The organism is Micromonospora sp. NPDC048905, from assembly GCF_040649655.1.
In the GTDB taxonomy this organism is placed as follows: Bacteria; Actinomycetota; Actinomycetes; order Mycobacteriales; family Micromonosporaceae; genus Micromonospora.
In genome coordinates this window covers 1-48,571 of record NZ_JBEZFV010000023.1, presented here as the reverse complement: position 1 = coordinate 48,571, position 48,571 = coordinate 1, and the positions used below count along the sequence as shown (strand labels likewise).

General features: G+C 71.9%; 45 protein-coding genes. 25 read left to right on the top strand and 20 right to left on the bottom strand.

The window, feature by feature from the left end; genetic code table 11:
- The first annotated feature begins 142 nt into the window (after positions 1-142).
- A complete protein-coding gene (locus tag AB0C01_RS33330; RefSeq protein ID WP_357573037.1) occupies positions 143-562 on the top strand; it encodes a protein-tyrosine phosphatase family protein in 420 nt (139 codons plus the stop codon).
- A 24-nt stretch (positions 563-586) separates the two neighbouring features.
- Here AB0C01_RS33330 and AB0C01_RS33325 read toward each other — a convergent pair whose 3' ends face one another.
- On the bottom strand, positions 587-2,881 hold the full coding sequence (locus AB0C01_RS33325) for an excinuclease ABC subunit UvrA (RefSeq protein ID WP_357239460.1): 2,295 nt from the start codon (positions 2,879-2,881) through the stop codon (positions 587-589).
- 165 nt (positions 2,882-3,046) lie between these two features.
- Between AB0C01_RS33325 and AB0C01_RS33320 the strand changes: the two genes are divergently transcribed.
- The 3 genes from AB0C01_RS33320 to AB0C01_RS33310 all read left to right on the top strand — a co-directional run bounded on the left by AB0C01_RS33320 (position 3,047) and on the right by AB0C01_RS33310 (position 5,960).
- Complete coding sequence (locus AB0C01_RS33320) at positions 3,047-3,775, top strand: MerR family transcriptional regulator (protein ID WP_357573036.1); 729 nt, start codon at positions 3,047-3,049, stop codon at positions 3,773-3,775.
- A gap of 44 nt (positions 3,776-3,819) precedes the next feature.
- Positions 3,820-5,028: a D-alanyl-D-alanine carboxypeptidase gene (locus tag AB0C01_RS33315; RefSeq protein ID WP_357573035.1), complete on the top strand. Its 1,209-nt coding sequence runs from the start codon at positions 3,820-3,822 to the stop codon at positions 5,026-5,028.
- 104 nt (positions 5,029-5,132) lie between these two features.
- Entirely contained in the window at positions 5,133-5,960 is an 828-nt protein-coding gene (locus tag AB0C01_RS33310; protein WP_357573034.1) for a peptidylprolyl isomerase, read from the top strand.
- A 132-nt stretch (positions 5,961-6,092) separates the two neighbouring features.
- Here AB0C01_RS33310 and AB0C01_RS33305 read toward each other — a convergent pair whose 3' ends face one another.
- Positions 6,093-7,127, bottom strand: coding sequence for a LacI family DNA-binding transcriptional regulator (locus AB0C01_RS33305; RefSeq protein ID WP_357239448.1), 1,035 nt, complete (start codon positions 7,125-7,127; stop codon positions 6,093-6,095).
- 183 nt (positions 7,128-7,310) lie between these two features.
- Between AB0C01_RS33305 and AB0C01_RS33300 the strand changes: the two genes are divergently transcribed.
- Positions 7,311-8,279 carry an acetylxylan esterase gene (locus AB0C01_RS33300; RefSeq protein WP_357239446.1) on the top strand — a complete coding sequence of 323 codons (969 nt, stop codon included), beginning with the start codon at positions 7,311-7,313 and terminating at the stop codon, positions 8,277-8,279.
- Between the two features lie 80 nt (positions 8,280-8,359).
- Complete coding sequence (locus AB0C01_RS33295) at positions 8,360-9,223, top strand: M15 family metallopeptidase (RefSeq protein ID WP_357573033.1); 864 nt, start codon at positions 8,360-8,362, stop codon at positions 9,221-9,223.
- A gap of 138 nt (positions 9,224-9,361) precedes the next feature.
- On the opposite strand, the gene AB0C01_RS33290 is transcribed toward AB0C01_RS33295, so the two are convergent.
- The gene (locus AB0C01_RS33290) at positions 9,362-11,110 is read right to left on the bottom strand and encodes a cellulose binding domain-containing protein (RefSeq protein ID WP_357573032.1); all 1,749 of its coding nucleotides are present in this window, start codon (positions 11,108-11,110) and stop codon (positions 9,362-9,364) included.
- Positions 11,111-11,401: 291 nt separating this feature from the next.
- The gene (locus tag AB0C01_RS33285; protein WP_357573031.1) at positions 11,402-12,589 is read right to left on the bottom strand and encodes a spore photoproduct lyase family protein; all 1,188 of its coding nucleotides are present in this window, start codon (positions 12,587-12,589) and stop codon (positions 11,402-11,404) included.
- A gap of 193 nt (positions 12,590-12,782) precedes the next feature.
- On the opposite strand from AB0C01_RS33285, the gene AB0C01_RS33280 reads away from it, so the two are divergent.
- Both AB0C01_RS33280 and AB0C01_RS33275 read left to right on the top strand, forming a co-directional pair.
- The gene (locus AB0C01_RS33280; protein WP_357573030.1) at positions 12,783-14,057 is read left to right on the top strand and encodes an RICIN domain-containing protein; all 1,275 of its coding nucleotides are present in this window, start codon (positions 12,783-12,785) and stop codon (positions 14,055-14,057) included.
- 280 nt (positions 14,058-14,337) lie between these two features.
- Entirely contained in the window at positions 14,338-14,946 is a 609-nt protein-coding gene (locus tag AB0C01_RS33275) for a hypothetical protein (protein WP_357573029.1), read from the top strand.
- On the opposite strand, the gene AB0C01_RS33270 is transcribed toward AB0C01_RS33275, so the two are convergent.
- Both AB0C01_RS33270 and AB0C01_RS33265 read right to left on the bottom strand, forming a co-directional pair.
- The gene (locus AB0C01_RS33270; RefSeq protein ID WP_357573038.1) at positions 14,934-15,893 is read right to left on the bottom strand and encodes a YafY family protein; all 960 of its coding nucleotides are present in this window, start codon (positions 15,891-15,893) and stop codon (positions 14,934-14,936) included. The genes AB0C01_RS33275 and AB0C01_RS33270 overlap by 13 nt on opposite strands.
- A gap of 75 nt (positions 15,894-15,968) precedes the next feature.
- The gene (locus AB0C01_RS33265; protein WP_357573028.1) at positions 15,969-17,360 is read right to left on the bottom strand and encodes a glycosyltransferase family 39 protein; all 1,392 of its coding nucleotides are present in this window, start codon (positions 17,358-17,360) and stop codon (positions 15,969-15,971) included.
- 360 nt (positions 17,361-17,720) lie between these two features.
- On the opposite strand from AB0C01_RS33265, the gene AB0C01_RS33260 reads away from it, so the two are divergent.
- The 3 genes from AB0C01_RS33260 to AB0C01_RS33250 all read left to right on the top strand — a co-directional run bounded on the left by AB0C01_RS33260 (position 17,721) and on the right by AB0C01_RS33250 (position 21,252).
- A complete protein-coding gene (locus AB0C01_RS33260) occupies positions 17,721-19,718 on the top strand; it encodes a translation factor GTPase family protein (RefSeq protein ID WP_357573027.1) in 1,998 nt (665 codons plus the stop codon).
- Positions 19,719-19,804: 86 nt separating this feature from the next.
- Positions 19,805-19,927 carry a hypothetical protein gene (locus AB0C01_RS33255; RefSeq protein ID WP_357239426.1) on the top strand — a complete coding sequence of 41 codons (123 nt, stop codon included), beginning with the start codon at positions 19,805-19,807 and terminating at the stop codon, positions 19,925-19,927.
- A 125-nt stretch (positions 19,928-20,052) separates the two neighbouring features.
- Positions 20,053-21,252, top strand: a complete 1,200-nt coding sequence (locus AB0C01_RS33250; protein ID WP_357573026.1) for an RtcB family protein — start codon at positions 20,053-20,055, stop codon at positions 21,250-21,252.
- 42 nt (positions 21,253-21,294) lie between these two features.
- Here the strand turns inward: AB0C01_RS33250 and AB0C01_RS33245 are convergent, their stop codons facing one another.
- The 3 genes from AB0C01_RS33245 to AB0C01_RS33235 all read right to left on the bottom strand — a co-directional run bounded on the left by AB0C01_RS33245 (position 21,295) and on the right by AB0C01_RS33235 (position 24,352).
- The gene (locus AB0C01_RS33245) at positions 21,295-22,086 is read right to left on the bottom strand and encodes a maleylpyruvate isomerase family mycothiol-dependent enzyme (protein WP_357239420.1); all 792 of its coding nucleotides are present in this window, start codon (positions 22,084-22,086) and stop codon (positions 21,295-21,297) included.
- Positions 22,087-22,195: 109 nt separating this feature from the next.
- Positions 22,196-23,689, bottom strand: coding sequence for an MFS transporter (locus AB0C01_RS33240; RefSeq protein WP_357239417.1), 1,494 nt, complete (start codon positions 23,687-23,689; stop codon positions 22,196-22,198).
- Between the two features lie 33 nt (positions 23,690-23,722).
- The gene (locus AB0C01_RS33235; protein WP_357239414.1) at positions 23,723-24,352 is read right to left on the bottom strand and encodes a TetR/AcrR family transcriptional regulator; all 630 of its coding nucleotides are present in this window, start codon (positions 24,350-24,352) and stop codon (positions 23,723-23,725) included.
- Positions 24,353-24,614: 262 nt separating this feature from the next.
- Here AB0C01_RS33235 and AB0C01_RS33230 point away from each other — a divergent pair, with 262 nt between their 5' ends.
- The 7 genes from AB0C01_RS33230 to AB0C01_RS33200 all read left to right on the top strand — a co-directional run bounded on the left by AB0C01_RS33230 (position 24,615) and on the right by AB0C01_RS33200 (position 30,039).
- On the top strand, positions 24,615-24,989 hold the full coding sequence (locus AB0C01_RS33230; RefSeq protein ID WP_357239411.1) for an L-rhamnose mutarotase: 375 nt from the start codon (positions 24,615-24,617) through the stop codon (positions 24,987-24,989).
- A gap of 202 nt (positions 24,990-25,191) precedes the next feature.
- Complete coding sequence (locus AB0C01_RS33225) at positions 25,192-26,019, top strand: peptidoglycan-binding domain-containing protein (RefSeq protein ID WP_357573025.1); 828 nt, start codon at positions 25,192-25,194, stop codon at positions 26,017-26,019.
- 115 nt (positions 26,020-26,134) lie between these two features.
- Positions 26,135-26,548 (top strand): DUF6069 family protein, encoded by a 414-nt coding sequence (locus tag AB0C01_RS33220; protein ID WP_357239405.1) that lies wholly within the window; start codon positions 26,135-26,137, stop codon positions 26,546-26,548.
- 39 nt (positions 26,549-26,587) lie between these two features.
- On the top strand, positions 26,588-26,941 hold the full coding sequence (locus tag AB0C01_RS33215; protein ID WP_357573024.1) for a YciI family protein: 354 nt from the start codon (positions 26,588-26,590) through the stop codon (positions 26,939-26,941).
- 20 nt (positions 26,942-26,961) lie between these two features.
- Complete coding sequence (locus AB0C01_RS33210) at positions 26,962-28,161, top strand: RNA polymerase sigma factor (protein WP_357239399.1); 1,200 nt, start codon at positions 26,962-26,964, stop codon at positions 28,159-28,161.
- Positions 28,158-28,736 (top strand): dihydrofolate reductase family protein, encoded by a 579-nt coding sequence (locus AB0C01_RS33205; protein WP_357573023.1) that lies wholly within the window; start codon positions 28,158-28,160, stop codon positions 28,734-28,736. The genes AB0C01_RS33210 and AB0C01_RS33205 overlap by 4 nt, the downstream gene beginning before the upstream one ends.
- A gap of 121 nt (positions 28,737-28,857) precedes the next feature.
- On the top strand, positions 28,858-30,039 hold the full coding sequence (locus AB0C01_RS33200) for a snapalysin family zinc-dependent metalloprotease (RefSeq protein ID WP_357573022.1): 1,182 nt from the start codon (positions 28,858-28,860) through the stop codon (positions 30,037-30,039).
- 132 nt (positions 30,040-30,171) lie between these two features.
- Here the strand turns inward: AB0C01_RS33200 and AB0C01_RS33195 are convergent, their stop codons facing one another.
- The gene (locus AB0C01_RS33195) at positions 30,172-31,008 is read right to left on the bottom strand and encodes a DUF3152 domain-containing protein (RefSeq protein ID WP_357573021.1); all 837 of its coding nucleotides are present in this window, start codon (positions 31,006-31,008) and stop codon (positions 30,172-30,174) included.
- Positions 31,009-31,143: 135 nt separating this feature from the next.
- On the opposite strand from AB0C01_RS33195, the gene AB0C01_RS33190 reads away from it, so the two are divergent.
- Complete coding sequence (locus AB0C01_RS33190) at positions 31,144-31,644, top strand: SigE family RNA polymerase sigma factor (protein WP_357239389.1); 501 nt, start codon at positions 31,144-31,146, stop codon at positions 31,642-31,644.
- On the top strand, positions 31,641-32,399 hold the full coding sequence (locus tag AB0C01_RS33185) for a hypothetical protein (protein WP_357239386.1): 759 nt from the start codon (positions 31,641-31,643) through the stop codon (positions 32,397-32,399). Before AB0C01_RS33190 ends, AB0C01_RS33185 begins: the two co-directional genes overlap by 4 nt.
- Before the next feature lie 34 nt (positions 32,400-32,433).
- Here the strand turns inward: AB0C01_RS33185 and AB0C01_RS33180 are convergent, their stop codons facing one another.
- A complete protein-coding gene (locus tag AB0C01_RS33180; RefSeq protein WP_357573020.1) occupies positions 32,434-35,205 on the bottom strand; it encodes an ATP-binding protein in 2,772 nt (923 codons plus the stop codon).
- A 203-nt stretch (positions 35,206-35,408) separates the two neighbouring features.
- On the opposite strand from AB0C01_RS33180, the gene AB0C01_RS33175 reads away from it, so the two are divergent.
- On the top strand, positions 35,409-36,857 hold the full coding sequence (locus tag AB0C01_RS33175) for a M28 family peptidase (protein WP_357239380.1): 1,449 nt from the start codon (positions 35,409-35,411) through the stop codon (positions 36,855-36,857).
- A gap of 63 nt (positions 36,858-36,920) precedes the next feature.
- Here AB0C01_RS33175 and AB0C01_RS33170 read toward each other — a convergent pair whose 3' ends face one another.
- Positions 36,921-37,619: an SDR family oxidoreductase gene (locus tag AB0C01_RS33170; protein WP_357573019.1), complete on the bottom strand. Its 699-nt coding sequence runs from the start codon at positions 37,617-37,619 to the stop codon at positions 36,921-36,923.
- 162 nt (positions 37,620-37,781) lie between these two features.
- Between AB0C01_RS33170 and htpG the strand changes: the two genes are divergently transcribed.
- Positions 37,782-39,698, top strand: coding sequence for a molecular chaperone HtpG (gene htpG, locus AB0C01_RS33165; RefSeq protein ID WP_357239373.1), 1,917 nt, complete (start codon positions 37,782-37,784; stop codon positions 39,696-39,698).
- A 58-nt stretch (positions 39,699-39,756) separates the two neighbouring features.
- Here htpG and AB0C01_RS33160 read toward each other — a convergent pair whose 3' ends face one another.
- Complete coding sequence (locus tag AB0C01_RS33160) at positions 39,757-40,410, bottom strand: response regulator transcription factor (protein WP_357573018.1); 654 nt, start codon at positions 40,408-40,410, stop codon at positions 39,757-39,759.
- A gap of 46 nt (positions 40,411-40,456) precedes the next feature.
- Complete coding sequence (locus AB0C01_RS33155) at positions 40,457-41,617, bottom strand: sensor histidine kinase (protein ID WP_357573017.1); 1,161 nt, start codon at positions 41,615-41,617, stop codon at positions 40,457-40,459.
- Between the two features lie 109 nt (positions 41,618-41,726).
- Between AB0C01_RS33155 and AB0C01_RS33150 the strand changes: the two genes are divergently transcribed.
- Positions 41,727-43,175 (top strand): nitrilase-related carbon-nitrogen hydrolase, encoded by a 1,449-nt coding sequence (locus AB0C01_RS33150; protein WP_357573016.1) that lies wholly within the window; start codon positions 41,727-41,729, stop codon positions 43,173-43,175.
- Here the strand turns inward: AB0C01_RS33150 and AB0C01_RS33145 are convergent.
- On the bottom strand, positions 43,120-43,812 hold the full coding sequence (locus AB0C01_RS33145) for a nitroreductase family protein (protein WP_357573015.1): 693 nt from the start codon (positions 43,810-43,812) through the stop codon (positions 43,120-43,122). The two genes, AB0C01_RS33150 and AB0C01_RS33145, sit on opposite strands and share 56 nt — an antisense overlap.
- Positions 43,809-44,144: a helix-turn-helix domain-containing protein gene (locus tag AB0C01_RS33140; protein WP_357573014.1), complete on the bottom strand. Its 336-nt coding sequence runs from the start codon at positions 44,142-44,144 to the stop codon at positions 43,809-43,811. Before AB0C01_RS33140 ends, AB0C01_RS33145 begins: the two co-directional genes overlap by 4 nt.
- A gap of 65 nt (positions 44,145-44,209) precedes the next feature.
- Here AB0C01_RS33140 and AB0C01_RS33135 point away from each other — a divergent pair, with 65 nt between their 5' ends.
- Complete coding sequence (locus tag AB0C01_RS33135; RefSeq protein WP_357239354.1) at positions 44,210-44,872, top strand: ThuA domain-containing protein; 663 nt, start codon at positions 44,210-44,212, stop codon at positions 44,870-44,872.
- 133 nt (positions 44,873-45,005) lie between these two features.
- On the opposite strand, the gene AB0C01_RS33130 is transcribed toward AB0C01_RS33135, so the two are convergent.
- The 3 genes from AB0C01_RS33130 to AB0C01_RS33120 all read right to left on the bottom strand — a co-directional run bounded on the left by AB0C01_RS33130 (position 45,006) and on the right by AB0C01_RS33120 (position 47,174).
- Positions 45,006-45,368, bottom strand: coding sequence for a hypothetical protein (locus tag AB0C01_RS33130; protein ID WP_357239351.1), 363 nt, complete (start codon positions 45,366-45,368; stop codon positions 45,006-45,008).
- Positions 45,369-45,491: 123 nt separating this feature from the next.
- A complete protein-coding gene (gene dinB, locus AB0C01_RS33125; protein WP_357573013.1) occupies positions 45,492-46,679 on the bottom strand; it encodes a DNA polymerase IV in 1,188 nt (395 codons plus the stop codon).
- A 57-nt stretch (positions 46,680-46,736) separates the two neighbouring features.
- Positions 46,737-47,174, bottom strand: coding sequence for a VOC family protein (locus AB0C01_RS33120; RefSeq protein ID WP_357239345.1), 438 nt, complete (start codon positions 47,172-47,174; stop codon positions 46,737-46,739).
- 95 nt (positions 47,175-47,269) lie between these two features.
- Here AB0C01_RS33120 and AB0C01_RS33115 point away from each other — a divergent pair, with 95 nt between their 5' ends.
- Positions 47,270-48,244, top strand: coding sequence for a YafY family protein (locus AB0C01_RS33115; RefSeq protein WP_357573012.1), 975 nt, complete (start codon positions 47,270-47,272; stop codon positions 48,242-48,244).
- Here AB0C01_RS33115 and AB0C01_RS33110 read toward each other — a convergent pair.
- Positions 48,139-48,571 (bottom strand): GNAT family N-acetyltransferase (locus tag AB0C01_RS33110; protein WP_357573011.1); only part of this gene is annotated, 433 nt, incomplete at its 5' end. The genes AB0C01_RS33115 and AB0C01_RS33110 overlap by 106 nt on opposite strands.

Genomic DNA, 48,571 nt, shown 5'->3' with positions numbered 1-48,571 from the left:
CGCTCTGCCGAGCGGGCGCGGCGCCGCGCCACCCGCGGCGCGGCGCCCTCCCCCCCGCCCCCCGCCCCGCCCCGGGCCCCCCGGGCCGGGGGCGGCGCTGTCTGTGCCCACCTGTCGGTCCGGCAGCGGCATAATCGCTCGGGTGACCGGTTCTCAGCCCTGGCCCGAGCAATCTGGTTTGCTCGTACTCCCCAGCGGGGTGACGGTACGCGGGCGCCGCGTCGCCACGGTGACGTCGCCCGCCGACTTCGCACTGCTGTTGGCGCCCGGTCCGGCTCCGGCGTGGCCGTACCGGCGGATCCGGTGGCCCGATTTCTGGGTGCCGACGGATCGGGCGGATGCCCTCGATGCGCTGCGGGCGGCGTTGCGGCGCGCCCATGACGGTGCGCGCGTCGAGGTGGCCTGTCGGGGTGGGGTGGGGCGGACCGGTACCGCGCTGGCCGCGTTGGCGATTCTCGACGGCCTGCCGGCCGAGCGGGCGGTGTCGTGGGTCCGGGAGGGTTACCACCCCAAGGCGGTGGAGACGCCCTGGCAGCGGCGCTGGCTGCGCCGCGTGGTCTGACCTGCACCGCCCGCCCCTGGGCGCCTACCCCTGTCGGGTCACCGCCGGTTCGTTGACGTACTCGCGCAGGTGGGTGGCGGTCAGCGTGTCCCCACGGGCGACCAGGTCGGCGGGCGTGCCGGTGAAGACGATCCGGCCGCCGTCGTGGCCGGCGCCCGGCCCCAGGTCGATGAGCCAGTCGGCGTGGGCCATGACGGCCTGGTGGTGCTCGATGACGATCACGGTGTTGCCGGCGTCGACCATCCGATCGAGCAGGGCGAGCAGTTGGTCCACGTCGGCCAGGTGCAGGCCGGTGGTGGGTTCGTCCAGCACGTAGGTGGTGGTCTTCTCCGCCAGGTGGATGGCGAGCTTGAGTCGTTGCCGTTCCCCGCCGGACAGGGTGGTCAACGGCTGGCCGAGGCTGAGGTAGCCCAGCCCGACGTCGACCAGCCGGCCGAGGATGAGGTGCGCCGGACCACCCGGGAAGAACGCGTACGCCTCGGTGACCGACATGGCCAGCACCTCGCTGATGTTCTTGCCGCGCAACGTGTACGTGAGCACCTCGTCGGTGAAGCGTCGACCCTCGCAGCGTTCGCAGACGCTGGCGACGCCGGCCATCATCGCCAGGTCCGTGTAGATCAGCCCGATTCCCTTGCAGGCCGGGCAGGCACCCTCGGAGTTGGCGCTGAACAGGGCCGCCTTGACGCCGTTGGCCTTGGCGAAGGCGGTACGGATCGGGTCGAGTAGCCCGCTGTAGGTGGCCGGGTTGCTGCGCCGGGACCCGCGGATGGGGGACTGGTCGACGATGACCACCCCGGACCGGCCGCGCAGCGACCCGTGGATCAGTGAACTCTTGCCGGAGCCGGCCACGCCGGTGACCACGGTGAGCACGCCGAGCGGGAGGTCCACGTCCACGTCGCGCAGGTTGTGCAGGTCGGCCTGGCGGATGGCGAGCTGCCCGGTGGGTTGGCGTACCTGGCCGCGCAGGGTCACCCGGTGGTCCAGGTGCCGACCGGTGAGGGTGTCGGAGCGGCGCAGCGCGGGCACGTCGCCGGTGAAGCAGATCCGGCCGCCGTCGGTGCCGGCACCCGGCCCGAGGTCGACGACGTGGTCGGCGATGGCGATGGTCTCCGGCTTGTGCTCGACCACCAGCACCGTGTTGCCCTTGTCGCGCAGTCGCAGTAGCAGGTCGTTCATCCGGGCGATGTCGTGCGGGTGCAGGCCGACGGTGGGTTCGTCGAAGACGTAGGTGACGTCGGAGAGGCTGGAGCCGAGGTGCCGGACCATCTTGACCCGTTGCGCCTCACCGCCGGAGAGGGTGGCCGACTCCCGGTCCAGGCTGAGATAGCCCAGACCGATCTCGACCAGGGAGTCCAGCAGGTCACGCAGGTTGGCGATCAGTGGTGCGACCCCCGGGTCGTCGATGCCGCGCACGACCGTCGCCAGGTCGCTGATCTGCATCGCCGAGCAGTCGGCGATGGTGCGTCCGGCGATCCGCGACGACAGGGCCGCCGCGTTGAGTCGGGTGCCGCCGCAGTCGCCGCAGGTGGTGAAGGTGACCGCCCGGTCGACGAATGCGCGGATGTGCGGTTGCATCGACTCGCGGTCCTTGGCCAGGTAGAGACGCTTGACCTTGACCACCAGGCCCTCGTACGTCCAGTTGTTGCTGCCCACCTTGATCTTCGTGGACGGCTTGTGGAGGAAGTCCTCCCACTGTTGCGGGGTGAAGTCCTGGAGTTTGACGTCCGGGTCGAACAGGCCGGAGCCGGCCATCGTCTGCCAGTACCAGGAGTCGACGGCGAAGTTCGGCACGGTGATGGCGCCGTCGTTGAGGGAGCGCTCGACGTCCACCAGTTCGTTGATGTCTAGGTCGGAGACGCGGCCCAGCCCCTCGCAGGTGGGGCACATGCCCTCGGGCAGGTTGAAGCTGAACGCCCCGGCACCGCCGATGGACGGCTGGCCGAGCCTGCTGAAGAGGATCCGCAGCATGGCGTACGCGTCGGTGGCGGTGCCGACGGTGGAGCGGGAGTTGACGCCCATCCGCTCCTGGTCGACGACGATGGCCGCGCTGAGGTTGCGCAGCGAGTCGACGTCCGGTCGGTTGAGGTTCGGCATGAACGACTGGAGAAACGCGCTGTAGGTCTCATTGATCATGCGCTGGGACTCGGCGGCGATGGTGCCGAAGACCAGCGACGACTTGCCCGAGCCCGAGACGCCGGTGAAGACGGTCAACCGGCGTTTGGGGATGTCGACCGAGACGTCGGCGAGATTGTTCTCCCGCGCCCCGCGTACCTCGATCATGTCGTGGCTGTCGGCGGCGGACCATGCTGGCTGCGACATGCGAACCCTTCACGGAGTCGTGGCGGGACTGTGCCCCGCCGATGCTGGCGGGTTCCATTGTCTCATTCATCCCCATGTAGAGACTTTCGTGGAGAACCAAGCGCAGGAGGCAGCAGCACGTCCGGGAAAGTCTCAAATCACGTCGTAAGCGGTACGGTGGCTCGCGTGGACGTCTCCCCGAAGGATCGACTCCGGGCCGTGGACCTGGCGGCCACCGTCGGGATCTCGGTGCAGCAGGTGCGCAACTACGTCGAGCAGGGTGTGCTGCCCCCGGCGCGGCGGACCGAGAGCGGCTACCGGATCTTCACGACCGCGCATGCCCGGGCGCTGAGCGTCGCGCGACGGCTGGCCGAGGGGCACGGCTGGAGTCGCGCCCGGGAGATCATGGCGGCGGTGCATCGGGGTGACCTGCCGGCGGCCCTGGCCGCGCTCGACGGCGGTCACGCCGAGCTGGACCGGGAACGCGCCGAGATCCGCCGGGTGCTCGGCGCCTTCGTGACCGTGCTGGCCAGCCCACCGTTGGCGCGGCCCGCACCACGCCGCGCCGCCCGCATCGGCGAGGTCGCCGCCCTGGTCGGGGTGCGAACCTCCCAGCTCCGGCTCTGGGAGCAGCGCGAGCTGCTGCGCCCGAGTCGCGCTCCGGGCACCAACTACCGGGTGTACGACGAGGTGGAACTACGCGCCGCGCAGGTCATCGCGTTGCTGCGCCGAGGCGCGTACCCGTTCGAGATCATCGAGGCGGTGCTGGAGGAACTGCGGACCACCGGCAGCCCCCAGCGCGTCCGCGCCGAACTGGCCCGCCGCGAGCAGGACCTGCACATTCGCAGCCTGCGCCGGCTGCGGGGCACGGCCGCCCTGCACGACTACCTGCGCGGTGGCGGCGAGGCGGGTTGACCGACCCGTCCCACCGAGCGATCTTGTTGGCTAGGGTCGGGCACATGAGAGCTGCGCTGCTGGCGGCCACGGCGTCCGCCATCCTGCTCGCTCCCGCGCCGGTCGCCGCCGCGGGAGCGTCCGCCGGGGCAACCGTGCGGTGCCCGCGGGTGCCGGCCCCGGCGGTGTCCCGCCCGCCCCGCCCCGCACCCCCGCCCGCCGTTCCCGCGCAGCGGGTGGTCGGCGGCGCGGCCCTGGACACGACCGGCCTGGTCGTGCCGGCCGACGCCCCCGCGCCACCGGCGATCACCGCCACGTCGTGGCTGGTCGCCGACCTGGACAGCGGCCAGGTGCTCGGCGGGTGCGGCCCACACGAGTACGGCACCCCGGCCAGCGTGCAGAAGCTCCTGTTGGCGGCCACGATGCTGCCTCGGTTGGACCCGAAGCAGACGGTGACCGTCACCGAGGACGACATGCACATCGAGCCCGGCTCCTCCGCCGTGGGACTCGTCGCGGGCGGTCGGTACACCATCGAGACCATCTGGCTCGGGCTGCTGCTCAACTCCGGCAACGAGGCCGCCAACGCGCTGGCCCGGCTCGGCAGCGGGACGGACAGCGCCGCCGGCGTACGCGCGATGAACGAGCAGGCCCACCACCTGGGCGCGCTGCAGACCCACGCGGTCACCCCGTCGGGGCTGGACGGCAAGGGGCAGTTCACCAGCGCGTACGACCTGGCGCTGATCGCCCGGGCCTGCTTCGCCGACCCGACCTTCCGCCGGTACGCGCTGACCGAGCAGACGCAGATTCCCACCCAGCCGGCGCAGCGCACCAAGGGTTTCCAGATCCAGAACGAGAACCAACTCATCTACCGGTACCCGGGCGCGCTCGGCGGCAAGACCGGCTTCACCGACCTGGCCCGGCACACCTACGTGGGCGCCGCCGAACGCAACGGCCGACGGCTGGTGGTCACCCTGTTGGGTGCCGAACCGGCGCCGAAGCGCGGCTGGGAGCAGGGCGCGGCCCTGCTGGACTGGGGTTTCACGCTGCCCCGGGACGCGTCCGTCGGCCGGCTGGTCGAGCCGGGCGAACTGACCGCCACGCCGTCGGCGGCGCCGTCCGCGTTGGCCGCACCCGGTGCGCCCCGGCCGGCGGCGGCCAGCGGACCCGCGCGTACCGGCTCGGGATGGTTGTGGTCGGTGACCGCGGTGAGTGGCGCGGGGGTGCTGGCGCTGTTGGGCGGGCTGCTGTGGCGGCGTCGCCGTCGGCTGCCCTGAGCCGCTGACTGGCCGGAGCCGCTGACTGCCCGGGCGGATCGACATCGGGTGCTGGTGTCCATAGACTCCGGTCTTTCTGGCACCACGAGTCCAGGAGGATCACCGTGTCGAGTGAACTCGAACCGCACCGCGGCGTGGCGGCACCCCGCCGGCCGGTGCACGTCCTGTCCCGCCTCGCGGGGGTGACCGCGCTCGCCGGGGCGCTCGTCGTCGGGGCGTCCCCGAGCGCGGTCGCCGCGCCCGCCGCCGCCGAGGGCGCTTCCACCGCCGCGGACGCCGCCACCCGACCGCCGCGCACCACCCACGGCCCGTGCGCGTACACCGAGACACCCGACGAGCCCGCGGCCCGGCCGGTGCCGTTGCCGCCCGACCCACGGCGCACCCCGGCCCGGGGCAGTGTCCGGGTGACCCTGTCGACCAACCACGGACCGATCGGGCTGACGCTGGACCGGGCCGCCGCACCGTGCACCGTACAGAGCTTCCTGCACCTGGTCGGCAAGCGTTTCTACGACCGCACCCCGTGCCACCGGCTCACCGCGTACCCGACGCTGAGCGTGCTGCAGTGCGGTGACCCGTCGGGCACCGGCGAGGGCGGCCCGGGCTACCGGTACCGCGACGAACTGCCGACCGACCTGCCGCCGGCGCCCACCGACCCGACCGGGGAACGCCGGGTGTACGCCCGGGGCGTGCTGGCGATGGCCAACGCGGGGCCGGACACCAACGGCAGCCAGTTCTTCCTGGTCTACGCCAACTCGGCGCTGCGCCCCAACTACACGATCTTCGGCGAGGTCGACGCGGCCGGGTTGGCCACCCTGGACCGGATCGCGGCCGGGGGAGTGGCGCCGACCGCCGAGGACCCGGCGCCGGTCGACGGCGCGCCCGCGCTGCCGGTGACCATTCGAAAGGCCGTCCGCGCGCACCACCACCACTGAGCAGGCGGCGCGGTGGGCGGCGTCTGCCGCTCACCGCGCCAGCGGGAGCGCCAGCCGGGGGGAAGCCCGGCGACCGAAATTCTCGGAAGCGGATCGGAACTGGTCCGACCGGCTACCGACCCAGTTCCGGCCTCACGACGGGCCGGGCGACCCGGACGGCGGGGCGGTGCTGTCGCGGACGACAAGTTCCGTGGCGAGTTCCACACGTGGCGAGTCGATGCCCTCACCCTGGGCCAGGCGCAGCACGGTCCGGGCCGCCAACCGTCCCATCTCGACCAACGGCTGCCGCACCGTGGTCAGCGGTGGCGATGCCCAGCGGGCCTCCGGCAGGTCGTCGAAGCCGACGACGCTCACGTCGTCCGGCACCCGCAGCCCGCGCCGCCGGATGGCCTCGTAGACGCCGAAGGCCATCTGGTCACTCGCGGCGAAGATGCCGGTCGGCGGGTCGGCGAGGTCGAGCAGCGCGGTCGCGCCGGAGAACCCGGAGGCGTGGTAGAAGTCGCCCGGGTAGATCAGCTCGTCGTCCACCGGCACTCCGGCGCTCTCCAACCCGGCCCGGTAACCGTCGAGCCGCGCCCGGCTGCACAGCAGGTGCGTCGGCCCCGCCACCAGGCCGATGCGCCGGTGCCCGATCGCCAGCAGGTGCTCGGTCGCGGCCATTCCGCCGGCCCAGTTGGTGGCACCGATCGTCGGCACGTCCATGGCCGGGACACCGGCCGGGTCGACGACCACCACCGGCACGTTGAGGCGGCGCAGTTGCGCGTGCAGCGGCGGGCTGAGGTGCGAGGTCACGAAGATGACCCCGTCGGTGGCCCGGGTGCGCAGGTTCTGCAGCCACTGCCGGGCGGCGGTGGGCTGCCGGTGGATCGCGGAGACCACCGTGCCGACTCCCGCGCCGTGCCCGACATCCTCCACGCCCCGGATGATTTCCACGGCCCAGGGGCTGTCCAGGTCGTTGAAGACCAGGTCGACGAGGCCGGCGCGGCGAACGCTGCGGCTGGTGCGTCGCCGGTAGCCGTGGTGGCGCAGCAACTCCTCGACCCGCTCCCGGGTGTCCGGTGCGACATCGGAGCGACCGTTGAGGACCCGTGACACGGTCGGCACCGACACCCCGGCTTCCCGTGCGATCGCGGTGATGGTCACCCTGCGTCCGTCGTCCGCGCCCACCCGCGTCTCCTTCACCGTGCCGGAAGAACGACCACGAGACGTCGTCAACCGAGGATCCCGGAACGGTGTGCCCGTTCCACGCGTCATCTTGCCTCACCGACGGGGGTTGACGACATGCCAGGTCGGTTCTAGCGTTCGGCGAAGTTACGGAATCTTTCCGGAACTTCGTCGACCGGGGACGGCATGTACACCGATCTACCTGAGGAACAGCTGCGGGACTACCGCGGCGTCGTCACGGAGCCGGCGGACTTCGACGACTTCTGGGCCGACACCCTGACCGAGGCCCGGCGTGCCGGCTGGCCGGTGCGGGCCGAGCCGGTCGCGACCGAGTTGGACAGCATCGACGTGTTCGACGTGACCTTCGCGGGTTTCGCCGGCCAGTCCGTGCGGGCCTGGCTGCGGGTGCCCCGCGGCGCCGACACGGCGTTGCCGACGGTGGTCCAGTTCGCCGGCTACGGCGGCGGGCGCGGGCACCCGCTGGAGAACCTGCTCTGGGCCGCCGCCGGGTTCGCGCACCTGCAGATGGACACCCGGGGGCAGGGCTCGGGCTGGAGCCGGGGCGACACCCCGGACCTCGGCGCGGCCGGGCCGGAGGCGCCCGGCGTCACCACCCGCGGCATCGCCGATCCGAAGACCTACTACTACCGGCGGCTGATCACCGACGCCGTCCGGGCGGTGGACGCCGTCCGGACCCTGCCGCTCGTCGATCCGACCCGGGTGGCGGTGCTCGGGCACAGCCAGGGCGGAGGGCTGGCGCTCGCGGCCGGCGCGTTGGCACCCGGGGTACGGGCGGTGGTCGCGTTCGTGCCGTTCCTCTGCGACATTCCGCGCGCGGTGGTGACCACCGCCGCCCGCCCCTACCGGGAGATCCGCGACTACCTGGCGATCCACCGGTACGCCGAGGAGCGGGTGCTGACCACCCTCGCGTACGTCGACGGGGTCAACTTCGCCCGCCGCTGCCGCCGTCCGGCGCGGTACTCGGTGGCGTTGATGGACGAGATCGTCCCGCCGTCGACGGTCTACGCGGCGGCCAACGCCCACGCCGGGCCGAGCGAGTTGGCGGTGTGGCGCTACAACGGCCACGAGGCCGGCGGGATCGACGACGACGAGTCGGCGCTGGTCTTCCTGCGCGCACACCTGACCGAGAGCTGACCGGGCCACGTGCCCAGCGGGGCCGACCCGGAACGGGTGCATCCGGCCCGCGCCGCCGGCCCGGCTGATAGACAGGAGAGGTGGGTCACCGGATCGCCGTCGCGCTCGTGGTCGCCGTGCTGCTCGGCGGTTGCTCGCGGCCGGAGCCCCGCCCCGCGCCGGCCGCGCCCCCGTCGACGCCGGTGAGTCCCACCCCCCGGCCCACCTCCGCGACGCCCACCCCCGCGACGTCCAGATCCGCGGCCGCCCGGCTGCCCGGATTCGTGGACCTGAGTGACGTCGACCCGCGCATCCACGCCGACATCCGCTACGCCACGGCGCACAACTTCGTGGGCCGCCCGATCGCCGGCTACCCGGAGCCGCTGTGCCTGCTCACCCGGCAGGCCGCCGAGGCGCTGCGCCGGGTGCAGGACGCCGCCCTGGCCGGCGGGCACAGCCTCAAGGTGTACGACTGCTACCGCCCGCAGCCGGCGGTGGACGACTTCGTCGCCTGGTCGAAGCGCCCCGGCGAGCAGCAGACCAAGGCCGAGTTCTACCCGGACCTGGCCAAGGATCGGCTCTTCGCCGAGGGCTACATCGGGGCGCCCACCGCGCACAGCCGGGGCAGCACCATGGACCTGACGCTTGTGGACGACCCCGCCGCCGACCAGCCCGCGTACCGGCCTGGGCAGCCGCTCGTCGCCTGCACCGCGCCCCCGGGGCGGCGCTTCGCCGACAACAGCGTCGACATGGGTACGGGCTTCGACTGCTTCGACTCCCGGGCGCACACCGCCGACCCCCGCATCACCGGGACGGCGCGAGACAACCGGCGGTTGTTGCAGCGGCTGATGACCGACGCCGGCTTCGTCAACTACGACCGTGAGTGGTGGCACTACAGCCTGCGCGACGAGCCGTACCCGGACACGTTCTTCGCCGCGCCGGTCGCCCGCTCGTCGGTCGGCTGACGCGCCGCCGTCCGGCACGCGCGTTGGCTGACCCGGCCGGTCGATACCGCGTCCGCCCCGACCGGGGGCGGCCGGTGGGGCGTGTGGGTGCGGATCCGCGATCCAACACCCACACGCCCACCTGGGGCGGTGCGGCCCTCAGAGGGTGAACACGAGCGTGGAGATGCTGCGGGCGGCGACGTTGATGGTGGCCTGACCGCCGTTGACGCTTGTCGGTTGGCTGGCCGCGTTGGCGTTCTGCGAGGTGAGGTAGTGCTCGGCCCGGGTGACGTTCTGCGGCGCCTGGACCACGGCGTTGGTGACCGCGCTGTTCGAGCGGTTGAGGATCACCAGGGTGACCTTGCCGTCGCCCTGGTAGGCGGTCACCTCCAGGGGCGAGGCCTTGGAGCTCTTGGTCAGGGCGACCCGCTGGTAGCCGGGGCGGACGTACTTGGCGTACTGCGAGAACGCGTACCCGCGCTTGAGCGGAGCGCCCGCGACGGTGCCGAACGCCGACTCACCGTCGCCGATGAAGGAGTAGTAGCGCTTGCCGTACCACCAGATGTAGGCGCTCCAGTTCGCCTCCATCGACCGGTGCACGGTGCGCATGATGTCGTCGAGCGTCTCGTTCCAGACCGTGCCGTTGGCGGGGTTGCCCCAGATGTTGGAGCCGCCACCGTCGGCGGCGTGCAGGTTCCACTCGGTCATCCACACCGGCTTGTTGTACTGCGCGGCCAGGGGATACGGCTTGAGCCGGCCGGACTCCTCGGTGCCGTACAGGTGCCCGCCGATGTAGCCGATGTTGTTGCGGGCGGTGGTGTCGTTCAGGGTCGGATCGGTGAAGTTGTAGTTTAGGTTGACCGCCTCGGCGACCATCAGCTTGGTGTTCTGCACCTTCGTGCCCTGGTCCCGGACGAAATTGCGCAGCTCGGTGCCGCTCCAGTCCATCGAGTCGTAATCCGGGTGCCAGTCCGGCTCGTTCTGCACCGAGGTGACGTCGATGTTCACGCCCTGGCCACGCATGTACTGCACGTAGCTGTTCAGATGGTTCGCGTAGTCGTCGTAGTAGTCGGTCCTCAGCTTGCCGCCGTTGACCCGGCTGTTGTTCGTCTTCCACGCCGCCGGTGCGGTCCACGGCGAGGCGAGGATCTTCACGTTCGACCCGTACGACTCCGCCGTCTTCAGCGAGTCCACGTGCGTCGCCCACTCGCTGGACACCGGCGACAGGCCGGTCCGCACGATGGACAGCCCCAACTGGTTGGCGCCCAGCCCGACGAGCGTCTGGGTGTCCGTCGTCGACCAGGCGCTACCCCAGATCGACTGCGCGGCCCCGAACCCGTCGACTGTCTGGTATCTGGTCGCGCTGTTCACCGTGATGTCCGCCGGCCCGTTCGGCGGCGGAGTGGTCGGCGGTGGGGTCGTCGGCGGTGGGGTGGTTGGTGGCGGGGTCGTCGGCGGTGCGCTGGTCGGCGGTGGCGTGGTCGGTGCCGGTTCGCCGGTGCAGGCCACCCCGTTGAGCGTGAAGCTGGCCGGCGCGGGGTTGCTGCCGGTCCACGAGCCGTTGAAGCCGAACGAGACGGTGCCGTTGGTGGCGATCGCGCCGTTGTAACTGACGTTCCTGGCGGTGACCGCCGCGCCGCTCTGGGTCAGTGTCGTGTTCCACGCCTGCGTGACGCTCTGACCGGCGCTGTAGGACCAGGCCAACGTCCAGTTGCTGACCGGATCACCGAGATTGGTGATGGCGACGTTGGCGCCGAACCCGCCCTGCCACTGCGACGACACGCTGTAATCCACCGAACAGCCAGCGGCCGCTGCCCCGGCCGGCATCGCCACGGCGATCGCCGTCGATGCCACAAGCACCGCGCCGGCGGACACCGCGGCGGCCCGGATAACTCTGGGTCTTCTCATGGACCATTCTCCTGATGATCGGGGGCGTGAACACGCGAAGTGCCGCGTTGCCATGACAGATCGCTGTCGGGCCACGCCGCCACCGTGGCCAGGACAGCGGTGCGGCACAGTGTGAGCGCTAACAGGTGCTGCCCATCGCACCCGACACCACATCGCTCATTGCCCCGCTGGCGGCCGAGCTCCCGACGGCACGCCTACCTACACCCGCATCGACTTTGGTGGATGAGAAGGTTGCCGTCAAGCGACGACGGCGAGGTTCGCGAAAGTTTTCCGAAACATGCCGGGGACGGCTCAGGTCCAGTAGAGGATCCGGCAGGCCGGCACCCGCGACGCGAGCTCGGCGGTGAACCAGCCGCGCAGCTCGGCCATGGTGTCGCGCGGGTAGACGTACTTCACCGCGCCGAACTTGCCCTGTTTGCGGCTGCGCGACTCCTCGTCCATCTCCAGCCGGGTGCGCGGGTACCAGCCCAGCAGCACCTCCTTGCTGCCCGGGGTGAACCGGTGAGTGATCAGCTCGGCGGTCAGGTCCAGCTCCGGCACCCCGTCGACCGCCGCGCGGACCTGGTCGAGCAACTCGCCGTAGCTTTCCCGCCAGTCGGGCAGCGCGATGATCGGGGCGATGGTCAGCCCGACCGGGTAGCCGTCGAGCGCGAGCCGGCGCAGCGCGGCCAGCCGCTCCGGCACCCGGGCGGTGCCGCCCTCGAACCGTTCACTCACCGGTGCGCAGTTGACGCTGAACCGGACCCGGGTACGGCCGGCGTGCGGCAGCCCGACGAAGGTGTCCACGTCGGCGTACTTGGTGGTCCAGCGCAGTTGCACGGGCGCGTCCCAGGCGGCGAAGTGCTGCACCGCCCGCCGCCAACTGCCGGTGAGGTGCTCCAGCGCGAGCGGATCGGTGTAGCAGGACGCCTCGAAGGTGGTGCCCTCGTCGGCGCGTCGCGCGTTGCGGCTGGTCACCGTCCCACGCCCGGCGTACACGGCCAGCCCGTCCAGGATGTCGTCGAGGTCCGCGTACACCCGGGTCACCGGCGGGCCGGACAGCGAACCGGCGAGGTAGCAGTACTGGCAGTGCGCCGGGCAGCCCTCGGCGAGGTCGACCCGCCAGTCGGCGCTGGGCGCGATGGGTTGCAGGGTGCGCCGCGAGGGTGGGCTGACCACGATCGCCATGGTGGCCTTCGCCCGCGCGTACGTCTCCCGGTCGGTTTGTCCGCGTACCCCGGTGAGCCGGTTGGCTCGCAGGTGTTCCACCTCGATGCCCTGTGCCTGCACCAGCTCGACGATCCGCTGGCCGTGCGGGTGCTCCAGCGCCGCCGGGGTGGCCACCACCCGGCGCGGGGTCCAGCGGCGGGCCGGCCGGGCCGCGGGTGCGAGCCCGGCGAGGTCACGGGTCGGCACCCACTCGCCGCTGGCGTCGTGCGGCGCGGCGGGCAGGTCGACGGCGAGGGGCGTGTCGACGTCGACGGCGTCCGGGCTGGTCATCGGGCCGGAGTACCCGCTGGCACCGGAATCCCACCCGTTCAGCCGACCCATGATTGACGCCGCCGGTGCCACCGCATAACCTTTCGTCTATCTGTAAACCTTGTGAACAGATGCAGGTCGACGCGGCGGCGCGCGTCCCCACCGAAGGGACGATCAGGTGATCGCAGAACTCTCCTCCCGTACCAGACGAATCTTGTCGTTGTTCGTCGCTCTGCTGGTCGCGCTGAGCGCCGGCCTCGCGGTCAACGCCTCGCGGTCCGCGCAAGCCGCGCCGACGTTCAAGGTCCTGGCCTTCTACAACGGCACCTGGGACGCCGCGCACATCGACTTCGTCCGGGACGCCCGGGCCTGGTTCCCGCAGGCCGCCGCGCAGCACGGCTTCTCCTGGGAGGCCACCAACAACTGGGGTCTGCTGAACACCGCGAACCTGGCCCAGTACAAGGTGGTCATGTTCCTGGACGACGCGCCGCCCACCGCGCAGCGGGCCGCGTTCCAGCAGTACATGCAGAACGGCGGGGCGTGGTTCGGCTTCCACGTCAGCGCGTGGACCGACAATCCGTCGAGCTGGAGCTGGTACTACAACACCTTCCTCGGCACCGGCTCGTTCCAGACCAACACCTGGGGACCCACCCGGGTCACCATGCGCGCCGACAACCGCACCCACCCGGCCACCCGGAACCTCCCGGCGACCTTCCCGTCGTCGATCAGCGAGTGGTACTCCTGGAGCAACGACCTGCGGCAGAACCCGAACATCGACATCCTCGCCTCGGTCGACGCGTCCAGCTTCCCGGTCGGCACCGACCCCAACCAGTCCTGGTACGGCGGGTACTACCCGCTGGTGTGGAGCAACCGGCAGTACAAGATGCTCTACGCCAACTTCGGGCACAACGCCATGAACTACAGCACCAACACCGGGCTGTCGTCGACGTTCGACAGCGCGCAGCAGAACCAGCTGCTGATCGACGGGCTGCACTGGCTCGCCGGCGCCGGCACCACCACCCCGACCACGCCTCCGCCGACCGGCGGCACGATCTCACCGACCGCCTGGCACACGGTGGTCAACCGGGGCAACGGCAAGTGCGTGGACGCGCGCGCCGCCGCCAGCGCGAACGGCACGGCCATCCAGCAGTACGCCTGCAACGGCAGCGCCGCGCAGCAGTACCAGTTCGCGCCGACCAGCGGCGGCTACCTGCGGGTCAACAACCGCACCAACGCCGCCCAGGTGCTCGACGTGACCGACCGGTCGACAGCCGACTCGGCGCCGATCCAGCTCTGGTCCTACAGCGGTGGCAACAACCAGCAGTGGCGTGCCGAATCGGAGGGCGGCGGCTACTACCGCCTGGTCAACCGGCAAAGCGGCAAGTGCCTCGACGTGCCGGGAGCGTCCACGGCGGACAGCGTCCAACTCATCCAATACACCTGCAACGGCACCGCCGCGCAGTCCTTCCGGTTGGTGCCGCAGTCCTAGCTGCCCGGCCCGACCAGCCCGTCTGCCGCCCGCCTCATCGGCCGGCACGACCAAGGGGTCGGCGCTTCGGCTCCGTCACCACGACACGATGGTGGCGGAGCCGAAGCCGACAGGTGTCGCCAGCGGCCAGAGGTCACCCCCGGGCAGTTGGTGAGGTCCGGCTCGGACGGCTCGGGAGACCTGGCGCCGCACGATGACCGACGGTGGTCGACCGACCGGGTGGTGCACTCCCTCGCGAGAGGGAGGTGGCCCGGCCTGCTCGGTTCCTAGCGTGAGCGGCATGAGAACACCTGACCGCCTCGATGCTCCCAAACCCTCGACGTCGCCACCGATGGTCGCCGAAACCGGAGAATCGCGGCTACGCGTGGCGTGGCGTAAGGCCCACGCCCCGGTGGCGGGAGTGCCCCGCTGGGCGCGGGTCGCCGCCTACGTCATCCCGTTCACCGTGCTGCCCTCCGGCCTCTGGCGGCTCCCGGTCGCGTTCCGCGACGGCGTCGGGTTCGACGGGCGGGTGTACGTCGTCTGCCTCTCGATCGTGGCGGAGCTGATCGCGTTCACCGCCGTCGGTCTCGTCGCCGGCTGGGGAGAGCGATTCCCGCGCTGGATTCCCTGGCTGAGTGGCCGCCGGGTGCCGACGCCGGCCGCGCTCATACCCGCGACGCTCGGCGCGACGGTCCTGACCGTCCTGTGGACCAGCGCCTTCATCCAGATATTCGCCGGGGTCACCATGCGGGGCACGCCGCTCCCGGCGGACTTCCCCACGCAGCGCGGTGAGGGGGAGGCCGCGATCTTCTACGCCTGCTATCTCCCGCTGCTGCTGTGGGGACCACTGCTCGCCGCGGTCGCCTACGCCTACTACCGGCGACGCCAGGGCCGCTACGACACCTGAGCGGCCCGACCGAACCGGGCGGCGACGGCACGCACGACGTCGCGCAGCTCCGGCGGGTCGAGCACGTCGAAGTCGACCCCGATGGTGCTGAGGAAGGCGGCCAGATTGCTCAGCGACTCCCCACCGGTGTGCAGCAGGCAGGTCCGCTCGTCGATCGCCTCCAGCAGGCCCGCCGTGCTGGGGATCCGCTGGGCCACCTGGTCGGCCGACGCGTGCAGGCGTACCCGGGCGGGATGCGGCCAGGCGGTGGAACCGACGCCGCGCAGCACGTGCGCGACCGCGTCGCCGCCGGGCGGCTCCCGCGGGGTGAAGCGTGGGCCGGTCGGCACCCGGGGCCGGATCCGGTCGGCGCGGAAGGTGCGCCAGTCGGCCCGGTCGGTGTCCCAGCCGAGCAGGTACCAGCGCCGACCGGTGTAGACCAGCCGGTACGGCTCGACGTCGCGCACGGTGGCCGTACCGTCATGCCCGGCGTAGTCGAAGCGCAGGCGCTCGGCCCGGTGCACCGCCGTCGACACGGCGGTGAGCGTGTCGGCGTCCACGGTCGGGCCGCCGCCCGCGGCGGAGACCGTCGCGGCCCGCAGGGCGTCCACCCGGTGCCGCAACCGCGACGGCAGCGACTGCTCCAGCTTCGCAAGCGCCCGCAGCGACGTCTCCTCGATTCCGGTCACCGAACCGCCGGCGGCCGCCCGCAGCCCGACGGCCACCGCCACGGCCTCGTCGTCGTCGAGCAGCAGCGGCGGCAGGGCCGATCCGGCGCCGAGCCGGTAGCCTCCGGCGACCCCCGGGTGGGACTCGATCTGGTAGCCCAGCACCCGCAGGCGCTCCACATCGGTGCGCACGGTGCGGGTGGTGACCGCCAGCCGTTCGGCCAGTTCCGGGCCGGACCACTCCCGGCGAACCTGCAGGAGGGTCAGCAGCCGCAGCAGCCGCACCGAGGTCTCCACCATGCCCGCGAGTCTGCCAGGCATCGGGGAAGCTCTCCTTCCGCGATCGGCCCTGGTCGGCTACTACTGCCGGGCCCCTCAGGCCGTGCGCTCCAGGAGGGTGATGCTGAGCAGTGGGTACCGCCAGCGCTGTGCCTCCCGGTAGCCGGCGCTGATCCGTTCCCGCTTGCCGGGTGCCATGTCCCGCAGCGGGTCGGCCGCGGGATCGGCCCCGACGACCCAGATGCGCGGTGGTGTGCCGAGGCAGGTGGCGTCCGGGCACTCCGTCGCCAGGAACCGGCCGTCGCTGCGCTGCGGGGCGACGCGCAGCACGTCCGGTGGGCGTGGGGCCGGCAGGTAGCGCTCGTAGATGTCGCGCGGTGACCAGGGGATGCTCGGGTGGCTGTCCGGAAACACCACGACGTCGCCGGGTCGGTAGTGGGGACCGATGACCGCCGCGATCCGGTACGAGTCCTGGCTGTGACCGGCGTGGGCGCGAATGGCGACGTGTGCGGGGAGGGCCAGGACGGCCGCCAGGACGACCGCGACGACGGCCGACGACCGTCCGACGCGGGCCAGGGCGGACGCCGCGAGGACGGCCAGCGCCGGCAGCACGACAAGCACGTAGCGGGCCACCCAGACGTGTAGCTGGGTGCCGGCGAGCAACAGCAGCGCCATCGGGACGAACGCCGCGCCGGCCAGACACACGTACGCCGGGGCGCGGCGCACGCCGAGGATCGCGAGGACGAGGACGAGCCCGCCGACGGCCGCGGAGTGGAAGAGCCGCTCCGGGAACGCCTGGAGGGCACCCAGGTCGACGAGCGCGATCCAGGACACCTGGGCGCTCTGCCCCCGACCCCAGACCGACAGCGCGAGCGCCGGCAGCACACCCACGCCGGCGGCCGTCACCCACCCGCGTACGGTCCGCCAGCCCTCGGCTCGGCGAGGGAGCTGCCACCAGCCGACCGCGACGGCGTGACCCGCGAGCATCAGCAGGCCGTTGAGCGGATGCAGCAGCCCGACGACGCCGACGGCGGCGGCGTACCCGGCGAGGCGGCGACGCGTGGGCTCCTCCAGCAGGCTGATCAGGCACCACACGGCGACAGCGGCACCGAGGATCACCGGGGCGTAGGACCGGGCCTCCTGCGCGTACCGGGAGGTCACCGGCAGGATCGCGAAGAGCAGCCCCGCCAGCAGGCCGGTCCCAGGGCCGCCGAGTCGACGTCCGAGCGCGGTCACCACCACCGTGGCGACGGTGCTGGCGGCGACCGAGGGCAGCCGCAGCGCGGCCGTGGACGTGCCGGCCACGGCGACGTACACCTTCATCAGGGCGTAGTAGGGAGTCAGGACCGCGTCCACCGAACCGGCGAGTTGCCACAGCTGCGACCAGCTCAACCGGACCGCGCCCCAGGTGGCCAACTCGTCGGCCCAGAGGGCCGGACCGGTCAGCCGCCACCGGCCAAGCGCCAGCGCGACAAGGGCGGGGAGCACCCAACCCGCCACCGTCGCGCCGAACCGGATGTCGCGCGGTCCACGATCCGCGTCCGCCCGAGGCAGGTCCGGTGCGGTGGCGACGGTGCCGACATGGTGCGACGGCCAGGTGGCGGTGATGGTGGTTCTCCCGGGACAGGGGCGGACAGTGCCGCGCGAACCTAGCCGCGTCAGGTGAGCACGCGGCGTCGCGGAGCCGGACGGTACGTGAACGGGAGCGCCGGCTAAATCGGTTGTCCGAGCCGCGACGGCCTGCTGAACTACCCGAAACCGCCACCAACAGCCAGGGAGTCACCATGCGCGCTGCGTCGATGTCCGACCAGAGGGGATCTGTCGCCTACCTGAAGGACCTGACGCTGCGTGAAGACTCTGAACCTCGGCATCCTGGCTCACGTCGATGCCGGTAAGACCAGCCTGACCGAGCGGCTGTTGCACGACGTTGGCGTGACCGACCAGCTCGGCAGTGTCGACGCGGGCAGCACCCGTACGGACTCCCTGGCTCTGGAACGGCAACGCGGGATCACCATCCGCTCGGCCGTCGTCTCCTTCGTGCTGGACGACGTGACCGTCAACCTGATCGACACGCCCGGTCACCCGGACTTCATCGCCGAGGTCGAGCGGGTGCTCGGCGTGCTCGACGGCGCGGTGCTGGTGATCTCCGCGGTGGAGGGGATACAACCGCAGACCCGCGTGCTGATGCGGACCCTGCGGCGGCTGCGCATCCCGACACTGATCTTCGTCAACAAGGTCGACCGGGCCGGGGCGGACCCCGAGCGGGTCGTGCGGGCCGTCGCGGAGAAGCTCACTCCGACCGTGGTGGCGATGGGCTCGGTGGTGGCGCCGGGGACTCGCGGCGCGCACTGCTCGCCGTACGGCCCCGCCGACGTGGGGTTCACCGACCGGCTGCTCGACGTGCTCGCGGGGCAGGACGACGGGTTGCTCGCCGACTGGGTGGCGGACCCGTCGGCGGTGCCGTACCCGCGGCTGCGCCGGGTGTTGGCGACGCGGACCCGCCGGGCGCTGGTGCAGCCCGTGTACGCCGGCTCGGCGATCACCGGCACCGGCGTGGGCGCGCTGATCGCCGGCATCACCGAACTGCTGCCGACCGGTCAGGGTGACCTGGACGCCCCGGTCTCCGGCACCGTGTTCGCCATCGAGCGGGGACCGGCGGGGGAGAGGATCGCCCTGGTCCGCCTCTTCGCCGGCACGATCCGGGTTCGCGACCGGGTTCGCGTCGGTACGGCCGACGCCGCGCTGGTCACGGCGATACGTGTCGCCAGCCAGGGGGCCGACGTGGTGGCGTCGTCGGTCGGTGCCGGCCACATCGCCCGGCTGTGGGGTGTGCCGGACGCGCGGATCGGCGACCCGGTCGGCGTACCCCCGGAACGTGCCGTCGCGGACCGCCACTTCGCGCCACCCACGCTGGAGACGGTGGTGGTGCCGGAGCGCCCCGTCGACCGGGCCGCGCTGCACGCGGCGCTGAGCCAACTCGCCGAACAGGACCCGCTGATCAACCTGCGGCAGGACGACCGGCGGCACGAGATCAGCGTGTCGCTCTACGGCGAGGTGCAGAAGGAGGTCATCCAGGCGACCCTGGCCGACGACTTCGGCGTGCGGGTGACGTTCCGGGAGACCAGCGTGGTGCACGTGGAACGGGTGTGCCGCGTCGGCGAGGCGGTCGAGGTGATCGCGGTGGCGCCCAACCCCTTCCTGGCCACCGTCGGGCTGCGGATCGGCCCGGCGCCGACCGGGGCCGGTGTGAGGTTCCACCTCGGCGTCGAGCTGGGTTCGATGCCACCCGCCTTCTTCGCCGCCGTGGAGGAGTCCGTACGTCGCACCCTGCGCCAGGGGCTGCACGGGTGGGAGGTCCCCGACTGCGAGGTGACGATGACCCACGCCGGCTACTGGGCGCGGCAGAGCCACTCGCACGGCAGCTTCGACAAGAGCATGTCCAGCACCGCCGGGGATTTCCGCAATCTCACCCCGTTGGTGCTGATGGCCGCGCTCACCCGTGCCCGTACGCGGGTCCACGAGCCGGTGCACCGCTTCCGGTTGGAAGTGCCCGGTGACGTCCTCGGCACGCTGCTGCCGGCGCTCACCCGACTGGACGCGGTGCCGACCGACACCATCGGGCGGGGCACGTCGTACCTGGTGCGGGGCGAGATCCCGGCGGGCCGGGTGCACGCGCTGGAGCGTCGCCTGCCCGCGCTGACCCGGGGCGAGGGTGTGTTGGAGACCGAGTTCGACAGGTACCGCCCGGTGCCCGGTCCCAGCCCCACCCGGCCCCGCTGGGACAACGACCCGCTGGATCGCAAGGGGTATCTGCTGGCGGTCGCCCGCCGAGTCGGCGGCCGGTAACGGCGATATCCATTGCGGACGCCCCGCAGCCCTCCTAGGCTCGTCGGTGCAAGGTCGACCGAGCCACACCCCGAAGGGAGTACGCCGTGCCACGACGCATCCGCACCGATGCCGCCCGGCTGCTCCCTGCCGGCGGGTCTCTGCTCGGCACCACCAGAGCCTGTGCGTACCCGGCGCTGCGGCGCAACGAGCCGGGGTGGCGCGACTGACGCGACGCTGACGCGTCCGCCGGCCGCCCATCCCACCGGGATCGGGCGGCCGTTTCGTATCCGCGCACCGCCGCCGCGCTCATACCTGATCATCAACGGTCATCGCACGACACGAGGAGACCACGATGGGATTCACCCCTCTCGCCGGTACCCGGGCTCCGGTCCGGGTCTGGACCGACCCCTACGCGATCGAGCCGCAGGCCGCCAAGCAGCTGCGCAACATCGGTGCGTTGCCCTGGGTGCAGGGTGTCGCCGTCATGCCCGACGTGCACTTCGGCAAGGGCGCCACGGTCGGTTCGGTGATCGCGATGCGGCAGGCCGTCTCGCCGGCCGCGGTCGGCGTCGACATCGGCTGCGGGATGTCGGCGGTGCGTACCTCGCTGACCGCCGCCGACCTGCCCGACGACCTGGCCGGGCTGCGCTCCGCGATCGAGGCCACCATCCCGGTCGGCTTCACCCAGCGCGAGGACTCGGTCGACACGCGTCGGATCCGGGGTCTGGAGCAGGCCGGCTGGGACGACTTCTGGGGCCGGTTCGCCGGCCTGGACCGGCGGGTGGCACAGTTGGAGACGCGGGCGCGGCGGCAGCTCGGCACCCTCGGCGGGGGCAACCACTTCATCGAGGTCTGCCTGGAGCAGGGCGGCGCCGACGAGGGGCGGGTCTGGCTGATGCTGCACTCCGGGTCCCGCAACATCGGCAAGGAACTGGCCGAGCGGCACATCGGGGTGGCCCGGGGGCTGCCGCACAACGCCGACCTGCCGGACCGGGACCTGGCCGTGTTCCTCGCCGGGACGCCGGAGATGGACGCGTACCGGCGGGATCTGTGGTGGGCGCAGGAGTACGCGCGGCGCAACCGGGCGGTCATGCTGGCCCTGCTCTGCGGGGTGGTGCGGGAGCAGTTCCCGCAGGTCGCCTACGACGAGTCGATCAGCTGCCACCACAACTACGTGTCCGAGGAGAGCTACGACGGGGTGGACGTGCTGGTGACGCGCAAGGGTGCCATCCGGGCCGGCCGGGGTGACCTGGGCATCATCCCCGGGTCGATGGGCACCGGGTCGTACATCGTGCGGGGCCGGGGTAACCCGGACGCGTACTGCTCGGCGTCGCACGGGGCGGGGCGCCGGATGTCGCGGGCGCAGGCCAAGCGGACGTTCAGCACCGAGGACCTGGCCGCGCAGACCGCCGGGGTGGAGTGCCGCAAGGACGCCGGGGTGGTCGACGAGATCCCCGGCGCGTACAAGGACATCACCGAGGTGATGGCCCAGCAGGAGGACCTGGTCGAGGTGGTCGCGCACCTCAAGCAGGTGGTCTGCGTGAAGGGCTGACGTGCCGTGCGGGCCGGGCTGACCGGCCCGCACGGCCGCTGGTCAGAAGCCGACGAAGACCCGGCGCAGGTCGTCGAGGGTCACCGAACCGGTCGCCCGCACCCCGTCCGGGGTGTGCTGGGTGCCCAGCCGTCCGGTGGCCAGCCGCAGCCACGCCTCGGCCGGGGCCTCCAACTCGCCGTCGGGACGCTCCGGCGCGTCGACGACCTCGACCTTCTCGCCCAGCCGCAGCCCGAACGTCCGCTCGGGCGCGTGCACCCGGACCAGCAGCGTGGCCTCCCGCCCGCCCAGTTCCTGCGGTCGGCTGGTCCAGGCCAGCATGCCGCCGATCTGGTCGAGCAGCAGCGCCACCGCGCCCGGCGTCACCGCCGCGAACGGGTTGAACGCCACCTCGGTGTCCCACTGGTGCAGGGCGAACTCGCTGAGCCGGAACCGGGCCGCGGTGGCCACGTCCACCGGCTCCGGCAGGAAACCGAGGTCGATTCGCATCGAGGAGCGGGTCTCGGCGTCCAGCGCCTCGTACGCCTCGACCAGCCGCTCGTTGGCGGCGAGGAACCCGGCGGCGTGCTCGGCCGGGGCCATCGCGTCCCAGCGTGCCCAGACGCCACGGTTGAAGTCCCCGTCCGGGCCGGGTGCGCCGGTGCGGGCGGCGTCCAGCGTCGCCAGGTTGATCTCGGCGCCGCTGCCCAGGTGACTCAGCACCTGGGAGACCTGCCACTCGCTGGCCCCCGACGGCCGGAGCAGGTCGTCCTCCTTGAGGTCCCGCACGAGCGCGGCGAGCTCCTCGTGGCCCGCGCGCAGAGCTGTGATGATCTGGTCAGCAGGGGTCGACATGGATCTCCTCAAACGGATTTTCGACGATGGTCGGGACGTTACCGGACGTGGCCGCCGGCCGGTCCACCCCACGCTCGGGGCGCTCCGGCCGGCGGCCACATCGGTCAGCTCAGCCCATGTGCACGGTGGTGCCGGTGGGGACGTCCTCCTTGCGGACCTTCACCAGGACCAGGGTGGCCAGGCCGGCGAGCACGATCAGCGCCGCGCCCCAGGCGAAGGCCACCCGGTAACCGTGCACCAGCGCCTCGACCTGGGTGACCGGGTTCGGCGCCCGGCCCACCAGGTAGGCGGCGACCGCGCTGGTGTAGAAGGTGTTCAGCAGGGCGGTGCCGAGCGAGCCACCGATCTGCTGGGTGGCGTTGAGCGTCGCGCTGGCCGCGCCGGCGTCGTGCTCCGGCACCCCGACCAGGGCGAGGCTGGACAGCGGGACGAAGGTGAAGCCCAGCCCCAGGCCCAGGATGACCTGCGCGGGCAGCAGGTGGGTGAGGAACGAGGTGTCCGCGTCGATCTGGGTCAGCACCAGCATGCCCAGGGCGGCGAGCACGGCACCGGCGACCATCAGCGGCTTGGCGCCCAGTCGCGGCATCAACTGGCTGGCGCCACCGGCGGCGATGAGCACACCGGCGGTGACCGGCAGCGACGCGAGACCCGCCTCCAGGGGCTTGTACTGCAGCACCACCTGGAAGTAGAAGGTCAGGAAGAGGAACGCCCCGAACAGGCCGGCGCCGATCAGCGTCGAGGTGAGGAACGCCCCGCCCCGGTTGCGGTCCAGCACGATCCGCAGCGGCAGCAGCGGGTGGCTGGAGCGCAGCTCGATCACCACGAAGGCGGCGAGCAGCACCACGCCCGCGGCGATGAAGCCGAGCGTCGCGGTGGCGTCCCAGCCGTCCTCGGCGGCCTTGGTGAAGCCGTACACCAGGGAGACCAGGCCGGCGGTCACCACGACCGCGCCCGGTACGTCGTAGCGGGTGTTGCCCTTGGCCCGGCTCTCCGGCACCAGCGGGAGCGCGAACGCGATGGCGATCGCGGCGACCGGGATGTTGACCAGCAGGCACCAGCGCCAGTTGGCGTACTCGGTGAGCACCCCACCGAGCAGCAGGCCGACCGCAGATCCGCCGCCGGCGATCGCGCCGTACACGGCGAACGCCTTGGCCCGTTCGGTGGCCTCGGTGAACAGCACGGTGAGCAGCGCCAGCGCGGCCGGGGCGAGCAGCGCACCGAAGGCGCCCTGCAACGCGCGGGCGGCGAAGAGCATCCCGCCGGTGGTGGCCAGACCGCCCAGGGCGGAGGCGAGCGCGAAACCGGTCATGCCGACGATAAAGGTGCGCTTGCGCCCCCAGTAGTCGGCGATGCGACCGCCGAGCAGCAGCAGCCCGCCGAAGGCCAGCGTGTAGGCGGTGATCACCCACTGCCGGTTCGCGTCGGTGATCCCCAGGTCGGCCTGGGCCTTCGGCAGTGCGATGTTCACGATGGTGGCGTCCAGGACGACCATCAGCTGCGAGACCGCGATGACCGCCAGCGCGATCCAACGCCGCGGGTGCGGCGTGCTTGTCGACGCCCCGGCGCCGGATGCGCCAGGTGCGGTCGAGGTGGTTCCGGGCATGGTGAAGCCTTCCGTGTTGCGGATGTCGGTGGGTCAGGCCGGTGACGGGCGGTCGGGCTGGTAGCGGAGGACCGGGATCAGCACCTGGTCGACGACCTGGATGAGGAACGCGTCGTCGGCGGGCAGGCCGTGCGCGACGATGCGGGACAGGGTGAGCGCGGGCGCGAGATCGTGGAACAGCTCCCGTTCGCCGGCCTCCGGCGGGATCTCCCCCCGGGCGGCGGCCCGGACCAGGATGGCGGTGCTGGCCACCCGCCCGGCCGGCAGCACCTGGTGACGTACCAGGCGTTCCAGCTCGGGGTTGGTCCGCATGGCGAAGGTCAGCGCCTGCATCAGGTCGCAGTCGGCCACGCAGATCGCTGCCGTGGCCCGCAGCAGCTCGATCAGGTCACCGCGCAGGCTGCCGGTGTCGGGCGGGTTGTGCACGCCGACGTGCCGGTCGCGCAGGGCGGCGACGACCAGCTCGGCCTTGCCGTCCCAGCGCCGGTAGATGGTGGCCTTGCTGACGTGGGCGCGGGCGGCGACGGCGTCGATGGTCATCCGGTCGAAGCCGACCTCGCGCAGCAGGTCGATGACCACACCGAACAGGTCGCTGTCGGTGCACCGGGGAACCCGGGCGGCCGGCACCCCGGCGCCCGCGCCCACCTGCTGACCACCCAGCATCCCAACCCCCCGCGAAACGATGTCGTACTCACAGTAGTTCCGGATTGGTGAAGGTGCAGGGTTTCGTGAGTTGCGTCGCACCGAGTTCACGAAACGATTGCGTTTCCGACAGGCGTCCGGCGGGTGAACCTGGCGGTCGGTAGTCCGGGCAGGAGGACCACCGGTCGACATCGCCGGCGGCCGGCCCCTGCCCGGCACCCCTCAACCGCTACGGTCAGGTGCTTTCGGCACCCCTGAACCAGTTCACACGAAAGGGCACGACGTGAAACGTCATGGCTGCGTGATCCGGCTCCGCCCCGAGCAGCGGGAAACCTACCTGCGGCTCCACGCCGACGTCTGGCCCAGCGTCGAGCAGACGCTGCGCGAGGCGAACTTCCGCAACTACACCATCTTCCTGCACGACGACCTGCTCTTCGGCTACTACGAGTACGTCGGCGACGACTACGAGGCCGACTCGCGGCTGATCGCCGCGGACCCGCAGACGCAGGAGTGGTGGAAGCTGACCGACCCGTGCCAGGAGTCGATCGCCGAGCCCGGCTCGGGAGACTGGTGGGCCCCGATGCGCGAGATCTGGCACCTGGACGACGAGGCGGTCGCGCAGGCACCCGACCCGACCCAGCAGGGCTCCGTCAACTAGACGAGTGAGTGTTGAGCGGTATGTCGCAAAGTCATGATGATGAATCTGCGGCATACCGCTCACTACCGCGTCCGCCCCCGCGAAGGTGGCCAACGGTCACCGTTGGAGGTTTGTACGCTCCAACGGGGTGACAACTCGGCTCGCGCATTGAAGACTAGCTTCATCCGTTCATGTGGATTGGTCAATATCCTACGGAGGAAGCGTGCTCACGAGAAGGAACCTGCTCGTCGCCGCCGGTGCGGCTGTGGTCGGCGCCGTACCGCTGGCTGGCTCGGCCACGGCCGCGTTGCCTCAGCTGGACATGGAGGCGCTGGTCAAGGCAGCCCAGATCGACCCGCGTCGGCCGGACACCGCGCTGACCGAGGGTGCCAAGGACAGCGTCCTGCTTGTGGAGCGCGCACTCCAGGCGAGAGGGCTGCTCTCGTCGGCGTACGTCGACGGTCACTTCGGCACCAGCACGATCGCCGCGTACGCCGCGTACCAGCGGTCCCTCGGCTACGCCGGTTTCGACGCGACAGGTCTACCCGGCCCGTCGTCACTGCGGTCGCTCGGCGAGGGACGGTACACCGTGGTCCGGGCGATCTCACCCGGCAGCGTGGTTACCCTGCGCGGTGTGCAGGTCAACACGCGCACCAGGTCGATGCTGATCGAGGCCGAACGCCTACTTGGCCGCCAGCTCGGCATCACGCAGGGCTCGTACAGCAGCGGTGTGGGCGCCTCCGCCGGCACGCACGACGGCGGCGGCGCGCTCGACCTCTCGGTCAGCGGTCTCTCCTCGTCGGTCCGGACCGACGTGCTGCGTCGACTGCGCACGGTGGGCTTTGCCGCGTGGCTACGGACCCCGGCCCAGGGGGACTGGGGCTACCACATCCACGCCATCGCGCTCTCCGACACCGACCAGTCGACAGGTGCGCAGAACCAGGCCGGCGACTACTACCTCGGTCGTAACGGCCTGGCCAACCGGGGCGTCGATGATGGCCCAGCGGTCAGCCCGAAGCGGACCTGGGAGGAATACCAGCGCACGCTCTGAGGTCCACGAAAGTCGTCGACAAGAACGTGGGCGTGCCTGTCGATTGGGACCTGGTCCATTCGTAGCCCTGGTGAGAGCCCGCCACCGCGGCGGGCCACACCCACGGGAGGGCACGATGACCACCACAGCGACCACCACGCCCGCCATCACCTCGACCGTCGGTGCGCTGATCCGGACCGGTGTCGCCGCCACGCTCGCCGCGAGCGCCGCCACCATGGCCGTCGCCGCCGTCGGACGCGCGGCGGGGATCAGCCTCGACGTGGCCGACTCGCCCATTCCGGTGACGGGTTTCGGTGTGCTGACCGCCGTACTCTCGCTGGTCGGGGTGATCCTCGCCGCGGTGCTGTCCCGTTTCGCCAGGCGTCCCCGGTTCGCGTTCGTCCGTACCACTGTGGTGTTGACGCTCCTGTCGCTGGTGCCGGACGTGATCGTCGACGCGGAGGCGGCCACCAAGGCGCTGCTGATGGTCGCTCACCTGGTCGCGGCCGTGATCGTCATCCCCGCTGTCGCGCGCCGCCTGGCCGCCTGACCTGTCGCCATCGCACCATCGAACGGTTGGAGGATCGTCATGAAGCAGTACCTGCTGTCCGTGCACGCCGTCGAGGGGGAGCCGGACCCGTCCGACGAGGAGACGCAGACCATGTTCCGGGAGACCGGCCGGATCAACGACGAGATGCAGGCCGCGGGCGCCTGGGTCTTCGGCGGAGGGCTCCGGTCGCCGGACAGCGCCACCGTCGTACGGATCGAGAACGGCGCCACCACCATGAGCGACGGGCCGTTCGTCGAGACGAAGGAGCACATCGCCGGCTTCTGGGTCATCAGGTGCGCGGACCTGGACCAGGCGCTGGCCTGGGCCGAGAAGTGCGCGGCGGCCTGCGGCCCGGTCGAGGTGCGCCCCTTCGACGACCTGTCCCAGGCCTGACCGGGAGCCGGCCGACCGACATGGACCTGGGAAGCATCTACCGCGCGGAGTACGGCCGCTGCGTCGCCACCCTGGCCCGCATCCTCGGTGACCTCAACCTCGCCGAGGAGGCGGTCCAGGACGCCTTCACCACGGCGCTGCAGAAGTGGCAGACCCCGCCGCCGAACCCGGGTGCCTGGATCGTGACCACCGCCCGCAACCGGGCGGTGGACCGGCTCCGCCGGGAGTCGACCCGCGAGGCGCGGCACGCCCAGGCTCTGCTGCTGCACCACCAGGACGAGCCCCGAGAGGTGGGACCGGTGAAAGACGACCAGCTGCGCCTCATCTTCACCTGCTGCCACCCCGCGCTCGGTCCGGACGCGCGGACCGCCCTCACGCTCCGCCTGCTCGGCGGTCTCGACGTACCCGAGATCGCCCGCGCCTACCTGATCCAGGAGTCGACGGTCGCGCAGCGCATCGTGCGCGCGAAGAAGAAGATCCGGGACGCCGGCATCCCCTACCGGGTGCCCGCCGAACACGAGCTGCCGGACCGACTGCCGTACGTGCTCACCGTGCTCTACCTGATGTTCAACGAGGGCTACGCGTCCACCGCCGGACCGTTGATCAGAACGGACCTGTGCGCCGAGGCGATCCGGCTCGCCCGCGAGCTCGCCGCCTTGATGCCCGACGAGCCCGAGGTGCTCGGCCTGCTCGCCCTGCTGCTGCTGACCGAGGCGCGCCGGCCGGCCCGGCTCGACCCGTCCGGCGAGCTGGTGCTGCTGGCCGACCAGGACCGGTCACTGTGGAACCGGGCGCTCATCACCGAGGGGCACGACCTGGTCCGGCGTTGCCTGCGGCGTAACCAGCCCGGCCCGTACCAGATCCAGGCCGCGATCGGCGCGGTGCACACCGACGGCGCCGCCACCGACTGGCCGCAGGTCCTGGCACTGTACGACCAGCTTCTCGCGCTCCGGCCGAGCCCGGTCGTCGCGCTCAACCGTGCGGTTGCCGTCGCCGAGGTGCACGGACCGGCGCAGGCCCTCGCCGGGTTGGCGGACCTCGACCTGCCGGGCTACCACCGGCTGCCGGCCACCCGCGCGGAGCTGCTGGTCCGGCTCGGCCGCGACGAGGAGGCCCGAGCCGCCTACGACCAGGCCATGGAGCTGGCCACCAACGACACCGAGCGGTCCCACCTGCGGGCCCGTCGTGCCGCACTCACCTCTGAACGGAGCACATCATGACCGCCACCTACACCGTCGACGTCTTCTCCAGCCTCGACGGCTTCGGCAGCACCAGCGGCAACTGGGGCGGCTACTGGGGCAAACAGGGCCCCGAGCTGCTCGCCCACCGCCTGGCCGTCTACGGCGAGGAGCAGCGCATGGTCTTCGGGGCCCGCACGTACCAGGAGTTCGCGCAGATGCTGGCCGCGAGCACCGAGGAATCCGAGGTACGGGACGCCTGGGTCACGCGGATGAGGAGCCTCCCGGCGACGGTGGTGTCGAACACCCTGCAAGGCCCGCTCGACTGGCCGGACGCGACAGTCGTAGCCGGTGACGCCGTGGACGTCGTCGCCCGGCTCAAGGAGGAATCCGACGTGCCCCTGCGATCGCACGGGAGTCTGTCGATGAACCGGGCGCTGATGGCCGCCGGTCTGGTCGACCTCGTCCAGGTGACGATCTTCCCGGTCATCACCGGTCAGACCGGACGGAAGCCGATCTTCTCGGAGGCGGCCGACTTCGACCTGGAACTGGTCGAGAGCCGGACCCTCGACGGTCGCTCCCAGGAACTCGTCTACCGGCCCACCCTGCACGTCTGACCGACCGGCTCGCCGGTATGACGCTTCCGCTATGCCCACTATCGATCGCCGTCACATTAACATCTACGTGCATCGATGAGATGGCGGCCGGTGGCCGCCGACGAGCGCAGGGGAGTGCCCGATGTTCCGAGGACAACTGAGACGCGCCGCGCTGGCCATGCTGGTGGCGATCCTGGCGGCGGCCGGGATGCAGCTTGCCACCGGCACGCCGGCCGTCGCCGTCCGGACCGTCTACTACGACGCGAGCCGGACCGGCGAGTTCCGCACCAACTTCGACCAGGCGGCGCAGATCTGGAACAGTCGGGTCAGCACCGTCCGACTCCTGGCCGGCACCCCGGCCAGCATCACCATCTACGTCGACGACGGCTGGCCCCGCGCGCAGTCGACCGGCCTCGGTTCGGGCCGGATCTGGATGGGTCGCACGGCCGTCAACCAGGGCTACGACCGCACCCGCATCGCCACCCACGAGGTCGGCCACATCCTGGGTCTGCCGGACCGGCGCACCGGCCTCTGCTCCGACCTGATGTCCGGCAGCAGCGCACCGGTCTCCTGCCGCAACGCGAACCCCAGCGCGGCCGAGGCGAGCCGGGTGAACTCGCTGTTCGCCGGCACCCTGGCCGCGCCGGCCAGTACGGCATACACCTGGAACGGCGCATCCGACGTCGGCCCGCTGGTGGTCGGTGGCCGGCCGGCCACCGAGAACTACCCCTTCCTGGTGTACGTCTCCGGCTGCACCGGCACCCTGATCAAGGGCAACTGGGCGGTCACCGCCAAGCACTGTTCGACCCCGTCCTCCGTGCGGGTGGGCAGCACCAACCGCACCAGCGGCGGGACCGTGGTGCGGGTGACCCGTGCGGTGAACCACCCGAACGTCGACGTCAAGCTGCTGCAACTGGCCAGCTCGGTCCCGTACGCGCCGGCCCCGATCCCGAGCACCTCCGGCGCGGTCGGCACCGCCACCCGGATCATCGGCTGGGGCCAGACCTGCGCCCCGCGGGGCTGCGGATCGGCTCCGGCCGTGGCCAACGAACTCGACACGTCCATCGTGGCCGACAGCCGGTGCTCCGGTATCAACGGCGCGTACGAGATCTGCACCAACAACACCAACGGCAACTCCGGCGCCTGCTACGGCGACTCGGGTGGGCCGCAGGTGCGCCGGGTCAGCGGAGTGTGGAACCTGATCGGCGCGACGAGTCGGGCCGGCAACAACAACTCCACCTGCGCCACCGGCCCGTCCATCTACGTCGACCTGCCGTCGATCCGCTCGTGGATCTCCACCCAGGTCGGTGGCCTGCCCGTCTGACCGTCGGCGACATCGTGGGCGGGGGCGAGCGCCAGACGCGCCCCCGCCCCGGTGTCACCCACGCCATCCCACGCTGCGATACGACCAGGAGCGCCTCCCGCGAACCGGAGGGTGACCCGCGAGCCGTCGGCCTCAGGCTGCCGGGTACGCACCCTCGCGCCTCGGGATGTCGTCGTCGTACGCCCCGACCGGCCCGCTGTAGCGGTCCGTGCCCGTCGGGTACGGCCAGGCGTTCGCGGTGCAGCCGTGCAGGCCCAACGTCTGCTGCTGCATGACCGGTGCCAGCCGGCCCCGCCGGGGGCACCGCTCATGACCGAACCCGAGTTTGTGCCCCACCTCGTGGTTGACCATGTACTCCCGGTAGGTGGTCAGACTCGCACCGTAACCGGGCACCCCCTTGACCCAGCGCGCCACGTTGAGCACCACCCGACCACCGTTGCGGCAGGAGGTGTAGGCGTCGGGCACGTCCTGGCAGAGCGTGTCGCGGGTGCCGGGGGTCGCCAGGTAGATGGTGAAGTCGGCCGGCCCGCCGGCGCCCACCCGGCGCAGCCGCCACGTCCCGCCGGCCGTCCACCCGCGGGGGTCGTTCAGCGTCGTGGAGATGGCCGTCGCGACGTCGCCCACCGGCAGGCCCCGGATGTCGCGTTCCACGACGATCCGGTAGCGCAGCAACCGACCGCCGGTCGCTCCCGTGGGTGCCGCCTCGGCGGGTGCCGTCGTCCAGCGGTTGCCGCCGGTGGCGGGGTAGGTGACGTCGACGGTCGGCGCGGAACTGGGCGGGACACCGGTGACTCCGGTCGGCCGACCGGAGGCGGTGACCGTGGCCGGCCGACTGGGCTGCGGCTCAGCGGCGACGGGACCGGTGCCGGGTTGCCCTCCGGCCGGCAGACCGCACCCGGTGAGCAGCACCACCACCAGCAGTAACGCCGCTGAGGCGGTACGCCATGGGCGGGTAACCTTCGTCGACATGTCTCTCCCCTCGCGCGCCGGTCGGCGGCGCGGAGGAGAAGACGGGCGACCACTGGGAAAAGTTGCTGTGACGTGGACTCAACCTTTTCCCGGCCTCGCCCGTCCCTAGCGGTGTGGCACGGGGGAGGGTTCGGGGTGGCGCGGGGTGACGCGGAGTTCGTCGAGTTCGCGAAAGCGGCGTCCGCGCGACTGGTGCATGCGGCGTTCCTCATGACCGGCGACCACCATCAGGCCGAGGACGCCGCGCAGACCGCCCTGGTCCGCACCTATGCGTCCTGGTCGCGGGTCCACGACGACGACGCCTACGGGTACGCCCGCCGCACCCTGGTCAACCACCTGGTCGACGGGTGGCGACGACCGATGCGGGAGTATCCGACCGACGAGGTGCCGGAGCAGCGGCGCGACGACGTGGCCGACGACGTGGCCACCCGGCGCTGGTTGATCACCATCCTCGGCGCGCTCAGCCCTCGTGAGCGGGCCATCGTCGTGCTGCGCTACTACTTCGACCTTCCGGAGGCGCAGGTGGCTCGGGAACTGGCCGTATCCGTGGGCACGGTCAAGAGCACCAGCTCGCGAGCCCTGGAGAAGCTGCGTACCGCCGCGCCCCACACAGCCGACGAGAGGGCGCGCCGATGAGCGAGCTGGAACGGCTCCGCCAGGCCATGCGGGCGACCGAGCGTCCCGACGCCGTGCTCGATCTGGACACCGTGCTGCGCCAGGGACGTCGGTTGCGTACCCGTCGGCGCGTCGCCGGAGTCGGGGCGGCGACGCTCGCGACCGGCCTGGCCGCCGTGGTCGTGGTGGCGGTCGGCGCGTCCGGACCGGGCGATCCGGCGCCGACCGAGCACCCGCCGCCGGTCGCCGTCGCGCCGCCGTCGGTCGGTGCCTCGCCGTGGGCGCAGAAGTCGGCGGACTCCACGCCACCGCCGACGGCGGGCCGCGACGAGCCGCCACCGAAGCCCCTCGGCCAGTTCGTGGACAGCGGGATACGGCACGGCGCCGACCGGCGGATCTACTACTTCGTCCCGGTGACCCTGCCCGGTGCGCCCAAGGTGACCATCGGGCTGGCCGCCGGTCGCCAGTCTCCGGACGGCGCACTGACCACGGACATCCTGGTCAACGACGTCGAGGGGTCCGACCGCAGGCCCGGGTTCCACCAGATCGGCTATGACGAAAGCTCGTCGACCGCGCCGGCGCCGACCTTCGGTTACTTCGTCGGCCCCGCCCAGCAGATCACCGGCACGGTGGACGGCCGGCAGGTCCACGCCCGACTGGCCCGCTGGAGTCTCGACAAGCAGGTGGTGATCTTCTGGTTCGAGCCGGCCGTGTTGACCCCGGGGGATCGGCTCGACGGCATCATCGCCCGGGACGCCTCCGGCCGCCGACTCTGACGCGCCGGCCGGCCGGACCGGTCAACGAGACCGCTCAGGCCGGGTCGGCCAGCCGGCGCTCGATCGTCACCGTCGTCCCCTCGGCGGTGGAGACCAGCCGCACGTCGCCGTAGGCGTTCATCAGCAACGCGCCGCGTCCCCGGTCCATCGCCGGGCGGCGGTCGCGCCAGGTGCCGAAGTCCCGCACCGAGATCCGGACCCGCCCGCCGCCCACCTGGAGTCGGACCCGCACCTCCAGACGGCTGGGCCGCTGCGCGTGCTCGACCGCGTTGTTCATCGCCTCGGACGCGGCGAGCAGGAGATCCTCCAACACGTCCGGGTCGACGTCGAGGTCGTCGAGCGTCAGCCGGACGTCGCGACGCATGGCCGCGGCCGAGGTGGGCGCGGACGGGTAGGTCCACCCGGCATCCAGGGTGTCGCCCAGCCCGCTCGGGTCGGTCGGGCCCTGCGCCAGCCCTGGCGCGTCGAGCCCGGCTGCGACAGTCCGGGGTGGCGCGACGGCGGTGACCGGGTCGGGCCGCGGCGGCGCCGCGTCGACAGTCGGTGCGGTGGCGTCGCCGGTCGGGTGGCTGCGGGCCCGCCGGATCCCGGCCCGGACCCGGGCGATCAGCTCAGCCGCGGCGAACGGCTTCACCAGGTAGTCGTCGGCGCCCAGGTTGAGGCCCTCCACGCTGGCCCGCCCGCCGGCCCGGGCGGAGAGCACCAGCACCGGCAGGGACCGGGTCGCCGGGTCCGCGCGGAGCCGCCGGACCAGGTCGAAGCCGTCCAGCACCGGCATCATCACGTCGGTGAGGACCAGGTCCGGCGGTTCGCGGTGGACCTCGTCGAGGGCCTGCCGGCCGTCGGTGACGGCCCGCACCCGCCAGCCCTGACCGGTGAGCAGCCGGCTGAGGTACGCCCGCATGTCGGCGTTGTCGTCGGCGACGAGGATCCGTGCGCCGGCCAACTCGTCCACGGCCGGGCCGGAGACGTTGCCGGGCTCCGTCGGATCGCCGCCCGACTCGCTGAGCCAGCCCATCGCCTCCTCGACGGTGGCCCGGGCCGCGTCGCCCCGTCCGACCGGCGACGGCCCGGTCCCCGCCGTGCGGCCCGCCGTCGACCAGGGCAGCGCCACGGTGAACGTGCTGCCGACACCCACGCTGCTCGTCACCCGGATCGCGCCGCCCTCCAGCCGGGCCAGCTCGTACGCCAGGGCCAGGCCGATGCCGGTGCCCTCGTGGCTGCGGGCGCGGGCACCGCGGACCCGGTGGAAGCGTTCGAAGAGTTTCGGCAGGTCCGCTTCGGCGATGCCGATGCCGGTGTCCGCGACGGTGAGGCGGACCTCCTCGTCGTCGGCTTCCAGGGCCACCCGGATCCGGCCGATGAACGTGTACTTCAGGGCGTTGGACAGCAGGTTCGTGACGATGCGTTCCCAGTTGACCGGGTCGACGGTGACCGGCCGGGGCAGCGGCGGGCAGACCACCTCGAGCGTGAGCCCGGCCCGCTCGACGGCGGCCCGGAACACGCCGGCCAGTTCGGCGGTGAGCGCCGACAGGTCGACCACGCGGGCGTCGCTGCGGGCCCGCCCGGCTTCCAGGCTGGAGAAGGTGAGCAGGCTGTTGACAAGCGTCAACAGTCGGGTGGCGTTACGCCAGGAGGTTTCCACCCGCTCCCGCTGCACCAGGGGCAACGGCGCGGTGGCGTCGGTGAGGGCGTCGGCGAGCGGGCCGAGGATCAGGGTCAGGGGAGTGCGGAACTCGTGGCTGACGTTGGCGAAGAAGTCGGTCTTCACCCGGTCCAGTTCGGCGAGCGCCTCGACCCGGCGTCGCTCCTGCTCGTACTCCTGGGCGTTGCGCAGCGCCACGGCGATCTGCTGGGCCAGGAGTTGGTAGAAGGACCGGTACGCCTCGTCCAGCCCCCGGCTGGGGCTGACCCCGGCCAGCAGGACGCCGAGCGGCTGATCCTCGCCGCCCGAGGGCAGCGGCAGTGCCAGCGCGGTCCGGACCGGGTCGCCCCACGGGCCGCCGGGCAGGGGCAGCCGGTCGGCGACGTCGGGCACCGCGGTCGGTCGGCCCTGCGCGGCGTCCGCCAGCCCCCAGGCGTTCGCGGCCGGGTCGGCGTCGGCCAGTTCGACGGTGTCCGGTAGTGCCCGCGCGTACCCCTGGTCGCCGCCGGTGCAGGCGACGAGCCGCAGGATCGTGCCGTCGCGCAGGTAGATGGCGGTGAACGGCACGTCCAGCGGGTGGCCCTGGATCGCGTCGGTCAGCCGGGCGCTGGTGGCGTGCGCGTCGACGGTGCGTCCGTCGCCGAGAACGGACAGGTCGCGCAGCAGTCGCAGCCGACGTTCGCCGACCACCTGCTCGGTGACTTCGCTGCACACGGTGAGGACGCCGACGGTGCGGCCGTCGTCGTCGCGGACCGGCGCGTGCGAGACGCTGAAGTACGCCTCCTCGCGGTAGCCGGCCCGCTCCAGCAGCAGCCGGAGGGCGGGGACCCAACTGGCCACTCCGGTGGCCGTGGCCTGGTCGATGAGCGGGCCGAGGACGTCCCAGCCCTCGGCCAGGGTCACCCGGACGTCGTCGCCGAGCGCCGCGGGGTGTTTGTCGCCGATCAGCGCGGAGTATGCGTCGTTGTAGAGCTGGGAGAAGTCCTCTCCCCAGAGCAGCAGCATGGGGTACCGGGACGAGAGCACCGTCCGGACCGCGGCGCGCAGGCTCTGCGGCCAACTGGTCACCGGGCCGAGTGGGGTGCGGGCCCAGTTCAGCTCCGCCATCAGCCGGCCGGTGTCACCACCGCCGCTGAACAGGTCGGTGTCGGGTCCTGTCACGCTTGATCCGACCCCATCGCAAGCCCCCGTTCCGGGCCCGACGACCCCTGCTGGCGTTACCTACCCATCCTGGCACCTCTACTCACCTGTGCCGACGCCGGTACCTACCGTCGAAGCGGTGGCGGTTCGGCACGAACGACCGATGCTTGTGGCATCGACATCTGTAAGTGTCTCGGGTATCTCTCCAACCCCGAGGAGCCCCCATGAGAGGCAGAACGCTGAGCGCGGGTGTCGCGCTCGCCGTGTTCGCCGGGATGACGGTGACGCTGGCCACCCAGCCGGCGACCGCGTCACCTTCGACCGCGACAGTGACCCGGCCGATCGCCGCGGCCGCCGCCGCGTTGGCCGCACCGGACATCTCCATCACCAACGTCCAGGCGCACCTGACCCAGTTCAACACCATCGCCACCAGCAACGGTGGCAACCGACGGGCCGGCTCCGCCGGCTACACCGCCTCACTCAACTACGTCAAGACGAGGCTCCAGTCGGCCGGCTACACCGTCACCGAGCAGTACTGCTCCAACTGCCGGTACCCCTCGAACAACCTGATCGCGGAGTGGCCCGGCGGCCCGGCCGACCAGGTGGTCATGTTCGGGGCGCACCTGGACGGCGTGTCGGCCGGTCCGGGCATCAACGACAACGCCACCGGCTCGGCGACCCTGCTGGAGAACGCGCTGGTCCTGGCCGCGCAGAACCCGACAATGACGAAGAGGGTGCGGTTCGCCTGGTGGACCGACGAGGAGCAGGGGCTCAACGGCTCCCGGTTCTACGTCAACTCGCTCAACGCCACCCAGCGCGGCTACCTCAAGGGCTACTACAACTTCGACATGGTCGGCTCGGTCAACGGCGGTTACTTCATCAACCGGGTCAGCTCGACCACGGCGGCGCCGCTGAAGGCGTACTGGGACTCGTTGGGCCTTCAGCCGGAGGAGAACGTCGAGGGTCAGGGCCGCTCCGACGACTACTACTTCCAGCAGGCCGGCATCCCCACCTCGGGTTACGCCGCCGGCGCCAGCGCCCGCAAGACCAGTGCCCAGGCGGCCAAGTGGGGTGGCACCGCCAACTCCGCGTACGACCCCTGCTACCACCGGTCCTGCGACACCACCGCCAACGTCAGCGCCACCGTGCTGAACCGGGCGGCCGACGGCGTCGCGTACGCGCTGTGGCAGCTCGCCGTGAGCGGCGGCACCCCGACCTGTACCGGCGGTCAGGTGGTCGGCAACGGTGGCTTCGAGAACGGCAGCTCGCCGTGGACCGCGTCCTCCGGCGTGATCACCAACGCCAGCGGCCAGCCGGCCCGGACCGGGTCGTACAAGGCGTGGCTCAACGGGTACGGCAGCACCCGCACCGAGAGCCTGTACCAGTCGGTGACCCTGCCGGCCGGCTGCGCCACGTACACGCTGTCGTTCTGGCTGCACATCGACACCGCCGAGACCACCGGCTCCACGGCGTACGACCGGCTCGCCGTGCAGGTGGGTTCGACAACACTGGCCACGTACTCGAACCTCAACGCCGCGGCCGGTTACGTGCAGCGCAGCCTCAACGTGGCCGGGTTCGCCGGGCAGACGGTGACGCTGCGGTTCACCGGCACCGAGGACTCGTCGTTGCAGACCACCTTCGTGCTCGACGACGTGACGTTGCAGGCGAGCTGACCGCGTACCCGAGCAAAGGGGCCGCCACCGGTTGTCTCCGGTGGCGGCCCGTCGCGTCGTGGGTCAGGGGAGTTGCGGGTAGAGCGCGGCGACGCCGCCGGCCAGCCCGGCCTGCACCTGACGACTGAGGTCGTCGGCGAGGATCTCGTACGAGTCGGCCTCGATGCCGTCCACGCCGATCCGGGCGACCGTCGCCGGGTCGGACTTCGGGCCGGTGATGTCCGCGGCCATGTCGGTGTCCAGGTAGCCGACGTGCAGGCCGGCGACCCGGACGCCCCGCTCGGCCAGTTGGACGCGCAGCACGTTCGTCATCGCCCACTCGGCGGACTTGGCGGCGCTGTAGGCCGCGTGGGTCGGGGAGCCGAACCAGGACAGCACGGAGAGCACGTTGAGGATCGTTCCGCCGCCGTTGCCGGCGATCACCGGCGCGAAGGCCCGGATCGTCGACAGGGTGCCGACGTAGTGGGTCTCCAACTCCAGCCGGACGAGGTCCAGGTCGCCGTCGAGGAGGTCGGTCCGGGTGTCGATGCCGGCGTTGTTGATCAGCAGGTTCACGCCGCCGGCCAGCTCGGCGGCGGCGGCCACCGAGGCGGGGTCGGTGATGTCGAGGCGCACCGGCGTCACGCCGGGCAGGTCGACGCTGTCGGGGTTGCGGGCGCCGGCGTAGACGGTGGCGCCCCGGGCGAGGAGTTCGGCGGCCAGGTGTCGGCCGAGGCCACGGTTGGCGCCGGTGACGAGGGCGGTGCTTCCTGCGATCTTCATGGTGGTGACGCTATCCCACCTGACTTCTGTGTGCCAAAGTCAGCCATGTCACGCCGACGGCCCGTCCCGATCGGGAATACGACCGGGATGCGGTCACCACGCGGCCGGTGACGACTCGTATCCTTTCCGCGAACCTGCGCACGAGCCGAGAAGGGAGACGGTGTGAGCAATCAGGCCGAGACGTTGGAGTTCCAAGCCGAGGCGCGTCAGCTGCTTCAGTTGGTGGTCCACTCGATCTACTCGAACAAGGACGTCTTCCTGCGGGAACTCATCTCGAACGCGTCCGACGCGCTGGACAAGCTGAGGCTGGCCACGCTCGTCGACAAGGACCTCGTCGCCGACACCGACGACCTGCACGTCGCCCTGGAGATCGACCGGGACGCCCGTACCCTCACCGTGCGGGACAACGGCATCGGGATGACCCGCGACGAGGTGGTCGCGCTGATCGGCACCATCGCCAAGTCCGGCACCGCCGAGCTGCTGCGCCAGCTGCGCGAGTCCGCCGACACCCACGCCAAGCAGGACCTCATCGGCCAGTTCGGCGTCGGCTTCTACGCCGCGTTCATGGTCGCCGACCGGGTCACCCTGCTGACCCGCAAGGCCGGCGAGACCGGCGGCACCCGCTGGGAGTCCACCGGCGAGGGCACCTACTCGATCGAGGGAGTCGACGAGGCGCCGCAGGGCACCACGGTGACGCTGCACCTCAAGCCGGTCGACACCGAGGACAACCTGCACGACTACACCGCCGAGTGGACGATCCGCGAGATCGTCAAGCGCTACTCCGACTTCATCGCCTGGCCGATCCGGATGACCGTCGAGCGCCCCGGCACCGACGACGCCCCCGCCACCAGCGAGGTGCAGACGCTCAACTCGATGAAGGCGCTCTGGGCGCGGCCCCGCGACGAGGTCGACGCCACCGAGTACAACGAGTTCTACAAGCACGTCAGCCACGACTGGGCCGACCCGCTCGAGGTCGTGCACATGAAGGGCGAGGGCACCTTCGAGTACGAGGCGCTGCTGTTCCTGCCCAGCCACGCCCCGCTCGACCTGTTCTCCCCGCAGGGCCGCCGGGGCGTCCAGCTCTACGTCAAGCGCGTGTTCATCATGGACGACTGCGAGGCGTTGATCCCCACCTACCTGCGCTTCGTCAAGGGTGTGGTCGACGCGCACGACCTGTCGCTGAACATCTCCCGGGAGATCCTCCAGCAGGACCGGCAGATCCAGATCGTCCGTCGTCGCCTGGTCAAGAAGATCCTCTCCACCGTCAAGGACCTGAAGGCCAACCACGCCGAGCGCTACCGCACCTTCTGGACCGAGTTCGGCGCGGTGGTCAAGGAAGGGCTGATCGACGACACCGACAACCGGGACACCCTGCTGGACATCCTGTCGGTGGCCTCCACCCACGACCCGGCCGAGCCCACCGACCTGGCCGGCTACGTGTCGCGGATGAAGGACGGCCAGAGCGACATCTGGTACGCCACCGGCGAGTCGCGGGCCGCCATCGAGAACTCCCCGCACCTGGAGGCGTTCCGGGCCAAGGGCCACGAGGTGCTGCTGCTCACCGACCAGGTCGACGAGGTGTGGGTCGAGCGGGTCGGCACGTACGACGGCCGGACGCTGCGCTCGATCGCCAAGGGCGAGATCGACCTGGACACCGACGAGGAGAAGCAGCAGGCCGAGGCTGAGCGCGAGCAGCAGCGACAGGAGTTCGCCGGGCTGCTCGACTGGCTGGGCACCACCCTGACCGACAGTGTCCGGGAGGTCCGTCTGTCGTCGCGGCTGACCACCTCACCGGCCTGCGTCGTCGGCGACGCCCACGACCTCACTCCGACCCTGGAGAAGATGTACCGGGCGATGGGGCACGAGGTTCCCGCGACCAAGCGGATCCTGGAGATCAACCCCGGCCACCCGCTCGTCTCCGGGCTGCGCAAGGCCCACGAGCAGGGCACCGATCCCACCGCCCTGACCGAGACCGCCGAGCTGCTCTACGGCCTGGCGGTGCTCGCCGAGGGCGGTGAGCTGACCGACCCGGCCCGCTTCACCCGGACGCTCGCCGACCGGCTGGCGCGCACCCTGTAACCGGCGTCACCCTCCGGCCGGCGGGCCTCCCGCACCGCGGACCCGCCGGCCGGTCACGTCAGTGGCCGGGGACCACCAGACCGGACTCGTAGGCGACCATCACCGCCTGAGCCCGGTCACGCAGGTTCAGTTTGGCGAACAGGTTGCCGACGTGCGTCTTCACCGTGTGCTCGCTCAGGTGGTGGTGAGCGGCGATCTCGGCGTTGGACAGGCCGGCCGCGATCAGGCGCAGGACGTCCGTCTCGCGAGCGGTCAGGGCGGTCACCGCCGCCGCCCGGGCCGGATCCGGGTGACCGCGCCGGTGCAGTTCGCCGATCACCCGGGCGGTGACGCCGGGGGCGAGCAACGCGTCGCCAGCGGCGACCACGCGGACCGCGTTCACCAACTCGGCTCGGGGAGCGTCCTTCAGCAGGAAGCCGCTGGCCCCGGCCCGCAGCGCCGCGTACAGGTAGTCGTCGGTGTCGAACATGGTCAGGGCGAGGACCCGGCTCGGCGTACGGGCGCACAGCTGGCGGGTCGCGGCGACCCCGTCGAGGACGGGCATCCGCATGTCCATCAGGACGACGTCGGGTCGGTGGTCGAGGGCGGCACGCACGGCGCCCGCACCGTCGGCGGCCTCGGCGACCACCTCGATGTCCGGCTCGGCCCCGAGGATCGTAGCGAACCCGGCCCGGAACAGGTCCTGGTCGTCGGCGAGCACGACACGCAGCATCAGCACCACCCCGGCGTCGGGTGCCGGGCGGCGGCGACTGCCCCCATCAGGCCACCGCCGGTGCCCGCATCGGCAGGGTGGCGGTGACGGTGAAGCCGTGGCCGTCCGCGGCGGGACCGGCGTGCAGGGTTCCGCCGCAGGCCTGGGCGCGCTCGCGCATGCCGAGGATCCCGTAGCCCGGCCCCTCCGCGCCGGCGACCCGGCCGCCGTGGCCGTCATCCGTGATCGACACGGTCAACTCCTGCGCGCTGGCGGTCAGCAGGACGCGGACCGATGCTGCCCCGGCATGGCGAACCACATTGGTCAGGGACTCCTGCACGATCCGGTAGGCGGCGACCCCGACGTCCGCGGGCGGCTCGACAAGCACCACATCGGCCTGCCCGGCCGGCGGCGTGGGCCGCGCTCCGTCGACGGACTCCGCCGGTCCGGACGCGACGGTGAGGACGGCGTCCAGCCCGGTGGCACGCACGCGTGCGACGAGGGCGGTGAGGTGCGCCAGGCCCGGCTGGTCGAGTGGGTGGTCGGCGGGTTCGCGCAGGCCGCCGACCGCACGGCGGAGTTGGACGACCGCGTCCCGGCCGGTGGCGGCGATCGTGGCGAACGTGGCGTCGGCGCGGTCCGGGTGCGGCCGGACCAGCAGCGGCCCCGCCTCCGCCTGGACGATCATGACACCGACCGCGTGGGTGAGGATGTCGTGCAGGTCGTGGGCGATGCGGGCGCGTTCGCGCAGCACGGCCGCCGCCCGCTCACCAGCGACACGACGGTCGCGTTCGGCGAGGGCGGTGGCCTGGGTACGGCGGGCGCGGGTGCTGGTGCCCAGGGCGTACGCGAAGAGGTAGGCGACCGACAGGTACCGCAGCACCTCCACGTCCGGGTGTGGATGGAGCAGCGACACCACCAGCCCGGCCGCGGTGAGCACGAGGCCGAGCAGGCGGATCGGCAGGGAGGACCGCGCCGCGAACGTGTAGAGGCAGACGAGCGGACCGACCGGCAGCAGCGGGGGTGCGCCGAGCGCGGCCGAGACGGTCGTGGCGACGCCCACGACGACGGCGACGGCAACCAGCGCGCGGTCGCGCCACAGCACCGGGACGGACGACAGGACCGCGAGGGGCAGCACCCACCAGGCGCGTGGTCCGCCGGCCAGCGCGGGCAGCACGGTCGCGGCGACGGCGGCCACGGTGACGGCGAGATTGACGTACCGCTTCACGTCGGCAGTATCGTCCGGCCCGGCGCTCCCGCGCCTCCCTCCACGGGACCAGATCGCACCCGGTCCGTACGGCGATCCGCCCCCGCCGCTCCGGCCGCACGATCGACGCATGATGACGATCGTCGCCGCGCTGCTCAGCGGCCTGCTCTGGCTCGGTGGTACCGGGCTGCACCCCGTCGCCGCGCTGACCTGGCTCGCCCCGATTCCGCTGCTCCTCGCCTCGCTGCGGGTAGGCCCGAGGACCGCGCTCGGCGCGACGATCCTCGGCTGGTCGATCGGCCAGCTCGGCATGGTGGGGTACTACCTCGACACCCTGCGCCTACCGGTCCCCGGGGTGGCCGGTGTGCTCGGCCTCGGCCTCGGCCTGGCGGGCGGCACGGTCCTGCTCGCCCGGGAGGTGCTGCTGCGCGGGCGGACCGTGACCGCCGTCCTCACCGTGCCGTCCCTCTGGGTGCTGGGCGAGTACGCCGCGTCCCACCTGTTCCCGCACGGCGCGTGGTGGAGCCTCGCCTACACGCAGGCCGACGTCCGTCCGGTCATCCAGGTGACCGCCCTCACCGGCGTCTGGGGCGTCACCTACCTGCTGCTCGCCGTCCCGATCGCCCTCGCCGCACTGCTCGGCGGCGCACGACCGACCCGCGGCGGCCGGCGCGACAGTCCACGCCCCGCCCTCGCCTGCCTGCTCGCCCTCCTGGTCGGCGTCGGCACGTGGTCGGCCTGGTCGCTGCACCGGTCCCCGGAGCGGGCCGCGCCGCTGGCCGTCGGCCTGGTCGCCCTGCGGCAGCCCGAGGACGGGCTCCCGATCGACGAGCCGGTCGGCCGGGACCTGCTCGCCCGCTACGGTGCGCGGGTCGCGGGCCTGGTCGATCGGGGGGCACGCGTCGTCGTGCTGCCGGAGAAGGTGTTCGCGGTGACGGATACGACGTTGCCCCTGCTCGTGGACGCGCTGCGGCAGACCGGGGCTCAGGTCGTCGTCGGCGCGGTGCTGCGGCGGGCTGGCACGGCGAGCAACGTCGCGCTGGTGCTGGACCCGTCCGGAGCGATCACCACGTACGACAAACAGCACCTGATCCCGGGCCTGGAGGAGTGGCTGACGCCTGGTGACGACGAGGTGATCGTGCAGGGGCGGTTCGGCGTCGCGATCTGCAAGGACCTGGACTACCCCGACCTGGTCCGGCGGTATCGGGCGGCCGGCGCGTCGGTGCTGCTCGTTCCCGCCCTGGACTTCACCTCCGACGGCTGGCTGCACAGCCGCATCGCCCTGGTTCGGGGTGTGGAGAACGGGCTCACCGTGGTCCGCGCCGCCGTGTCCGGCCGGCTGACGGTTTCCGACGCCGGTGGCAGGCTGTGGGGTGAGGACCGGGCCGGTGACGCGGAGTTGCTGGTCGCCAGCGCTCCGACCAGGGGATGGGGCACGGTCTATTCGCGTACCGGAGACTGGTTCCCGTTGCTGTCCGTGGCCCTGTTGGTCGTCGCGGTCGGTGGCGCGCGGCGGCGGTCCGCTACCAGCGGTTCCAGTGGGCGAACCCGTCCGCGTCGGCCCGCGGACCGGGCTTGAAGTCCGTGCCCAGGGTATATGCCACCGGCGTGAGCGCCACCTGCACGACGGTGTCGTAGGGGATGCCGAGCAGGTCGGCCATCTCCTGTTCGTAGCTGAGATGGCTCGTGGTCCACGCGGTGCCGAGCCCGCGTTCCCGGGCGGCCAGCATGAAACTCCAGAACGCCGGGATGACCGAACCCCAGGCCCCGGCCTGCCCGCGCGCCGTGGCCAACTCGGCGCGGGACTCGACCCGCAGACAGGGGATGAGCAGCAACGGGACCTCGTGCAGGTGGTCCGCGAGGTGTTGCAGGCTGCCGGCGATCCGGCCCCACTGCTCGGAGGCGAAGTTCATCCGACTGAAGGCCGGCCCGGTGCCGCCCGACGCCGGTGGCGGCGTCATCAGGCCGAGTCGCCACAGTCGGGCGACGGCCGCCCGGGTCTGCGGATCCTCGACGAAGATGAAGTCCCAGCGCTGCCGGTTGCGGCCGCTGGGTGCCTGGAGCGCGATACGCAGGCAGTCCTCGATCACGTCACGGGGGACGGGGCGTCCCAGGTCGAGACGCTTGCGGACGGCGCGGGTCGTGCTCAGGACCTCGTCGGCGGACAGGCCCAGGGTTGGCGGTCCGCTCCACCCGGCCGGTCCGGTGTCGCTCATGCGGGGACTCCCACTCGTTGGGGTACGTCGAGGTTGGCGATGATCGCGGCAAGGAGACCGGGAAACCGGTCATTGATCTCATCGGCACGCAGTTCGTGCCGGCGGAAGCTGCCGTTCGGCGTGACGCGGAGGACGCCGGCTGCCCGCAGCACCTTCAGGTGGTGCGACAGCGTGGAGATGCTCACCTCGGACAACGCGTCGAATTGTCCGCAGACGACGCCACCGGCCTGCGCCAGCTGTCGTACGACACTCAGGCGCACCGGGTCGGCGAGGGCGCCGAGCACGGTGGCGAGGTCGACCGAGGCGAGATCGGGATGATGGAGGGCTCTCATGGACGCCATGCTAGCTTTGGTTTCGTGATTTCGAAAATCGTCCAAATGATGAGCGGAGCGTGATCATGTCGATTGACACGGTGATCTTCAGCGGGGAGGGACCGCACGCCGATCCCTGGCACCCGTTGGCGGAGACCAGCGCGGCGATCGCCAAACTCGTCGGCGACGCGGGCCAGGTGGCGATCGTGACCACCGTCGACCACCTCGCGGCCGCACTCGACGGCGCCCGCCTGCTCGTGGTGAACGCCAGCGCCGACCGCACGGCCCCGATCCCGGAGGACGAGGAGTTCGGCCGGGTCCTCGACGACTTCCTGGCCGGTGGCGGCAGCCTGCTCGCCCTGCACAGCGCGACGATCGCGTTTCCCCAGCTCGCGACCTGGCGGTCCACGGTCGGCGCCGCCTGGGACCACGGCCGGACCTTCCACCCGCCGATCGGGTCGAGCCTCATCCGACGCACCGACGTCGCGCACCCGATCACCGCCGGTCTCGCGGACTTCGAGGTGCACGACGAGCGCTACACCGACCTGGAGTTGATCGACGGCGTCGACGTCGAGACTCTCTACGTCCACGACGAGGGGGGCGCCACCCACCCACTGGTCTGGGCGCGCACGGTCGGGAGCAGCCGGATCGTCTACGACGCACTCGGTCACGACGCCCGGTCGTACGAGTCGCCGGCGCACGTGGAGTTGCTGCGCCGCAGCACGGCGTGGCTGCGCCACGAGAGCTGAACGGCGTGGCTGCGCCACGAGAGCTGAGCAGCGTGGCTGCGCTGTCACTGCCGAACGCTCGGCCGGGTCACCGGCCGAGCGTTCGTGCGTGTGGTGTGCTCAGCCCGAGCGTCGTACCCCTTGGGTGCCGCGGTCACGCAGCGGAGGCGGACGCCTTCGACCCGCGGTGCGACGCGGCCGGGCCGGCATTCCAACCCCATCGGGGGGCCGGTGCGGCGCTCTCCCCGGACCAGCCCGTCCCGCCCTCGTCGCCGTCGATGGTCATCTCGACCGCGTTCGGGGTGCTGCGGGCCAGTCGCAGCGACTGCTCGGCGCCGTTGCGGGCCGCGCACGGCCAGGACTGCCCGGCGCACTGGAGGTTGCGGCAGTGACCCTCGTCGTCCGGCTCGTGGGCGCTCAGCACGTCGATCGCCAGCTGCCACAGCAGAGGATCGGTCACGTCGTGCGGGCGCTCGGCGCGGCGACTCGGTCGGTTGCTGGTGTCGTCGTCGGACATTGTGGGTCCCCCCTTGTCAGGCTGTACCCCACAAGGGTCACCCGTCAGCCGTGGGTTAAACCGCCGACCTGCTGTGATGTGTCTCCGGTCGCAGCGGTCGCCGGGACGCGGCACGCAGATCGGTCAATCCGGCAGCAGTGGCATCTCCACTCCCGGGTCCCGGCCGAGCAGCACCGCGCGGGTGAGTGCCGCCGATCCGAACCGGTCGCGGACCGCGTCCACCGCGGCATCCAGCTCGGCGCCCGGGTCGCGGTGGAACGGCAGCTCCGGCTGCACCGGACTGTCGTCCAGATTGCCCACCGAGACACCGATCAATGTCACACCACGGCGATCGATCTCGGTCAGTGCGGCCCGTAGCAGTGCCCGCGCGGCGGCGAGCAGCGGCGTCGTGTCGGCCGTCGCCTTGCCCACGGTGTGCGAGCGGGTCGCCCGGGTGTAGTCGCCGAAACGTAGCCGCAGCATCACCGTGCGTCCGGCCCGCCCCGCCGCCCGCATCCGCCGGGAGACCCGATCGACCAGGCCGGCGAGGATGGCATCCAACTCCGCCGGGGCATGCGGGGTACGGCTCAGCGCGTGCTGCGCGCCCATCGAACCGCGTCGGCGCCCGACCTGCACCGAGCGGGGGTCGCGGTTGTGCGCCAACGCGTGCAGGTGCCGCCCGGCGCCCGACCCGAGCAGGGACACCAACGCGGCCTCGCCCAGTCGGGCCACCTCGCCGACGGTACGGATCCGGTGCTCGCGCAACTTCGCCGAGGTGACCGGGCCGACGCCCCACAACCGCTCGACCGGCAGCGGGTGCAGGAACGCCAACTCGGCGTCCGGTGCGACCACCAGCAGCCCGTCCGGTTTCGCCACCCCACTGGCCACCTTCGCCAGGAACTTCGTGCGGGCCACCCCCACCGTGATCGGCAGGCGGACTCGTGCCCGGACCTCCTGGCGCAGCCGCTCGGCGATCTCGGCCGGTGGCCCGACCAGCCGCCACAGGCCTCCCACGTCCAGGAACGCCTCGTCGATGGAGAGCCCTTCGACCAGCGGTGTGGTCTGTCGGAAGATCTCGAAGACCGCGCGGCTCGCCTCCGTGTACGCCGACATCCGGGGCGGCACCACGATCGCGTCGGGACACAGCCGGCGCGCCTGCTGGCCGCCCATCGCGCTGCGTACGCCCCGCGCCTTCGCCTCGTAGCTGGCCGCGAGGACCACGCCTCCGCCGACGATGACCGGCCGCCCGCGCAGGCGCGGGTCGTCACGCTGCTCGACCGACGCGTAGAACGCGTCCAGGTCGGCATGCAGGATGTGGGCGCCGGACGACACGTACACATGTTCGCATGGCGTCCGGCGGCGACGGCGGTGAGCTGGGTGAACGCCGGGTCAGTCCAGGCAGAACTCGTTGCCCTCGGGGTCGGCCATGATGAGGTGACCGGCGCCCAGCGGGGGAGCGGGCTCGTGCCGATCGAGCCGGGTGGCGCCGTGCGCGACGAGCCGATCCGCCTCCTCCTCCAGGGCCGCCATCCGCTCGTCGCCCGCCAGGCCGGGCGCGGCCCGCACATCGACGTGTACGCGGTTCTTGACCCGCTTGGGCTCCGGCACTTTCTGGAAGAACAGCCGAGGCCCCGAGCCGTCGGGGTCGACCACCGCGGACGCGTCGTTGCGGTGCTCCGGCGGCACTCCCATCGCTTCGAGCGCCTGGTCCCACGTTTCGAAGTCTCCGGGTGGCGCCTGCACCTGGTAGCGGAGGGCCTCGGCCCAGAACGTCGCCAGCGCCGCCGGATCGGCACAGTCGAACGTGATCTGTATGTCGCGGGCCATGTCAGCTCCTTGTGTCCTTGTCTGGTCGGTCATGATCTGTAGCCTCTCGCGGATAGCGGACAGGATCGTTCCGCTATCCGTGCAACGATCGGCGCATGCGTGTCGAGGCGACCACCGAGCGGGTCCTTCGGCTGTTGGCGCTGCTGCAACGGCGGCCATCCTGGACGGCCGCCGAGCTCGCCGCCGAGCTGGGGGTCACCAGCCGTTGTGTGCGCCGTGACGTGCAGCGTCTGCGTGTGCTGGGCTACCCCGTGTACGCGACGGCGGGCGTCGGCGGCGGCTACCAACTCGGCGCGGGCACCCGGCTGCCGCCGCTGCTCCTGGACGACGAGGAGGCGATCGCGACTGCGGTCTCCCTGCGGCTGGCCTCGGGCGGCACGGTCGCCGGGGCGGGCGAGGCGGCGTTGCGGGCGCTCGCGAAGCTCGACCAGGTGATGCCGTCGCGGCTGCGCGCCGAGGTACGCGCCGTGCACGGTGCCACGGAGACACTTATCGGTCCGGTGGCCGCGATCGACGCGGAGTTACTGGTGACTCTCGCACGGGCCTGTCGTGACGCCGTGCGGGTCCGGTTCAGCTACACCGCCCGCGACGGCGGGCAGGAGGAGCGGACGGTCGAGCCGGTCCGGATGGTCACGACGGGTCGCCGCTGGTATCTGATGGCCTGGGACGTCGACCGCGACGACTGGCGTACGTTCCGCCTGGACCGGATGGGTGCCGCGGTGGCGACGACCTGGCGGTTCCGGGCGCGCGAACACCCGGATCCGGTCGCCTTCGTGCAACAGTCGGTGACCGGGGCGCCGTACCGGTACGTGGCCCGAGCGCGGGTGCACGCCCCGCCCGACCGGGTGCGGGCGTTGGTGCCGCCCCAGGTGGGGCGTGTCGAGGACGACCGCGACGGGTGGTGTGTGCTGGTCGTGGGCGGCGAGAGCCTGGACTGGCTGGCCGCGCACCTCGCACGCCTGGACTACGAGGTGGAGGTGTTGGAGCCGCCGGAGCTGCGCGAGGCCGCCGGCCTGCTGGCCCGCCGCCTCGCGGCGATGGCCGGGACGGTGTCGGAGCGCAGCGCGTAGTGGCGCAGCGACACCGGGCTGCCGTCCGGGGCGGTCCACGGTGCGGTGCTGGTGCCGGTGCAGCGCCACCCGGTGCGCTCGTAGAGGGCGGTGGCCGCAGCGTCGTCGCAGGTCACGTCGAGCACCAGATCGATTCCGCGGGCGTTCGCCCACTGGCGTGCCCGCGCCAGTAGTGCGCTGCCCAGCGCCAGCCCTCGGGCGGCCGGCACCACGAAGAGACGCGCGAGGGCGGCCGTCGGTCGGGGCCGCGGCCCCCCCCCCCGGCCCGGCCCCCGGGGGTCCCGGTCGGTGCCCAGCATTTGGGGCGTGGGGTTGGGGTTGGGGGTG

Bases quoted from the DNA above. Each gene is read 5' to 3' on its own strand.
- AB0C01_RS33325 (WP_357239460.1), bottom strand. From the start codon at position 2,881: ATGTCGCAGCCAGCATGGTCCGCCGCCGACAGCCACGACATGATCGAG.
- AB0C01_RS33315 (WP_357573035.1), top strand. From the start codon at position 3,820: ATGAGAGCTGCGCTGCTGGCGGCCACGGCGTCCGCCATCCTGCTCGCT.
- AB0C01_RS33300 (WP_357239446.1), top strand. From the start codon at position 7,311: ATGTACACCGATCTACCTGAGGAACAGCTGCGGGACTACCGCGGCGTC.
- AB0C01_RS33290 (WP_357573032.1), bottom strand. From the start codon at position 11,110: ATGAGAAGACCCAGAGTTATCCGGGCCGCCGCGGTGTCCGCCGGCGCG.
- AB0C01_RS33285 (WP_357573031.1), bottom strand. From the start codon at position 12,589: ATGACCAGCCCGGACGCCGTCGACGTCGACACGCCCCTCGCCGTCGAC.
- AB0C01_RS33275 (WP_357573029.1), top strand. From the start codon at position 14,338: ATGAGAACACCTGACCGCCTCGATGCTCCCAAACCCTCGACGTCGCCA.
- AB0C01_RS33270 (WP_357573038.1), bottom strand. From the start codon at position 15,893: ATGGTGGAGACCTCGGTGCGGCTGCTGCGGCTGCTGACCCTCCTGCAG.
- AB0C01_RS33250 (WP_357573026.1), top strand. From the start codon at position 20,053: ATGGGATTCACCCCTCTCGCCGGTACCCGGGCTCCGGTCCGGGTCTGG.
- AB0C01_RS33245 (WP_357239420.1), bottom strand. From the start codon at position 22,086: ATGTCGACCCCTGCTGACCAGATCATCACAGCTCTGCGCGCGGGCCAC.
- AB0C01_RS33240 (WP_357239417.1), bottom strand. From the start codon at position 23,689: ATGCCCGGAACCACCTCGACCGCACCTGGCGCATCCGGCGCCGGGGCG.
- AB0C01_RS33235 (WP_357239414.1), bottom strand. From the start codon at position 24,352: ATGCTGGGTGGTCAGCAGGTGGGCGCGGGCGCCGGGGTGCCGGCCGCC.
- AB0C01_RS33220 (WP_357239405.1), top strand. From the start codon at position 26,135: ATGACCACCACAGCGACCACCACGCCCGCCATCACCTCGACCGTCGGT.
- AB0C01_RS33215 (WP_357573024.1), top strand. From the start codon at position 26,588: ATGAAGCAGTACCTGCTGTCCGTGCACGCCGTCGAGGGGGAGCCGGAC.
- AB0C01_RS33210 (WP_357239399.1), top strand. From the start codon at position 26,962: ATGGACCTGGGAAGCATCTACCGCGCGGAGTACGGCCGCTGCGTCGCC.
- AB0C01_RS33205 (WP_357573023.1), top strand. From the start codon at position 28,158: ATGACCGCCACCTACACCGTCGACGTCTTCTCCAGCCTCGACGGCTTC.
- AB0C01_RS33200 (WP_357573022.1), top strand. From the start codon at position 28,858: ATGTTCCGAGGACAACTGAGACGCGCCGCGCTGGCCATGCTGGTGGCG.
- AB0C01_RS33195 (WP_357573021.1), bottom strand. From the start codon at position 31,008: ATGTCGACGAAGGTTACCCGCCCATGGCGTACCGCCTCAGCGGCGTTA.
- AB0C01_RS33185 (WP_357239386.1), top strand. From the start codon at position 31,641: ATGAGCGAGCTGGAACGGCTCCGCCAGGCCATGCGGGCGACCGAGCGT.
- AB0C01_RS33175 (WP_357239380.1), top strand. From the start codon at position 35,409: ATGAGAGGCAGAACGCTGAGCGCGGGTGTCGCGCTCGCCGTGTTCGCC.
- AB0C01_RS33170 (WP_357573019.1), bottom strand. From the start codon at position 37,619: ATGAAGATCGCAGGAAGCACCGCCCTCGTCACCGGCGCCAACCGTGGC.
- AB0C01_RS33160 (WP_357573018.1), bottom strand. From the start codon at position 40,410: ATGCTGCGTGTCGTGCTCGCCGACGACCAGGACCTGTTCCGGGCCGGG.
- AB0C01_RS33150 (WP_357573016.1), top strand. From the start codon at position 41,727: ATGATGACGATCGTCGCCGCGCTGCTCAGCGGCCTGCTCTGGCTCGGT.
- AB0C01_RS33145 (WP_357573015.1), bottom strand. From the start codon at position 43,812: ATGAGCGACACCGGACCGGCCGGGTGGAGCGGACCGCCAACCCTGGGC.
- AB0C01_RS33140 (WP_357573014.1), bottom strand. From the start codon at position 44,144: ATGAGAGCCCTCCATCATCCCGATCTCGCCTCGGTCGACCTCGCCACC.
- AB0C01_RS33135 (WP_357239354.1), top strand. From the start codon at position 44,210: ATGTCGATTGACACGGTGATCTTCAGCGGGGAGGGACCGCACGCCGAT.
- AB0C01_RS33130 (WP_357239351.1), bottom strand. From the start codon at position 45,368: ATGTCCGACGACGACACCAGCAACCGACCGAGTCGCCGCGCCGAGCGC.
- AB0C01_RS33120 (WP_357239345.1), bottom strand. From the start codon at position 47,174: ATGGCCCGCGACATACAGATCACGTTCGACTGTGCCGATCCGGCGGCG.
- AB0C01_RS33115 (WP_357573012.1), top strand. From the start codon at position 47,270: ATGCGTGTCGAGGCGACCACCGAGCGGGTCCTTCGGCTGTTGGCGCTG.